This window comes from Picosynechococcus sp. PCC 73109, from assembly GCF_001521855.1.
In the GTDB taxonomy this organism is placed as follows: domain Bacteria; phylum Cyanobacteriota; class Cyanobacteriia; order Cyanobacteriales; family MRBY01; genus MRBY01.
Genome location: NZ_CP013998.1, coordinates 1,768,601 through 1,825,098, shown reverse-complemented (window position 1 = coordinate 1,825,098; position 56,498 = coordinate 1,768,601). Strand labels below are relative to the sequence as shown.

At 49.3% G+C, this 56,498-nt stretch carries 56 protein-coding genes, 1 tRNA gene and 1 pseudogene (2 of these 58 running past the window's edge); 24 read left to right on the top strand and 34 right to left on the bottom strand.

The features are described 5' to 3' along the window. A protein-coding gene (gene metK / locus AWQ23_RS08775; RefSeq protein WP_062434544.1) for a methionine adenosyltransferase crosses the window boundary here: on the top strand, positions 1-906 show its 3' portion. Its footprint begins 348 nt before the window's first position; 906 of the gene's 1,254 nt are visible here — the last part of the coding sequence; its start codon lies beyond the left edge, outside the window; it ends in the stop codon at positions 904-906. Between the two features lie 38 nt (positions 907-944). On the opposite strand, the gene AWQ23_RS08770 is transcribed toward metK, so the two are convergent. Beyond that, on the bottom strand, positions 945-2,144 hold the full coding sequence (locus AWQ23_RS08770) for a YihY/virulence factor BrkB family protein (RefSeq protein WP_062434541.1): 1,200 nt from the start codon (positions 2,142-2,144) through the stop codon (positions 945-947). Positions 2,145-2,809: 665 nt separating this feature from the next. On the opposite strand from AWQ23_RS08770, the gene AWQ23_RS08765 reads away from it, so the two are divergent. Both AWQ23_RS08765 and AWQ23_RS08760 read left to right on the top strand, forming a co-directional pair. Next, a complete protein-coding gene (locus AWQ23_RS08765; RefSeq protein ID WP_232308878.1) occupies positions 2,810-3,364 on the top strand; it encodes a hypothetical protein in 555 nt (184 codons plus the stop codon). Positions 3,365-3,577: 213 nt separating this feature from the next. Then, complete coding sequence (locus AWQ23_RS08760) at positions 3,578-4,726, top strand: hypothetical protein (protein ID WP_157072209.1); 1,149 nt, start codon at positions 3,578-3,580, stop codon at positions 4,724-4,726. Between the two features lie 29 nt (positions 4,727-4,755). Here the strand turns inward: AWQ23_RS08760 and larC are convergent, their stop codons facing one another. Continuing rightward, a complete protein-coding gene (gene larC / locus AWQ23_RS08755) occupies positions 4,756-6,000 on the bottom strand; it encodes a nickel pincer cofactor biosynthesis protein LarC (RefSeq protein ID WP_062434535.1) in 1,245 nt (414 codons plus the stop codon). Between the two features lie 13 nt (positions 6,001-6,013). Between larC and AWQ23_RS08750 the strand changes: the two genes are divergently transcribed. Beyond that, positions 6,014-6,685, top strand: coding sequence for an L-threonylcarbamoyladenylate synthase (locus AWQ23_RS08750; RefSeq protein ID WP_012307321.1), 672 nt, complete (start codon positions 6,014-6,016; stop codon positions 6,683-6,685). Positions 6,686-6,795: 110 nt separating this feature from the next. Here AWQ23_RS08750 and phoU read toward each other — a convergent pair whose 3' ends face one another. From phoU to AWQ23_RS08730, 5 genes and pseudogenes are all read right to left on the bottom strand, one after another. After that, on the bottom strand, positions 6,796-7,464 hold the full coding sequence (gene phoU, locus AWQ23_RS08745) for a phosphate signaling complex protein PhoU (protein WP_062434532.1): 669 nt from the start codon (positions 7,462-7,464) through the stop codon (positions 6,796-6,798). 159 nt (positions 7,465-7,623) lie between these two features. Further along, on the bottom strand, positions 7,624-9,138 hold the full coding sequence (locus tag AWQ23_RS08740) for a DEAD/DEAH box helicase (protein WP_062434529.1): 1,515 nt from the start codon (positions 9,136-9,138) through the stop codon (positions 7,624-7,626). Continuing rightward, the gene (locus AWQ23_RS16500) at positions 9,122-9,415 is read right to left on the bottom strand and encodes a hypothetical protein (protein ID WP_315862037.1); all 294 of its coding nucleotides are present in this window, start codon (positions 9,413-9,415) and stop codon (positions 9,122-9,124) included. Before AWQ23_RS16500 ends, AWQ23_RS08740 begins: the two co-directional genes overlap by 17 nt. Before the next feature lie 162 nt (positions 9,416-9,577). Then, positions 9,578-10,003, bottom strand: a pseudogene (rnhA, locus tag AWQ23_RS16495) (ribonuclease HI); the annotation flags it as partial. Between the two features lie 53 nt (positions 10,004-10,056). After that, positions 10,057-11,196 carry a tetratricopeptide repeat protein gene (locus AWQ23_RS08730; RefSeq protein WP_062434524.1) on the bottom strand — a complete coding sequence of 380 codons (1,140 nt, stop codon included), beginning with the start codon at positions 11,194-11,196 and terminating at the stop codon, positions 10,057-10,059. A 170-nt stretch (positions 11,197-11,366) separates the two neighbouring features. On the opposite strand from AWQ23_RS08730, the gene AWQ23_RS08725 reads away from it, so the two are divergent. Continuing rightward, complete coding sequence (locus AWQ23_RS08725; protein ID WP_062434521.1) at positions 11,367-13,595, top strand: DNA polymerase III subunit gamma/tau; 2,229 nt, start codon at positions 11,367-11,369, stop codon at positions 13,593-13,595. Between the two features lie 44 nt (positions 13,596-13,639). Then, a complete protein-coding gene (gene gcvT, locus AWQ23_RS08720) occupies positions 13,640-14,731 on the top strand; it encodes a glycine cleavage system aminomethyltransferase GcvT (protein ID WP_062434518.1) in 1,092 nt (363 codons plus the stop codon). 8 nt (positions 14,732-14,739) lie between these two features. On the opposite strand, the gene AWQ23_RS08715 is transcribed toward gcvT, so the two are convergent. The 4 genes from AWQ23_RS08715 to AWQ23_RS08700 form a co-directional block, all read right to left on the bottom strand. Next, positions 14,740-15,348: a TerD family protein gene (locus AWQ23_RS08715; RefSeq protein WP_062434515.1), complete on the bottom strand. Its 609-nt coding sequence runs from the start codon at positions 15,346-15,348 to the stop codon at positions 14,740-14,742. Between the two features lie 21 nt (positions 15,349-15,369). Beyond that, positions 15,370-16,986 carry a peptide chain release factor 3 gene (gene prfC / locus AWQ23_RS08710; RefSeq protein WP_062434511.1) on the bottom strand — a complete coding sequence of 539 codons (1,617 nt, stop codon included), beginning with the start codon at positions 16,984-16,986 and terminating at the stop codon, positions 15,370-15,372. A gap of 41 nt (positions 16,987-17,027) precedes the next feature. After that, the gene (locus AWQ23_RS08705) at positions 17,028-17,792 is read right to left on the bottom strand and encodes a PD-(D/E)XK nuclease family protein (protein WP_062434508.1); all 765 of its coding nucleotides are present in this window, start codon (positions 17,790-17,792) and stop codon (positions 17,028-17,030) included. A 101-nt stretch (positions 17,793-17,893) separates the two neighbouring features. Beyond that, entirely contained in the window at positions 17,894-18,472 is a 579-nt protein-coding gene (locus AWQ23_RS08700) for a hypothetical protein (protein WP_062434506.1), read from the bottom strand. Positions 18,473-18,724: 252 nt separating this feature from the next. Between AWQ23_RS08700 and AWQ23_RS08695 the strand changes: the two genes are divergently transcribed. Next, positions 18,725-19,156: a hypothetical protein gene (locus AWQ23_RS08695; RefSeq protein WP_062434503.1), complete on the top strand. Its 432-nt coding sequence runs from the start codon at positions 18,725-18,727 to the stop codon at positions 19,154-19,156. Between the two features lie 17 nt (positions 19,157-19,173). Further along, entirely contained in the window at positions 19,174-20,055 is an 882-nt protein-coding gene (locus AWQ23_RS08690) for a hypothetical protein (RefSeq protein ID WP_062434500.1), read from the top strand. Between the two features lie 265 nt (positions 20,056-20,320). On the opposite strand, the gene AWQ23_RS08685 is transcribed toward AWQ23_RS08690, so the two are convergent. Next, on the bottom strand, positions 20,321-20,908 hold the full coding sequence (locus AWQ23_RS08685) for a DUF4087 domain-containing protein (protein ID WP_062434498.1): 588 nt from the start codon (positions 20,906-20,908) through the stop codon (positions 20,321-20,323). Between the two features lie 329 nt (positions 20,909-21,237). Between AWQ23_RS08685 and leuS the strand changes: the two genes are divergently transcribed. Then, complete coding sequence (gene leuS, locus AWQ23_RS08680; protein ID WP_062434495.1) at positions 21,238-23,796, top strand: leucine--tRNA ligase; 2,559 nt, start codon at positions 21,238-21,240, stop codon at positions 23,794-23,796. Between the two features lie 184 nt (positions 23,797-23,980). Here leuS and AWQ23_RS08675 read toward each other — a convergent pair whose 3' ends face one another. Then, positions 23,981-24,232, bottom strand: coding sequence for a hypothetical protein (locus AWQ23_RS08675; RefSeq protein ID WP_062434491.1), 252 nt, complete (start codon positions 24,230-24,232; stop codon positions 23,981-23,983). Between the two features lie 358 nt (positions 24,233-24,590). Here AWQ23_RS08675 and pyrR point away from each other — a divergent pair, with 358 nt between their 5' ends. Then, the gene (gene pyrR / locus AWQ23_RS08670; RefSeq protein WP_062434488.1) at positions 24,591-25,124 is read left to right on the top strand and encodes a bifunctional pyr operon transcriptional regulator/uracil phosphoribosyltransferase PyrR; all 534 of its coding nucleotides are present in this window, start codon (positions 24,591-24,593) and stop codon (positions 25,122-25,124) included. A gap of 75 nt (positions 25,125-25,199) precedes the next feature. On the opposite strand, the gene purH is transcribed toward pyrR, so the two are convergent. Then, positions 25,200-26,750, bottom strand: a complete 1,551-nt coding sequence (gene purH / locus AWQ23_RS08665) for a bifunctional phosphoribosylaminoimidazolecarboxamide formyltransferase/IMP cyclohydrolase (RefSeq protein WP_062434485.1) — start codon at positions 26,748-26,750, stop codon at positions 25,200-25,202. 91 nt (positions 26,751-26,841) lie between these two features. After that, positions 26,842-27,300, bottom strand: coding sequence for a molybdenum cofactor biosynthesis protein MoaE (locus tag AWQ23_RS08660; protein ID WP_062434482.1), 459 nt, complete (start codon positions 27,298-27,300; stop codon positions 26,842-26,844). A gap of 62 nt (positions 27,301-27,362) precedes the next feature. On the opposite strand from AWQ23_RS08660, the gene upp reads away from it, so the two are divergent. From upp to AWQ23_RS08645, 3 genes are all read left to right on the top strand, one after another. Then, the gene (upp, locus tag AWQ23_RS08655) at positions 27,363-28,019 is read left to right on the top strand and encodes a uracil phosphoribosyltransferase (protein WP_062434479.1); all 657 of its coding nucleotides are present in this window, start codon (positions 27,363-27,365) and stop codon (positions 28,017-28,019) included. 153 nt (positions 28,020-28,172) lie between these two features. After that, entirely contained in the window at positions 28,173-28,475 is a 303-nt protein-coding gene (locus tag AWQ23_RS08650) for a hypothetical protein (protein ID WP_062434476.1), read from the top strand. Between the two features lie 92 nt (positions 28,476-28,567). Further along, entirely contained in the window at positions 28,568-28,834 is a 267-nt protein-coding gene (locus AWQ23_RS08645) for a YggT family protein (protein ID WP_012307299.1), read from the top strand. On the opposite strand, the gene AWQ23_RS16005 is transcribed toward AWQ23_RS08645, so the two are convergent. Further along, positions 28,826-29,026 carry a hypothetical protein gene (locus tag AWQ23_RS16005; protein WP_157072208.1) on the bottom strand — a complete coding sequence of 67 codons (201 nt, stop codon included), beginning with the start codon at positions 29,024-29,026 and terminating at the stop codon, positions 28,826-28,828. The two genes, AWQ23_RS08645 and AWQ23_RS16005, sit on opposite strands and share 9 nt — an antisense overlap. 160 nt (positions 29,027-29,186) lie before the next feature. On the opposite strand from AWQ23_RS16005, the gene AWQ23_RS08635 reads away from it, so the two are divergent. Beyond that, on the top strand, positions 29,187-29,735 hold the full coding sequence (locus tag AWQ23_RS08635; RefSeq protein WP_062434470.1) for a hypothetical protein: 549 nt from the start codon (positions 29,187-29,189) through the stop codon (positions 29,733-29,735). A gap of 14 nt (positions 29,736-29,749) precedes the next feature. Next, positions 29,750-30,139 carry a hypothetical protein gene (locus AWQ23_RS08630; RefSeq protein WP_062434467.1) on the top strand — a complete coding sequence of 130 codons (390 nt, stop codon included), beginning with the start codon at positions 29,750-29,752 and terminating at the stop codon, positions 30,137-30,139. A gap of 94 nt (positions 30,140-30,233) precedes the next feature. Here the strand turns inward: AWQ23_RS08630 and AWQ23_RS16330 are convergent, their stop codons facing one another. The 4 genes from AWQ23_RS16330 to AWQ23_RS08605 all read right to left on the bottom strand — a co-directional run bounded on the left by AWQ23_RS16330 (position 30,234) and on the right by AWQ23_RS08605 (position 36,090). Next, positions 30,234-30,686, bottom strand: coding sequence for a hypothetical protein (locus AWQ23_RS16330; protein ID WP_232308877.1), 453 nt, complete (start codon positions 30,684-30,686; stop codon positions 30,234-30,236). Positions 30,687-30,720: 34 nt separating this feature from the next. Continuing rightward, positions 30,721-33,327 carry a bifunctional aconitate hydratase 2/2-methylisocitrate dehydratase gene (gene acnB, locus AWQ23_RS08615; protein WP_062434462.1) on the bottom strand — a complete coding sequence of 869 codons (2,607 nt, stop codon included), beginning with the start codon at positions 33,325-33,327 and terminating at the stop codon, positions 30,721-30,723. A gap of 121 nt (positions 33,328-33,448) precedes the next feature. Beyond that, the gene (locus AWQ23_RS08610) at positions 33,449-34,900 is read right to left on the bottom strand and encodes a serine/threonine-protein kinase (RefSeq protein WP_062434459.1); all 1,452 of its coding nucleotides are present in this window, start codon (positions 34,898-34,900) and stop codon (positions 33,449-33,451) included. A 65-nt stretch (positions 34,901-34,965) separates the two neighbouring features. Then, positions 34,966-36,090, bottom strand: coding sequence for a class I SAM-dependent RNA methyltransferase (locus tag AWQ23_RS08605; RefSeq protein WP_062434456.1), 1,125 nt, complete (start codon positions 36,088-36,090; stop codon positions 34,966-34,968). Between the two features lie 131 nt (positions 36,091-36,221). Here AWQ23_RS08605 and AWQ23_RS08600 point away from each other — a divergent pair, with 131 nt between their 5' ends. Continuing rightward, positions 36,222-36,815, top strand: coding sequence for a Uma2 family endonuclease (locus tag AWQ23_RS08600; protein ID WP_062434453.1), 594 nt, complete (start codon positions 36,222-36,224; stop codon positions 36,813-36,815). Here AWQ23_RS08600 and AWQ23_RS08595 read toward each other — a convergent pair whose 3' ends face one another. From AWQ23_RS08595 to fabI, 3 genes are all read right to left on the bottom strand, one after another. After that, a complete protein-coding gene (locus AWQ23_RS08595) occupies positions 36,816-37,397 on the bottom strand; it encodes a Uma2 family endonuclease (protein WP_062434448.1) in 582 nt (193 codons plus the stop codon). 74 nt (positions 37,398-37,471) lie between these two features. Continuing rightward, the gene (gene rsmH / locus AWQ23_RS08590) at positions 37,472-38,344 is read right to left on the bottom strand and encodes a 16S rRNA (cytosine(1402)-N(4))-methyltransferase RsmH (RefSeq protein ID WP_062434445.1); all 873 of its coding nucleotides are present in this window, start codon (positions 38,342-38,344) and stop codon (positions 37,472-37,474) included. Positions 38,345-38,414: 70 nt separating this feature from the next. Then, positions 38,415-39,191 carry an enoyl-ACP reductase FabI gene (fabI, locus tag AWQ23_RS08585; protein WP_012307288.1) on the bottom strand — a complete coding sequence of 259 codons (777 nt, stop codon included), beginning with the start codon at positions 39,189-39,191 and terminating at the stop codon, positions 38,415-38,417. Between the two features lie 280 nt (positions 39,192-39,471). On the opposite strand from fabI, the gene ntcA reads away from it, so the two are divergent. Genes ntcA through AWQ23_RS08570 form a run of 3 tightly spaced genes read left to right on the top strand, consistent with a single transcriptional unit; the run spans position 39,472 to position 42,042 of the window. Next, positions 39,472-40,203: a global nitrogen regulator NtcA gene (ntcA, locus tag AWQ23_RS08580; RefSeq protein ID WP_232308876.1), complete on the top strand. Its 732-nt coding sequence runs from the start codon at positions 39,472-39,474 to the stop codon at positions 40,201-40,203. A 52-nt stretch (positions 40,204-40,255) separates the two neighbouring features. Further along, positions 40,256-41,626 (top strand): DUF3084 domain-containing protein, encoded by a 1,371-nt coding sequence (locus AWQ23_RS08575; protein WP_062434442.1) that lies wholly within the window; start codon positions 40,256-40,258, stop codon positions 41,624-41,626. 14 nt (positions 41,627-41,640) lie between these two features. Next, positions 41,641-42,042: a pre-16S rRNA-processing nuclease YqgF gene (locus tag AWQ23_RS08570; protein ID WP_062434439.1), complete on the top strand. Its 402-nt coding sequence runs from the start codon at positions 41,641-41,643 to the stop codon at positions 42,040-42,042. A 54-nt stretch (positions 42,043-42,096) separates the two neighbouring features. Here the strand turns inward: AWQ23_RS08570 and alaS are convergent, their stop codons facing one another. From alaS to AWQ23_RS08550, 4 genes are all read right to left on the bottom strand, one after another. Next, a complete protein-coding gene (gene alaS / locus AWQ23_RS08565) occupies positions 42,097-44,730 on the bottom strand; it encodes an alanine--tRNA ligase (protein WP_062434436.1) in 2,634 nt (877 codons plus the stop codon). 135 nt (positions 44,731-44,865) lie between these two features. After that, the gene (locus tag AWQ23_RS08560) at positions 44,866-45,414 is read right to left on the bottom strand and encodes a Uma2 family endonuclease (protein ID WP_062434433.1); all 549 of its coding nucleotides are present in this window, start codon (positions 45,412-45,414) and stop codon (positions 44,866-44,868) included. Between the two features lie 141 nt (positions 45,415-45,555). Next, positions 45,556-46,686, bottom strand: a complete 1,131-nt coding sequence (locus AWQ23_RS08555) for a site-2 protease family protein (protein ID WP_062434426.1) — start codon at positions 46,684-46,686, stop codon at positions 45,556-45,558. 250 nt (positions 46,687-46,936) lie between these two features. Then, the gene (locus AWQ23_RS08550) at positions 46,937-47,359 is read right to left on the bottom strand and encodes a DUF29 domain-containing protein (RefSeq protein ID WP_062434423.1); all 423 of its coding nucleotides are present in this window, start codon (positions 47,357-47,359) and stop codon (positions 46,937-46,939) included. A 99-nt stretch (positions 47,360-47,458) separates the two neighbouring features. On the opposite strand from AWQ23_RS08550, the gene AWQ23_RS08545 reads away from it, so the two are divergent. Then, positions 47,459-47,650, top strand: a complete 192-nt coding sequence (locus tag AWQ23_RS08545; RefSeq protein ID WP_062434420.1) for a type II toxin-antitoxin system HicB family antitoxin — start codon at positions 47,459-47,461, stop codon at positions 47,648-47,650. Between the two features lie 65 nt (positions 47,651-47,715). Here AWQ23_RS08545 and AWQ23_RS08540 read toward each other — a convergent pair whose 3' ends face one another. Then, positions 47,716-47,985: a hypothetical protein gene (locus AWQ23_RS08540; RefSeq protein ID WP_062434417.1), complete on the bottom strand. Its 270-nt coding sequence runs from the start codon at positions 47,983-47,985 to the stop codon at positions 47,716-47,718. Between the two features lie 137 nt (positions 47,986-48,122). On the opposite strand from AWQ23_RS08540, the gene purL reads away from it, so the two are divergent. Together purL and AWQ23_RS08530 are read left to right on the top strand one after the other, a co-directional pair. Continuing rightward, positions 48,123-50,414, top strand: a complete 2,292-nt coding sequence (gene purL / locus AWQ23_RS08535; protein ID WP_062434413.1) for a phosphoribosylformylglycinamidine synthase subunit PurL — start codon at positions 48,123-48,125, stop codon at positions 50,412-50,414. Between the two features lie 49 nt (positions 50,415-50,463). Further along, a complete protein-coding gene (locus AWQ23_RS08530) occupies positions 50,464-51,030 on the top strand; it encodes a Uma2 family endonuclease (RefSeq protein WP_062434410.1) in 567 nt (188 codons plus the stop codon). A 41-nt stretch (positions 51,031-51,071) separates the two neighbouring features. On the opposite strand, the gene AWQ23_RS08525 is transcribed toward AWQ23_RS08530, so the two are convergent. From AWQ23_RS08525 to AWQ23_RS08515, 3 genes are all read right to left on the bottom strand, one after another. Next, positions 51,072-52,694, bottom strand: coding sequence for a serine/threonine-protein kinase (locus tag AWQ23_RS08525; protein WP_030006956.1), 1,623 nt, complete (start codon positions 52,692-52,694; stop codon positions 51,072-51,074). A gap of 69 nt (positions 52,695-52,763) precedes the next feature. Beyond that, complete coding sequence (locus tag AWQ23_RS08520; protein WP_012307276.1) at positions 52,764-53,207, bottom strand: hypothetical protein; 444 nt, start codon at positions 53,205-53,207, stop codon at positions 52,764-52,766. A gap of 287 nt (positions 53,208-53,494) precedes the next feature. After that, positions 53,495-54,271 (bottom strand): COP23 domain-containing protein, encoded by a 777-nt coding sequence (locus tag AWQ23_RS08515; RefSeq protein ID WP_062434407.1) that lies wholly within the window; start codon positions 54,269-54,271, stop codon positions 53,495-53,497. Positions 54,272-54,403: 132 nt separating this feature from the next. Between AWQ23_RS08515 and AWQ23_RS08510 the strand changes: the two genes are divergently transcribed. Continuing rightward, positions 54,404-54,484 (top strand) — tRNA-Leu (locus tag AWQ23_RS08510). 31 nt (positions 54,485-54,515) lie between these two features. After that, entirely contained in the window at positions 54,516-54,848 is a 333-nt protein-coding gene (locus tag AWQ23_RS08505) for a hypothetical protein (protein ID WP_062434405.1), read from the top strand. Positions 54,849-54,852: 4 nt separating this feature from the next. Here AWQ23_RS08505 and AWQ23_RS08500 read toward each other — a convergent pair whose 3' ends face one another. From AWQ23_RS08500 to pyk, 3 genes are all read right to left on the bottom strand, one after another. Beyond that, positions 54,853-55,665, bottom strand: a complete 813-nt coding sequence (locus AWQ23_RS08500; protein ID WP_062434403.1) for a segregation/condensation protein A — start codon at positions 55,663-55,665, stop codon at positions 54,853-54,855. A 22-nt stretch (positions 55,666-55,687) separates the two neighbouring features. Continuing rightward, a complete protein-coding gene (locus AWQ23_RS08495) occupies positions 55,688-56,230 on the bottom strand; it encodes a LapA family protein (RefSeq protein WP_232308874.1) in 543 nt (180 codons plus the stop codon). 70 nt (positions 56,231-56,300) lie between these two features. Further along, positions 56,301-56,498 carry the end of a pyruvate kinase gene (gene pyk, locus AWQ23_RS08490; RefSeq protein WP_012307271.1) on the bottom strand. Its footprint extends 1,599 nt past the window's final position, so 198 of the gene's 1,797 nt are visible here — the last part of the coding sequence; its start codon lies off the right edge, out of view; the stop codon is at positions 56,301-56,303.

Here is a 56,498-nt window from a genome sequence, read left to right as displayed (position 1 = left end):
AAACTCAGTGACGACCAACTCGATGAAATTGGTGCCGGAGACCAGGGGTTAATGTTTGGCTATGCCTGCAACGAGACACCCGAATTCATGCCTCTCCCCATTAGTTTGGCCCATCGTTTGTCTCTGAAATTGAGCCAAGTGCGCAAAAGCGGTGAACTGCCTTACCTCGGCCCCGACGGTAAAACCCAAGTCACGGTGATCTACGAGGACGGCAAACCCGTGGGGATCGATACGATTTTGATTTCGACCCAACACACAGAGACCATTGGGGCACTCACAGACAATACGGAGATTCAGGCCAAGATCAAGGCGGATCTGTTGGAAAAAGTGATGAAACCTGTTTTTGTCGGGGCAACGGTGGGTTTAAGTGACAGTACGAAGTTCCTGGTAAATCCCACTGGTAAGTTTGTCATTGGTGGCCCCCAGGGAGATTCTGGACTTACGGGCCGCAAGATTATTATCGATACCTACGGTGGCTATTCTCGTCACGGGGGCGGTGCTTTCTCCGGCAAAGATCCCACTAAAGTAGATCGCAGTGCTTCCTATGCTTGCCGTTATGTGGCGAAAAATATTGTCGCAGCGGGCCTTGCGGAAAAATGTGAGGTGCAGGTGAGCTACGCGATTGGGGTTGCCCGTCCAGTGAGTGTGATGATCGAGACCTTTGGTACTTGCACTGTGGATGAGGATCGGTTGCTCGAAGTCGTGCAGAAACATTTTGAACTGCGTCCGGCGGGGATTATCCAAGCTTTCGATCTGCGCAATTTACCGAGTCAGCGTAATGGGCGTTTTTATCAGGATGTGGCCGCCTATGGACATTTTGGTCGGACAGACTTAGATCTTCCCTGGGAACGTTTGGACAAGGTAGATATTCTCAAACAGGAACTGGCCACGGCAACAGTTGCCTAGTTTTCTTGCGTACTGACGTCCTAAACCTCAAAAGCTAATTAAATTTCCCCTGGTGCTTCTTCTGGCAGTGGGGGATTTTTGTTGAGTTGGCGATCGCCGCGTTTGAGGGCATCTGCAAGCATTGCTTCGCCGACAACGACATTAAGCTGATCCCCCAGGAGCATCACCAGGGCGCTGAGCTGGAGCCAGAGCATCAGAATAATCGCCGTCCCCACAGCCCCATAGACACGGTTATATTGGCCAAAGTTGGCAACATAGAGGCGAAATAGAGAAGAGATAATCGCCCAGGAAACGGCCCCCAGAACGGCACCGGGCAAAATGGGCATACCTTTAATCAGGCGACTAGAACCCATGCTGTAGATAAAAGCAAAGGCAATGGAAACGATCGCCAAGGCGACGGGCAGGCTCAAAAAACGCCAGAGAATGACCAACAGATTGGCCAGATCGTAGTTGATCTCCATATCGACGATCAGATTTTGGATAAAGAGAATCGAAAAACACAGGGCGAAAAAGGCAATGAGGGCGATCACTAAACCAAAGGACATCTGTTTGAGTTTGCGTAGCGGATGACGCCGATCGGGGGGACTCGTCAGAATGTTAATCACCATCGCAATAATGCCCGTCCCTAACCCCAACGCTAACGGGAAACTCAATAGCCGCCAGAGGGTGACCAAAACATTGACCCCCGTCGTATCCACGGGTAAGCGCACAATTAAATCGAGTCCGACTTTAATGACGCTATCGCCCACCAGCACCAGAAATGAGGCAAAAATCAAAAGGGCGATCGCCCCCAGGGTAATAAAAATCGACATCAACTTTGCTTTCCAGAAAGGACGCCGTTGTTCCGGGGGGATTTCGTGGATTTGATCGAGGGCATTCATTGCCGCACTCAGCGCCCCGGACGAGACCCAGATCGTCGCTACAAAACTCACCGAAAATAAACTTCTACTGGGAGTTTTGCTAATTTCTGCCGCAAACTCCCGCAGGAGCGTCCATACCGACACCGGCATCACATCTTCGTAATAGCTCGCCAACTGTAGAATGGTTTGGTTATCGAGGGTGGCCGTGAATAAGCCCAGGGCCGTCAACGCCATAATGATCGTCGGGAACAAAGACAGCATGACGTTAAAGGCAATCTCCGCCGAAAGCCCCAACAGTCGCCGTCGTAACGCCTGGCGGATCGTCCAATACAGCGTTCGGTGATTAAGAAATAAAAAAAATCGCAAAAAACGTTTCATCGCCTGACCGATCGGGGCAACATATTTTCTGGGGCGTGTTTATGCAGCTGCATTTGCTGAAACATTTTGAGATTCCAAGAAGTACAGTACCACTACCTATTAGTTTATCGGTCAAAACTCCCTTGGCGATCGCCTCGCTTCTCCCCCCAAAGTACAAAGCCACGTCAGGCCGCTGTCGCACTACCCAAAAATTATCTGGTCAGCTGACAGGATTATCAAGTACATCTTTATGACGAAAATCACGCCTAAAGTTTACCAATGGTGCGATATTTGATAGATTGTTGCCGAAAAAAAATCTTTTTCAATCTTAATAAAAAGTAGTGAGAAAATATCAATAAAAAAAATATAGAAATACGACCCAAAACTTTTTATTTTTCTCTGGGTTATAAATCCTTTAAAAGAGTCAAATGATCCCCGAATGTGGGGAATTACCCCTCAACCCCATCGGGTCAAGCCTTACTTTCTAAAGCGATTTTTCTGGTTGATGGCTTAAATCCTCTGTTTTTAAGGACAATTCTCTTATTGAATAATTTTTAAATCAGTTAAAAAATAAGATAAAGAAAAAATTAAATTTTTAAAGCCATTTGTTATTACTTTTTATAAAAATAAGCCGTTGTTGCAGGGAAAAATAGCGACAATATTATTAGCCCTACATTACTTTTTCGATGGTGGAGGTAACTGATATGTTACACCCTACAATGCACCAATCCCTAAGTCTGTTGCTAGTCCCCCTCGGTTTAGTCCTGGCCACAGCCCTAGGCCCCCAGAAAAATCTCAATGCCCAATCCTGCAACGTCTATATGGGTCAAGCGGTGACTGGCGCGAGTATCAATGTGGATCGTTGTTCCATCCGGCGGGCCAGTGAACGAAGTGTTAACTTTACGTACTACCTCGGCCAAATGAAAATTAATGCCCAGGCCCATTGTTGGGATAACACCTGGACGAGCTTCCATGATGGTGTGACCCATAGTCCCAGATCCACGGCCACCCAAAATATGCTGAACTTTGTCTGTGATGGTAATCCTGGTAATACGGGCGCGAATGATACTGCTTTTGTCTTTGCTCCCCCCTCGAATGTCCGCACTTACCCCAATGGGCCAATTTTGTGCACCGTGCGATCGCGCCAAACCATCAACCTCTACGGCAACCAAGGAAATTGGTTCTATACTGATGTCTGCGGCGGCATGGGGATGATTCACTCTAGCCAAATTCGTTTCTAGGAAGGGATAGTTAAGGCTCAATGTTGAGGCCCAATCTTGGGCAAGGGGTGGGGAATTTTTGGTCTTGGGTTGACGCCTCGCTCAATGGAAAAATTATTTCGGTGATTTTTCGGCGGTTTCGTAAAAGATCAACAACGCAATGTAACAAACCCCAGGGGAGAGATACACTACATGGTAGCGCTGGGGTTATTTGATCAAATCAGTGAGGAAAGCATGCCCATCAATAACGCACCACAATTAGAGCGTCTACTCTCTTTAGTCAAGGAAGGTCAGCTTACCCAGGAGGAGTTTGGTGTACTCCAGGCTCACTTTGACCTCAAAATAACTCCCCCCCCTCAAGGTACGACGAATCAGACGACGGCGGCCCCAGAGTCTCCATCGACGGAAGAAAAAACCGCCGATTCTTTTTGGAAGAAGCCGATTTTTGGCAACAAGAGCTTGGTGGAGAAAGTCACAAACTATTTTGCGAAGCCTGCGGTTCCGCCTTATTCTCTTGATCGCTATGGGCAGCTTTGGAAGCAACTTGAAACGAAGGCGATCACTCTCCAGGGCTTGGAAAATCGAAAATTCGGCAATCAGGAGTTCCTTGATTTCTTTCGGATTCGGATTTTAATCGATCTGAACATGGGCACCTTCAAAAACCTCAAGAATACGATTGATTTGTTTGAGGTGATGTTATTTTCCCTTGAAAGTTTTGTCTTGATTAACGAAACGGAATTTCTGTATCGCAGCCCGACTCAGCTTAAGGTCTACGAGGCGATCTCCGATATCTTAGACCATCACACCGACAGCACCGAAATTGTCCTCGAAATGAAAGCGAGAGTTACCCCTTTCCTCAAGGAATTTAAAACCGATGAGGGCCTGCGGGTCACCAAAAACTATATTTTGGCAATTAAAGAGGTTAGTCGCTACAAAAGTGGCGTGAAGTTGCTGAACATTTTGAGAAACCTGAAATCCCGCTATTCTCTGCTGTTATCAACCTTTAAACTGGCCCAGGAAGTATTAACACAGCCGATTGGCACCGATCTAGAGGTTTTGGAACAGCGGGTTTCGGAGATCGAAGAAACGGTTTACACGTTGTGTTCGGCGATGGGGATGCCGAGGAACCAAAATAACCTTTTGGGCCACGTCAAAGTGTTTCACTTTCTCGCATTGAACTATCGCAATAAAAATGCAGGGGCTGAGTTTAAGGCTCTCCTGGGGGATCTCAGAAAGTGGGAACAAATTGCCGGGGAGTTACAGACGATTAAAGACACCTATCCCCCCAATGATTATGATGTGCCGGATATTTTTAAGCAGGATTTCCCCGGTTTACCCCTCTATCAGAAATACCAGCGTTTTTTGAATATTCGTAAGGCATAGGGGACGACGGTGCTGGATTTTTTCAGGGGTCAAGACTCGGCATCTCTGGGGAATTGGCAAAGGGCTTGTTGGGCGATCGCCTGCCAGGATTGTCCAGTTTGTTGGGCGATCACCTTAACGTCTTCGTATTCCGGTTGGACGTTGTAGATTTTGTTGCCCCGGTAGCCGATTTTCAGTTGAATCTCTCCAGCAGGGGTGGCAACGGTCTCAAAGCGCCGCTGGAGAATTGACCGGGTTTGGGTGTGGCGACGGATGCCGAGGGTGCTGGTTTCGGTGAATAAAATTGCTTCGCAAATCTCGACCAATGCCACGGGACAAATCACCGTTAGGAGAGTACCCAAGCGATTTTTTTTCATCGTGATCCCCTGGGTGAAAACGTCTAACGCCCCGGCCGCTTGTAATTTTTCGCAGGCATAGGCGATCGCCTGGGGATTGAGATCATCAATTTGGGTTTCGAGGGTAGCTATGGTTTCCAGATGGGGCGTTTCTGGCAGGTGGCCGATCCAGAGCCGCAATAAATTCGGCAAGGGTAAATCAATGGTGCCGGAACCCAGGGTAATTTTTGCGAGGGTCATGGCGGGTGGCTGACAAAAGTCCGTTGCTAAAGTGGTGGCGATCGCCGCGCCGGTGGGAGTGACTAATTCTTTGTCGATGCCATTGCTATAAACCGGAACCTGGCGTTGTTGCCAAAGTTGGAGTACCGCCGGCACCGGGACGGGCAAAATTCCGTGGGCCGCTTTCACCGTGCCGCCACCAGTGGGCATCGGCGCACAATACAATTCATCAATTTCTAACCAATCTAGTCCTAAACAAGTCCCCACAATATCCACCAGGGCATCGGTCGCGCCAACTTCGTGGAAATGTACTTGCTCTGGGGTTGTACCGTGAACCGTTGCTTCGGCGATCGCCAAATTCTGAAAAATTGCCAAACTCCAACGTTCAACCCGCTCTGGTAAACCTGCCCCTTTAATCATGGCCTGAATTTCTGGCAGATGGCGGTGGGGGGCATGGTCAGCATGATGGTGATGAGTCTGATCCTGGGAATGATCATGGTCATGGTGAGCTGCCTTAGTTTTGAGATCCACAAAGACCTTTGTCGCCCGCTGTCCTTGACGAATCACCGTTTCCGCCCGAAGATCGTATTCAGCGGCGATTCCCAAGCGATTTAGCTGATTTTTGAGATATTCCAGCGGTACGCCCCCATCTACCAATGCACCGAGACACATATCTCCTGCAATCCCCGTCGGGCATTCGAGATAGGCAATTTTTTTCATAGCGGCAAAAACAATGGCTAATTATTATTCACTCCACCCGAAAAATCCCCAACAACGGGATTTAGAGGCGATCGCCCAACAACTCCGGGCTGGGGCCGTGATGTTATATCCAACAGATACAGTGTACGCCATTGGTTGTGATCTCACCGCAAAGCAAGCCGTGCAAAAAGTGCGCCAGCTCAAGCGCCTCGCCAACGATAAACCCCTCACCTTCCTCTGCTCGTCCCTGTCAAATATTTCTGAATATGCCCTGGTCAGTGACGAAGCCTACCGGATTATGAAACGGGCAATTCCTGGCCCCTATACCTTCTTACTTCCCGCCACAAAACAGGTGCCGAAGCTGGTGATGAGCCCCAAACGCCGCAGCACCGGGATCCGCGTCCCCGATCATGCCATTTGCCAGGGTTTACTCCAGGCCCTCGGCAATCCGATTATTTCCACCTCGGCCCACTTGCCTGATGAAGATGGTGAACCTTTTACCCTCGGCCTCGAAAAAGCGCGCCTCTTTGATGCCCTAGAACCCCTTGTGGATATCATCATCGACAGTGACAGCGAGCCCGGCACCAAGACTTCTACAATTCTCGACTTTTGCGATCGCCAACCGACCCTCATCCGTAAAGGCCTCGGCTGGGATGCCCTCGAAGGCTGGCTTGACGTGGTCGACCTCTCCGACGCCACCCAATAAAATCCTTCCTTGGGGAAGGTGGCCGCTAGGCCGGAAGGGGCTTCTCCCCTTGAGGGGAGCTAGAGGGGTGTCAATACTTGAGAAAAGCTAGAAGGGTATTCTTTCTATCGTTAGCCCCGTTGTCCAGTAATGATATAAGAAACGCGCTGGGCAATATTTGTCGCGTGGTCAGCCATCCGTTCTAGATCCCGGATAATCAACGCCATCAAAATAAACGGTTCAATCACCCCAGGCTGATTTTGCTGCTGGGCCAGGGCTGCATAAATGCGATCATAATCATCATCGACCCGATCATCTAATCTCTTTACATAAGTACCGGCATTGGGATCTAGATCCGCCAGGGCCACCAAGCTTGTGGACAACATCAACTGGGCATGTTCCGACATCCCTTCAATATCCGCCATCAGAATGTGGGTCGGATAGGGGACTAAACGCATGGACTTTTCCGCCAAATCCTCAGCATAATCAGCGATCCGCTCCAAATCTCGCACCAACTGCATAAACGCACTCACAAACCGACAATCTTGGCTCACTGGGGCCTTCAGAGTCAGCATTGCCGAGCAATCAGCTTCAATCCGGCGATAGTAGCGGTCGATTTCTTTATCTAAGGCCCGGAGCGTTTCATAGGCCTCTAAATCTTCTTTAAACAGACAATTATGACCCAAACGAAAGGCTTGCTCGACCAGCGCCCCCATCCGCAAAACTTCTTGTTCTAAACGTTGTAAGGAACGTTCAAATTGCGTTCGTTCTCTTTGGGGTGGCTGATGAAACAATTGCATAGATTTTAAATTGCGTTTCTTTATATCGCTTTTTATAGAGACTATTCTTACATTATAATTCCAAAGTTTAAAAAAGATTAAGTTATAATTTGGTTAACGATTTTTCTGAGCAGTTTTCTTTGTAAAAAGAGGCACTTTATGGGCGAAATCAAGGGCATTTTAGTCGTCAGGAAGACCTAAATCTGGTGGAACTTTGGGGGGTGTAGATTCTCCTGAAGAGTTTGCTCTGTAAGAATTCTGGGATTCTGCAACCCGTGGTAAATTGCTGTTTAAATTGACAGAGGTAAGTGATTGCTTTGTTTGGTTAAGGGGAGAACGTCGCCGTTGGGAAAGTTGCTCTTCATTTGTATTTTCTGCTACCAATTCATACAAAAGGGCCAACTTTGTCGATGATTTACCTTTGCGTAAAATTCGCCCTAAACGTTGTACATATTCTCGACTCGAACCACTACCGGAGAGAATAATCGCCACCCGGGCATTGGGCACATCAACCCCCTCATTCAAAACATGGGAAGTCACCAGGATATGGTATGTTTCGCGACGAAATTTTTCGAGGATTTGGTGCCGTTCCTTGACCGGAGTCTGGTGGGTAATGGCGGGAATTAAAAAGTCCTGGGAGATACGATAAACAGTGGCGTTATCGTTGGTGAAAATCAGAATTTTTTCGGGGTAGTGACGCTCGATCAACTGGGCGAGGGTGCGCAATTTTCCGGCGGTGCCAGCGGCGATATCTTTGGCCTGACGGTGGGCTAACATGGCACGGCGACCCGCAGCGGAACGACAACTGAGCGCAACAAAATTTTGCCACCCTTCGAGGGAACCCAGATAGATATTATTGTCCCGGAGAAATTGGTTGCGGGTGGCGATGAGTTGTTGATATTGGTCGGCCTCGGTGATGGTTAGAGGAATTTTGAGCTGAATAATTTGGTGCTCGGCTAGGGCTTTCCCGGAGAGGGAACTGGGAGTGCGGTCATATACGACAGGCCCAATGAGGTGTTTTAGATCCTGCTCACGGCCATCGCTCCGGTCGGGGGTGGCAGTTAAACCGAGACGATAGGGGGCAATGGAATATTCGGCGATCGCCCGGAAAAAGTCACTGGGTAAATGGTGACATTCATCGAAAATAATCAGGGCATATTGGTTTCCGAGGGTTTCTGCGTGGATCGCGGCGCTGTGGTAGGTGGCAATCAAGATAGGGGTGCGATCGCGGGAACCACCCCCCAACAGCCCCACATCAATGTTCGGAAAAGCGGTGCTGAGCTGGGCATACCATTGGTGCATCAAATCGAGTGTAGGCACCACCACCAAGGTTGTGCGGGGGGTGCTGGCCATGGCCAGTTGGGCGAGGTAGGTTTTTCCGGCAGCAGTAGGTAAGACCACAACCCCCTGGCGATCGCCTTTTTTCCAGGCTAACAAGGCTTCCCGTTGGTGGGGATAGGGTTCGAGGGGGAAGGCCGGATCAAAATCTAGGGGTGAAAATTGTTGGGCCGCATCGATAAAATCCACCCCTTCGTTTCGTAACCGTTCCACGAGGGGGCGATAATCCTGGGCCGAGAGCCTAAATTTTTCAATGCGGTCATCCCAAGTGACGAAATCTAGCCAAGTTTTACCCTGGGGTGGGGGATGGAGGATCAGGGTGCCCCGGTCATAGGTGAGTTTAGGTCGTCGTCTCATCACCGATAATGCGGTCGAGTTGCCAAAGGATCTGATTACCTTCTCGTTTGACCCGGGAGACAATCCAATTGCGCCAAGTCCATTCATGGCCCCGACTGGTGACGGCGCTGGCATTTACATCCATTAGATCTGCCAACTCAGAACTACTAATAAAATAACCATTTTCCGCAATTTCGTCGGCAATACGGAGACTTTCGATGAGGTCTGTTAAGCGCTTAACTCGTTCATGGTAGGGCAGGGTAATGTCTTCAGGGGCAAGGCTGGTGAGATCTGTCATGGGCTCTTGGGGGGATGGATTCGGCGTTACAACGTTAGATTTTGGGTAATCTATCGTCAATTGTGGCGGGCTGTTGGTGGCCGTACCTCTAGATTTTGGTAGATCTTTGGTTGCATTGGGGCTGCGTAGGTTAGGAGCTTGACCCCGGGCAAAGCCGTTGGCGATCGCATCGGCCCGTTCATTCCCCGCCTCACCGCTATGGCCTTTGACGTGACACCAAGAGATGGTCGGTTGATTGAGTTGATTGAGCTGCTGCCAGAGGTCTTGATTTAAAACGGGGTTGCCGGTGGCGGTTTTCCAGCCCTTTTTTTGCCAGCCTTTAATCCATTTGGTGATGCCGTCGATGACATATTTACTATCGGTAAAGAGGCGTACTGGTTCTGGCTGGGGACAGTCGCGGACAAATTCGAGAGCCTGGATTGCGGCTTGCATTTCCATGCGGTTATTGGTGGTTTCGGGTTGGCGATCGCCCATTTCCAGAACGGTGCCATCGGTAAACTGGATTACCACTCCCCAACCACCGGGGCCAGGATTGCGAATACAGCCACCGTCGGTATAAATGCGGTCAATTGTGCGTTGTTGTGCCATGAAATACGGGGAAAGAACAATGGAGATGGGGACAGAGCAGTGGCCGCGCTTAATTATTCAGCCCAAGGATCTGTCGGTAGCGGTGAGGACGGGGCATTGAGCACTGCTTCGATGGCCTCTAAACGCTCCTGGGCCTGGGCAAAATCCGGCGCAAGATGCAAAACGCGACGGTAGTTGATTTGGGCGTTTTCTAGTTTGTTGAGTTGTTCGAGGGTGAGGCCCCGCTGATACCAAGCTTCGGTGAGGTCTTCTTGCAATTCGATGGTGGTATTCCAGCTCTTGAGGGCCGCCTGCCACTGTTCAAGGGCCATGAGCACATAACTGTGATCGCGCCAAATGAGAACGTTATCGGGGGCTAACAGAATTGCTTGTTTGAGGGATTCGAGGGCTTGGTCATATTGCTTGAGGCGACCAAAGGCACTGCCCCGGTTATGCCACACGGCCGCGATGGTGGGATTAAGTTCGATTACCTCATCCCAGGCGGCGATCGCCCCGGCAAAGTCCCCCTGATCGGCTTTTGTCAGACCAGCCTGAAATAAGGCCTCAATTGTTGGAGGAGTGTCCTCGATTGTGGCTTCTTGGGTGAATTCCTCTGGTGCCTCTTGGGTTGGCGGTTCTGATGCTTCTGGATTGATCGTTTCCGGAGTTTCAGGCAGGGGCTCCACCATCATTTCTGCTTCGGGGGTGGCAACTGGTTCTGCTACTTCTGGGGATATTTCTTGGGGTTGTGCTGATGTTGGGGTATTTTCTGGGGCCACTTCTTGCTCAGCGAGTTGATCGGCACCAGCATATTCCCAAATTTCAATGGCGATTTTTCCGCGTCCGGTCACTAATTGTTGCCCTGTATCCCCGAAAGCACGGGCGAAACGCTGTAGCTTTGGTGAGTTTTTAAAGGCATTACTGATATAGAGCAGTCGTGTGCCAACCTGTTGTTGTTGGGGGGGTTGTGCCTGTGCTAGTATTTGCGTACTGTAGCGTTCTAACCATGCTTCCCAGGCGGTGACTTTACCGCGAATCCCCAAATCAGCGATAAATACTTCTAGGCGATCAGGCTGCCACCCCCGCGAGATTCCCTGGAGGAGCTGCGCCAATAAAAATTCAAAGTCTGCGTCGGTGAGGGGGGGAAGGTCTACGGTGGGTGTTTGGCCCCGACCCTGAGAGGGAGAAAATAGCTTTTTTAACCAACCCGCCATATCCTTAATAATCCTTTTGCTTGCTCTAGTCGTTCTTGTACTCACCCATTTTATGTTGTTAACCCCCAGATATTAGACATTGGACGTTAGATATCGATTCTTTATCGTTGCTGCTGGATCCATAACTGTTTACTGATCGCCGTCCTTTACCGAATTTTTCGTTGTTTCCCATGGCCTACGAACCGCTCCACCACAAATATCGTCCCCAGACTTTTGCGCAGTTGGTTGGCCAAGAGGCGATCGCCACAACCTTGAGTAATGCCCTTGAACAGCGACGCATTGCCCCAGCCTATTTATTCTCAGGGCCACGGGGGACAGGGAAAACCTCCAGTGCGCGGATCTTGGCTAAGTCTCTAAATTGTCTAAATGCAGCCCAACCGACGCCCCACCCTTGTGGCGAGTGTGAAGTTTGTCGGGCGATCGCCAACGGGTCAGCCTTAGATGTGATTGAAATTGACGCCGCGAGTAATACGGGCGTTGATAATATCCGCGAACTCATCGAGCGATCACAGTTTGCCCCAGTGCAATGTCGCTACAAAGTGTATGTCATCGACGAATGCCATATGTTGAGTGTGGCAGCGTTCAATGCTCTATTGAAAACCCTCGAAGAACCCCCTGCCCACGTCGTATTTGTCCTGGCAACAACGGATCCCCAAAGGGTTTTACCAACGATTATTTCCCGCTGTCAACGGTTTGACTATCGGCGCATTCCCCTCGATGCAATGGTAGCCCACCTACGGAAAATTGCCCATTTAGAAAATATCGATATTCCCCTCGAATCGGTGACGTTAATTGCGCAAATTGCCAACGGAGGGTTGCGGGATGCAGAAAGTTTATTGGATCAGCTGAGTTTGTTGTCCGGTGAAATTACTCCTGATAAGGTCTGGGATTTAGTAGGGGCCGTGCCGGAGCGGGATCTATTGCAATTACTCCAGGTGATTCACAGCAATGATCCAGAGGCAGTTATTCAACAATGCCGGAGCCTGTTAAACCGAGGTCGGGAACCCCTGGTTGTGCTGCAAAATTTGGCGAGCTTTTATCTAAATTTGCTCATTGCCAAAACTGCCCCCCAACGGGGAGATCTGATCGCTGTGACCCAACCGACTTGGGAAATCCTGTGCCAGGAAGCCAACCAGTGGGAGCTTTCCACCATTTTGCAGGGACAGCAACACCTCAAAGAAAGTGAATATCAACTCAAAAATACGACCCAACCGCGTCTGTGGTTAGAAATTACCCTGTTGGGATTACTTCCCGCTGCTTTTGGACAGACCCAAACTACTCGAACCGCGACCACTCCTTTAAATACTCAGATCAATCTACAAACGCAGCCTACCGCGACACCGCCGACTTCTCCGCCACCTCCACAGGACATCCCCCATCCCTTTGGGGAAACACCCCCTGCAACCAATGGCCACGCCTCTGGAACGCCCCCCTCTCCGGTAGACACTCAAGTTCACCAAGTTCCTCCCAAACCCGAAGTTCCCCAAGTTCCGGCCCCTGTACCAGAAGCAAAGGCGATCGCCAAAGCGCCACCGTCCCAGGATGTAATCCCTCCAACGGTTCAGCCCACCGAGCCACCCCCTTTATCACCTTCACCTCCTGCAACCACCAGCCCGACAATTTCAGCCCTGGAACGGGAGGAACTATGGCAAGGCATTGTGCGCCAACTGCCCCTGTTGAGCCAGTCTTTGTTTCGAGACCATGGCAAACTGCTCCAGCTTACAGAGCACACCGCCCTCATCGGCATTAAAAGCGCCAATTTACTCAAAATTGCCAAAAATAAAACCCTCCAGCTTGAGGCAGCCTTTGAGAAAATCTGTGGCAATCCCCTTAAGGTGACCTTACAAGTGGGCCATGGTTTAGAAAATGGCCAGGGGGGAACATCAGTAACCCCGATTTTATCTACGCCTGCACCAGCACCAACAGTTATTTCTCCGGCGCGAAATCCTATCGAGATGCCGCCGCCCCCGGTTACGGAAACTCCGCAGCCCATGGCCCCACCGCCCCTAGGGTCGCCAACCAAACCAGCACCAGATCCAAAACCTCCGGAACCAACACCAACGGCGCACCGCAAAGCGGATCTCGGAGAGATCGCCCCACCATCCCTAGCGGTTCCTCCCCTCGTTGAATCAGCATCAGCGCCTGAACCCACAGCCACAGCAGAGATCCCAGAAACGACCGGTGATATTCAGGCGATCGCCCAACAGTTTGCAGAATTGTTTGACGGAGAGGTGATCGAACTGACTCACTTTGTCCCCCCAGAAGAAACGGATGTGCAGGTTGTGCTGCCTAGCGAACCCGAAAAATCTCCGCCATCTGTCCCCGAACCACCAACTACCCCCGTTGTCCAAGGCCGTCCACCTGTGCCAGTTGCCCCGGACGATGAGATTCCGTTCTAAGAACCTCGTATCATTGGTGGTGATGTCTCTTAGATGAAGCCCCTATGACTTTACAGCGCACGCCCCTCCATGACCTCGCCATTGCAGCGGGTGCCAAATTTGTACCGTTTTCTGGTTGGGAGATGGCCGTGCAATACAAAGGCCTAAAGGTGGAGCATCAGGCGGTGCGCACAGAAGCGGGAATGTTTGATATTTCCCACATGGGCAAGTTTCAGTTGGCTGGGGAAAACCTCATTGCAGCCATGCAAAAACTGGTACCTTCAAATCTGGCACGACTTGCTCCCGGTCAAGCGCAATACACAGTGCTACTTAATGATCACGGCGGCATCATCGATGATGTGATCTATTATCACCAGGGCGATCGCCAGGGCTTTTTGATTGTGAATGCGGCTACCACCCAGAAGGATTGGGACTGGTTAACGCACCATTTGACAGAGCAGGGGATCACTTTAACGGATGTCTCCCAAGAAAATATCTTGCTGGCGATCCAAGGCCCCCAGGCGGAGAAAGCCCTGCAACCTTTTGTGGAAAATTTAGACTTAGCGACCTTGAAGCTGTTTAACCACGGTCAAGGACAAATTTTCGAGGAAACGGCTTTTATTGCCCGGACTGGCTACACTGGCGAAGATGGCTTTGAGGTGATGGTCGCGCCGACAGCAGGGAAAAAACTTTGGAGCGCTTTAATCGATGCGGGGGTGATGCCCTGTGGTTTGGGGGCACGGGATACGCTGCGACTGGAGGCCGGGTTACACCTCTATGGTCAGGACATGAACGACGACACAACACCCTTGGAAGCGGGTTTGGGGTGGCTGATCCACTGGCAAGAAAAAGATGAGTTTATCGCTAAGGATATTTTGCAGACCCAAAAAGCAGCAGGTGTTCAACGGCGTTTGGTGGGCCTAGAGATGCAGGGGCGCGGTATCGCTCGCCATGACTATCCTGTGCTCGTGAATGGTGAAGCAGTGGGCCTTGTGACCAGTGGGACGATGTCCCCCACCCTCGAAAAGGCGATCGCCTTAGCTTATCTCCCGTTGGAATTTAGCAAAGTCGGTCAAGCTGTCACCGTAGAAATCCGCGGGAAACAGTACCCAGCCCAGGTGGTGAAAAAACCTTTTTATCGTGCAGGTAAAAAATAGCTGATCAGTTAGCGATATTTTTTGAGCAGATTTTCAGCATCCTGGGGGTCAAGGCCATCACCAAGGGCAGTCATCGCCCAGCCGTTTTCCTCCCGGCGTAACTCGGCCATCAACATCCCAGTTTTGCCTTGGTAGGTTTCCCCAGACAGTTTGTAATGAGCGATCTCTTGGTTGTTGCTCAGGTCAACGAGGCGCACGAAGGCATTTTTGATCTGCCCAAATTCTTGGCCCCGTTGTCGGCCTTGGTAAATGGTGACGGTAAATAACAAGCTTTGGATCGTTGCAGGCACCTGCTCTAAATCGACAAAAATTTGCTCGTCATCCCCTTCGCCTGCGCCAGTGAGGTTGTCCCCTTGGTGGGCGATCGCCCCAGATTTGTGATTAAGATTGGCGTAATACACAAAGTCACTGGCACTGTTGAGTTTCCCTTGGGAATCTAAGCATAAAACCCCGGAGTCGAGGTCAATGCTACCGGCGGGCTTTTTAAAAATGCCGAGGAAACCGCCCCCTGAATTGCTGGTTGCCATGTCCCAGCCGAGGCCAAGCATCACTTTCTTGAGGCCAGGGGCTTCTTTTTTGAGGGAAATGCGGTTGCCTTTTTTCAGTTGAATTGCCATGGGCTTTTACCAAGCGAAACATCATTTAACAGAAGAACCAATGGGGGCGATCGCCGACAATTTTAGGTGCGGATGATCCCCTTGAATTTGGTGAAGATTCCACTCATTTTTAAAGAGAATCACTGGCCGTTCCCAGAGATCTTTGACGATCATCGTATTAAAAATTTTGCCCGCCTTTTCCAGGGCTTCCCAACCATTGGTGACCCAGCGCGCCACACTATAGGGGATCGGCTCGAGCTTGCTATCTACGCCATATTCGCTTCTGAGACGATGTTGCACCACCTCAAATTGCAGTTGTCCCACCGCTGCAAGGATGGGTTCCCGCTTAAATTCATCGGCGGAATACATGATTTGCACGGCGCCTTCCTCCTGGAGTTCCTTCACTCCTTTTTGGAATTGTTTGAATTTAGAAGGATTGGGATTTTTTAAATAGGCGAATAGTTCCGGCGAGAAGCAGGGAATGCCTTCATATTCCAATTTTTTGCCGCAATAAATCGTATCGCCAATGGCAAACACCCCCGGATTGTTCAAACCAATTACATCCCCCGCATAGGCTTCTTCGAGGGATTCGCGGCCCTGGGCAAAAAGCTTCTGGGGACGGGATAGGCGCACTGTTTTCCCGGTGCGGGCATGGCTGACGGTCATATCCTTTTCAAATTTCCCGGTACAGACTCGCACAAAGGCGACGCGATCGCGGTGTTTCGGATCCATATTTGCCTGGAGCTTAAAGACAAACCCAGTAAATTCCGGGTACGTCGGTTCCAAATCACCGAGGCTAGAAGCACGGGGCTCCGGCTTCAGGGCATATTCTAGGAACGCACTGAGGAAAAGTTGCACCCCAAAATTGGTCATTGCACTGCCAAAGAAAATGGGAGTTTGCTTGCCCGCATGGATCGCTTCTAAGTCAAAATCTGCGCCAATTTCTTCGAGAATTTCTAACTCTTCCTGGAGTTGCTCGTAAAGATCCGCATCTAAAATACCTTCGAGGGCCGGATCGTCAATTTTATAAATGGTTTCCGTGGCGGCCTTAGTGCCGTGGGCCGTCCGTTCAAATAAATGCACTTCCTTTAACCGACGATCATAAACTCCCTGAAATCTGTCTCCCATGCCAATCGGCCAATTGACCGCATAGGTTTGCAGACCCAGTTCCTGTTCAATTTCATCGAGGAGTTCTAGGGGTTCTCGCCCCGGACGGTCTAGCTTGTTGATAAAGGTAAAAATGGGCAGCGATCGCAGTTTGCAGACTTCAAATAATTTACGGGTTTGGGTCTCTAGACCCTTGGCCGCATCCACCAGCATCACCGCATTATCCGCCGCTGCAAGGGTACGGTAAGTATCTTCACTAAAGTCTTGGTGACCAGGGGTATCCAGCAGATTAATTTGATAGCCGTTATATAAAAATTGCAGCACCGTCGAGGTAATGGAAATCCCCCGTTGTTGTTCCATCTCCATCCAGTCAGAGGTAACTTTGCGCTGTTCCCGGCGGGCTTTGACGGCTCCGGCTTCGTGAATGGCACCTCCGTACAACAAAAGTTTTTCGGTGAGGGTGGTTTTACCCGCGTCCGGGTGGGAGATGATCGCAAAATTCCGTCGCAATCGGACGGCTTCTTCTAGCTCTGTGTGCAATTCTGTCGCCATAAATCTGGTCTGGGGTTTGTGCTTCTGGATGAATGGTGCGTCTACAATTGTACTGCTTCAATCTCCCCCAGAAAGTCCTCTAGGCTTTTCCCGCTGAGAAAATCTAAGGTTTCAGCCCTAGACAAATGCTGGTGGGGTGGGCAATGGGGGCAAATTTGGCGATCGCCATGGTGCAAAGGCGTACCATCTTGAAAGTATTGCTCTAAATCCCGTTGCATTTGGGTCAGCAAGGCGACCAGTTCAGTGTGGATGTGCTGATGCCAAGTCTGATCATATTGAAACGTCAGGGATTGGGGCGGTTGGCCTGGGGCAATAAACCAGTAAGTCATCGCGAGTTGTTCAGGCTGATAACCCGTGGTCTCGGCCATGACATAAAGATAGAGCTTCGTTTGCCAGTGGTCTTTTAGATCATCGCTTTGGCGGGGTTGACGGTAGGTTTTCCAGTCGTAAATCTGGAGGGTGTCAGCACCAAAATTGATCCAATCACAAATAATGGTGAGCAGAAAATCGTCTATCATCAGGGTGCGGCGGTATTCGGCGGCAGTTTGTTGCTGTTGGTCGAGGAGTTGGGGTTGGGCGGTGAGTAGGGCTTGAAGACTCTGGTGGAGATTGGGGTCTGTGGTAATTTGCGCTGGGGGCAAGCCTAGCTGGAGTTGTTGCATCGCCTGGTGAAACCGGATGCCCCACTGTTGATTTTCCAGATAATTGGGGTTGTTGGGAGCCGTCAGTTGCTCCAGATAAAGGGCTTGGAAGGCTGGCGGGCAGCGTTGGAAGCGTTCGAGATGGGCTTGAGATAGATAAAACATGGGAGATTTTCAGGCACCAACTATACTGGACTGGAGATAAAAACGCCCTGAAAGATACATTTCTGCGTAAGAGGTGGTCATGCAAGAGACTTTATGACTGTTTAGTCCTGTTCTTTTTCCAGAAGATGAAGTTTTGCTTTTTCAAGATCTTGAATTTTAATTTTTCCTCTTTCAATTTTTCCCTTAATTTTTTTAATTTTATTATCAATACAATTTATTGCGGCTTGCAATTCTGAGTTCTCTAGTCTGTTGGGAATAATTAATGCTTTTTCGTAAAGCTCTTTTTCTTTGGGAGAGCTCTCTTTTTCAGTCTCACCCTTAGATTGAGAGAGTGTATCTGTAATTTCCTGATGACGTACCCTAGTGAAAACTTTGAGACCTTGCAACATTTCAGCCTTCATTTTGCCCTGCTTGACGAGTTCATTTAACTTGTTCCGAGCAAATCCTTCTTTGCACTTTGAGAACTTTGCGATGATGTCATTTGTGGTTACAGGCTTATCCGAGGCTAGAGCATATGCTCGTATCTCTCTTCCCAGCTCAAAGGCTTCCTGCTTTGTAAGTCTTTCACGTGTATTGGGTGAGTCTTCTAAGTAGCTACTTGAATACTCGTTATCCCTCTTCAAGTTGCTTGATCCTACATAAACTTGCGCGTTGGGATCTGTCGATCCATCATTAGACATATAGAACCTCACTTTGTAGGTTTAGTGGAGTGCAGGGGAATCGAACCCCTTGGCCGTTGGATAGGAAGCCGCAGCCAGAACCATCACACCCCACATTTGTTAAGAAGGAAACAGGACTCAGTTTCCACACCGGGATCCTGTTTACCTTCGAGCGCGTCAGACGCTGATTTTAATCAGCGTGTTTCGGCATGCAAAAAGATCCTAACATGATTTTTCTGAAAGACCAGCAAAACGACGCAAGAAAATCATGTAGTGAGCAAAATTACTCAAGTTCACGAAAAAATAGGGAATCCTCAATATGTCGAACTAGAAAGGTTGTACAAAACTTTGGAAAGCCCTGAAGAGTTTTTTTCAAAGTCGCAACTAGACAAAACCAAGAATCTTAGGAGGATGTTCGACATGATTCACATAAAATCTGTTTCTAAGAGTCAGTTAAATGGGCTTCCAGTTAATGTTTTTAGATTGATTGGGTTAGGTAAATATACGTTGTATGAAGTTTCCGATTCAGAAAATCCTCAAGTTTTCTATGCTTTACGAACAGGGGCCCAAGAAATATTTTTACTGAGCGAAAATGGGGAACCTCTAGATCGGGTACCGCAAGCGCAAGGAAATTTTAAAATAAAGGGGAAGGTTGATATTCAAGATGTCCCCGTAATAGCCTCTGTTCCTAATCTTTGTTTTTGAATCCATCTTCCTCAATAATGAATTTATTAAACACAGAGACCTTATGGGTCTTGATAAGTGGTTCTGATGAGGAACGCTTCCTTAGTGACATACAATTTGCTATTTCATGTCTAGAATTCCGTGGTATTGATCATCAGAATATCCTAGCTTTCATAGATGAACCAAGTGGTATGGGGGTTGTTAATGCTTATGGATTTCCCCCTAGCATAAGTATCTTTCCCACCTCTAACATTGGATCTGAGCTAAACACTCGTGTTAACACAAATCTTGTAGTTGTAGTAACTGGGCACGGGAGTCAGAATGGAATTGCGGCAATTAATGACATTTCTCCATACTTCTTACTAACTAACATTAAACAGCTCAATGTCAAAAGCTGTTTGATTGTCTTAGGCCAATGTTTTGCTGGCACATTCAATTTCTTAGAAGCTCGTAGCAGTAATCAGTCAATAGGAAATACTACTCCGGAAATATGTATTATTGGCGCAACATCATTGAATGTTAGTATAAGCTCCCTTATTAATTTTTCAGGAATAGTCGATTTTAAGCACTTTCAACCTCAAGCCCCTTGGTTGGCGAATTTATTTTTATTTTATTTTATGTTACATGTTGCCATGCCCAAAGATACCGATGGAGATGGTGAAATAACTGTTATGGATACGTATAAAGCAGCGGGTATTGGGGCAAATCGACATTTGATTTCAGCCAAGTCACAAGCTTTTCTAGAGATGCATAAGATTCTCATTCAAAGTGGTCTAGGTCAAGGACAAAAACAGCAAAGTTTGATAACTCAATTAGACCAGCAAGCACAGCAAGATTATCTAGCAAACTGTGAAATAGTCTTGACGGCTCAAACCCCTTGGATCTTGCATGCTAATTTTGCTAGACAATTAAAACTTTAATTTTTGACAGAAGTCTTATTTAAGTATGACTCTCTAAGCTTCTCAGTCAACTTTATATATGTAGACCAACCGTTGGTCCTTCATCTCACTGAGAACACGCAACAATCGTTCAAGGTTGGAGATTCCTTACGGTAATTATCTCGGAATTTTTGCTCGTTCAGATAACAAAACAGGTGAGACTCTTCAGGGTAAACATATGTTTTTTTCATCATTCGACTGAGCAAACTCCGAAAATTTTTAATCCTGCTGAACTGAGGTCAAAATTTTATAGAAAAAGATTTGCCCAGCGATTAAGGGCCGGATCCTGCTGACAAATGGCGATCGCCTGGGCGCGCACATTGCGGATGTCATTGATGGTTCCTGCCGCTGGGTTCGTCCGCACATCCATGCAAGCGCAACCATAGCCGTAACTGCCAACATTGGTCACCACCCACTGATCCGGCGCAAAATTCGGCCAGTTCCAGTCTGTTGCTACCTGGTGCCCCCCTTGAACGCCAATGATCCATTCGCGGTCGGCATCGTAGAGAGAAATATTGCCGGGAGTCGGATTCGAGAACCAGCCACAGCGGGTTTCAAAGCTGGTTGAGGTTTGGGCAACGGGTTGTGGCGGTGATTGGGGTTGTACCGGGGGTTGCGGTTGCGTCGGTCTTGATGTTGCGATCCCTCCACCAGTGCCTGTTTCAGCGCTCCCCTCGTCACTGGCCTCAGACCGGGTTGCCGTATTTGCTGGCGGCTCTTGGGCGGTCACATCCTCTGCCGAGGGCGTTTGCGGATCCGATCCAATGGTTACCTCACAGGCGCTTAAACCCAACAACACAGCGACAATCCCTAGCCGATAAATGTGCTTCACCATGGGTAATCTTCTCCAACGCTTCCAGTGATTGATGAAAAGCTGTCTATTTCAAAAAGTGGTTTTCCAATTATCCATCATCAACTTCCAGGATAGACTTGTCGATGTTTTCTCAATTTCTTGATCTTTGCTCAAGAAGAACGTGCATTACATTGGCGATCGCTTGGCGACATCTTTTCTCCTGTGGCCCTATTTCCCATTGTGCCCGATCTTTTTCCGAGGCGAGAATAAAGGCGATCGCCTACGGAAAAATCCTCTTCTTTTCTGGGCAGCAACCCACCCATTCGGGGGTTAAAATAAGCCACTGACCCTTACAACACGGAGAATCAAGAGTGGAAACGCGATATAGTGCTGCCGATATTGAAGCGAAATGGCAACAGCAATGGCTAGAGCTTGGCTTAGACAAAACCCCTAGTCAAAGTGACAAGCCAAAATTTTACGCTCTGTCGATGTTTCCCTACCCCTCCGGCAAGCTCCACATGGGTCATGTGCGCAACTATGTAATCACCGATGTCATTGCCCGCTACAAAAGAATGCAAGGCTATCGGGTACTCCATCCCATGGGTTGGGACGCTTTCGGGCTACCCGCAGAAAATGCCGCCATCGACCGGGGGATTCCGCCTGCGAAATGGACGTATCAAAATATTGCTCAAATGCGCGAGCAACTCAAACAGTTGGGCCTTTCTATCGATTGGGATCGGGAAGTCGCGACCTGTTCCCCCGACTATTACAAATGGACACAATGGCTCTTTTTGCAGTTCTACAAAGCTGGATTAGCCTACCAAAAAGAAGCGGCAGTGAACTGGGACCCCATTGACCAAACGGTACTAGCCAACGAACAAGTAGACGCGGAAGGTCGTTCCTGGCGGTCAGGGGCGATCGTTGAGAAAAAATTGCTGCGCCAATGGTTCCTGAAGATCACCGACTACGCCGAAGAACTTCTCCAGGATCTCAATACCCTCGACGGTTGGCCGGAACGGGTGAAATTAATGCAAGAAAATTGGATCGGTAAATCCACCGGGGCGCACTTGGAATTTCCCGTTGTCGGTAGCGACGAAAAAGTGGCTGTGTTTACCACTCGCCCAGATACGGTCTTTGGGGTCACCTACGTTGTCCTCGCGCCGGAACATCCCCTCGTGGCCCAGGTGACAACGCCCGCACAAAAAGCTGCCGTGGATGCGTTTATCGCTGAGGTGAGCCAGGAAAGCGAACAGGATCGCACCGCCGATGATAAGCCGAAAAAAGGGGTGGCAACCGGAGGGATGGTAACGAATCCTTTCACGGGGGAAGCAGTGCCGATTCTAATCGCCAATTATGTATTGTATGAATATGGCACAGGGGCAGTGATGGGGGTTCCGGCCCACGATAGCCGTGACTTTAAGTTTGCCAAGGAAAATAATTTACCGATCAAAACAGTAATTATTCCGGAAGGGGGCGACACGACGGCGGCACTCACAGAGGCTTATACCGATGCGGGCATTATGGTGAATAGCGGCCAGTTTGATGGCTTAGTTTCTACCGAAGGGAAAAAGGCGATCGCCAAATTTGCCGCCGAAAACGGTTTCGGTCGAGAACAAATTCAGTATCGCCTGCGGGATTGGCTAATTTCTCGACAGCGGTACTGGGGCTGCCCGATCCCGATGATTTACTGTGATGACTGTGGTGTGGTGCCAGTGCCGGACAGTGATCTCCCTGTCGTATTGCCCGAAGATGTGGAATTTTCGGCGCGGGGTGGTTCGCCCTTGGCCCAGATGGCAGACTGGCAGGCGGTGGACTGTCCCTGTTGCGGGAAAGCGGCCCGCCGGGAAACGGATACGATGGATACCTTCATTGACTCCTCCTGGTATTTTCTGCGCTACACCGACGCCAACAATACCGAAAAACCCTTCGCCCTCGATCCAGTCAACGATTGGATGGCTGTGGATCAATACGTCGGCGGCATTGAACACGCGATTCTCCACCTGCTCTACTCCCGTTTCTTTACAAAGGTGGTGCGCGATCGCCAACTGGTGAGCGTAGATGAACCTTTCAAGCGTTTGTTAACCCAGGGGATGGTGCAGGCATTGACCTACAAAAATTCCCGCACGAATAAATATGTGCCCGCTGATCAAGTTGATCCCAATGATCCCAAAGATCCAGAAACCGGCGAACCGCTCACAGGCTTCTACGAAAAAATGTCGAAGTCAAAATACAATGGCGTCGATCCAGCGTTGGTCTTAGACAAATACGGTGCAGATACGGCGCGGATGTTCATTCTCTTTAAAGCGCCCCCCGAAAAGGATCTAGAGTGGGACGATGCCGATGTGGAAGGACAATTCCGCTTTTTGAACCGGATTTGGAATTTAGTCGCTGGCTACGAAGCGGCAGAAACTAGTGTTAAAGCGACAGGCGAACTGTCTAAGGCAGAAAAAGATCTGCGTCGGGCCGTGCACACTGCGATTAAAGAAATTCAAGAAGACCTCGAAGGGGACTATCAATTTAATACGGCGATCGCCGAACTGATGAAGCTTAATAACGCGATCAAAGACGTGAAATGCGTGGATTCTCCTGTGTACAAAGAGGCGATCGAAACGCTGATTTTACTACTGGCTCCCTTTGCGCCCCACATCGCCGATGAACTTTGGTCAAATCTCGGTCACAGTGAATCGATCCACACCGTTCCCTTCCCACAGTTGGATGAAGCGGCCCTGACAGTGGACGAAATTACCATCGTGATCCAGATCCTCGGTAAAACCCGGGGGACAATCCAAGTACCAGCAGGGATTAGCAAAGCGGATCTAGAGAAAACTGCCACAGCTTCCGACATTGCCCAACGCTATATTGCGGGCAAAGAAATTAAGAAAGTGATCGTTGTCCCGAACAAATTGGTGAACTTTGTGATTCCTAAGTAATCGGCCAAATTGATTTGTAAGGAAATAGAGGGTGCCGTGAAAGTTAGCTCACTGGCCCTCTTTTTTTATGGCGATTTCTGTGGCTAATTTCCTCACTGAGCATAAAAAAACTCTCCCTTAATCCACAACAATGACGGGGAGAGCCTCAAAAGCTCAATGGAATTTTTTTAAAAAGAAGACCCACTTAACCCGTTGTCGCAGCGGCAGACAAATGCTCTGGCATCGGGACATTGGCGCGATAGTGGGGATCAATCCAAGCTTTGGGGAGGGATTCCCCCGAAGGGAAAATAAGTTCAGCTTTCGGATAAAATTCCGGATCTTGCATTTCTTCCCCGGCATGGGCACGGGCCCAAACTTTCGTTTTGAACGGATCCCATAATTCAGGCAGGTTCAGCACTTCGATCAAGACCTGTTCTGGGGCGTGGTTGAGAAACATCGGAAACCTCCGTGGCAACTTCAAAGTGGTTGAGGTGCAGCAAGGCTCAGGCGTGTCTGGGATTTATCGACAAAATCTACGTCTCATTTAAGGTTAATCAGCTTAATATCTGGCCTAAGCCCAGGATTGATTAAGTAAAAGGCGATCGCCTTTCGGCAGCAGCTTTTATCTTATTTGCTAGGTCAAAAAGCAGAAAAATCGAGCGTTACTGCCCCCTAATCTACCTCTAGCATGGCATTTTCGCCGCTAAAACGCCGTGCTTTATGAATTTTTCTAACGGTTACAGCCCCGTATCTTGTTGATTCCCATCGACCCGAAACAAGCTCTACAATGGCAATACTTTGCTTAGAATGAGCCCATGACAAAGAGCGTCATCGAAATTTTATCCGCCGAAGAGATGCGTCGCACCATCACCCGTCTCGCCTCACAAATTGTCGAAAAAGCGGGGGATTTGACTGATTTAGCCTTGCTGGGAATCCATACCCGTGGTGTTCCCCTTGCTGAAAATATCGCCAGGCAAATTGAAACCCTCGAAGGCATTGCGGTGCCCGTCGGTGCCCTTGATATCACGTTTTATCGCGATGACCTCGACCAAATTCGGGTACGCACACCCTCAAAAACAGATATTCCCTTTGATCTGAATGGCAAGAATCTCGTCCTGATTGATGATGTGATTTATAAAGGTCGTACCATCCGCGCCGCCCTCAATGCCGTGAATGATTATGGTCGCCCGGAAGTGATCCGCCTAGCGGTTTTAGTGGATCGGGGTCACCGCCAACTGCCAATTCAGCCGGATTTTACCGGGAAAAAGCTCCCCACCGCCAAAGACGAAAAAGTTAAAGTTTATCTCCAGGATTTAGATGGCCGCGACGCTGTGGAACTGATCAAGTAGGCTCAAATAGGCAATAAAAAAAGGTGCATCAAAAGTTTTACGACACACCTGCTCGCTTTGTTTCAATACGAAATCCTAGTGGAGGAAATGGCGGGCACCTGTGAACATCATGATCAGCCCCAACTCATTAGCCGCCTTGATCGAATCTTCGTCCCGAATGGAACCACCCGGTTGAACGATCGCCTTAATTCCTGCTGCGGCCGCACTCCGTACCGAATCATCGAAGGGAAAGAAAGCATCACTGGCCAGATACGCGCCCTGGGCCTTTTCGCCCGCCTGTTCAAAGGCAATTTTTGCGGCACCGACTCGGTTCATCTGACCTGCGCCAACACCGACGGTAGTGCGATCCTTGGAAACAAGAATTGCGTTGGATTTAACGTGCTTGCAAAGCTTCCAGGCGAAGAATAATTCCGCGAGATCCGCTTCGCTGGGTTGCTTCTCCGTGACGCACTGCCAATCCTTGGGGTCTTCAATTTGAATGTCGGCATCCTGGGCTAAAAAGCCACCGGCGATCGCCTTTAGGGTTTGGGTCGGGCCAGTGAGCAGATCGGAGAGGGTTAAAACCCGCAGATTTTTCTTCTTCGCAATGATTTCTCTGGCTTCTGGGGTGCAGTCAGGGGCGACCACACATTCTAAAAAGACTTTCCCCATGGCTTCGGCGGTGGGGCCATCGAGGGGTTTATTTAGGGCGACAATGCCCCCAAAAGCAGACACAGAATCAGCGGCAAAGGCTTTTTCGTAAGCTTCTCGCAATGTCGAACCCAGGGCAACACCACAGGGATTAGTATGCTTGAGAATTGCGACGGCAGGATCGCCATCGGGGAATTCCGCAATGATCCGTCGTGCCGCTTCGAGATCCACGAGATTGTTGTAGCTGAGTTCCTTGCCCTGGAGTTTTTTAGCGGCGGCCCAACCACTAACTTGGGTGCCGGTCTTGTACCAAGTAGCCTTTTGGTGAGGATTTTCGCCGTAACGGAGGGTTTGGACGGCTTCCCCGCTGATCCCTAAGCGTTGGGGTAAGTCTGCTTCAGCATTCACGGTGCTAGCAAAATAGCTGGAAATGGCCTGGTCGTAGGCACAGGTGAGAGCAAAGGTTTCCCCGGCCATGCGTTGCCGGAATTCAATCGTGGCAGTGCCGCTGTTATTGCGCAGTTCCGTTAAATATTCGTCGTAATAGCGGGGATTAGAAATGACCGTAAGGCTCCCGAAATTTTTCGCCGCTGCCCGGAGCATTGCGGGGCCACCGATATCAATTTGTTCAACGGCTTCGGGAACAGTTACACCCGCTTTGGCAATGGTCTGCTCGAAGGGATAAAGATTTACCGCGACGAGGCTGAGGGGCCGAATATTATTGTCGTCTAAGTCTTGTAAATGTTCAGGGAAGTCCTGGCGAGCGAGGATGCCCCCGTGGATCTTGGGATGGAGAGTTTTCACACGGCCACCGAGGATTTCTGGGGAACCGGTGTAATCGCTGACTTTGGTGACGGGGACGCCTGCATCCTTGAGGGCTTTGGCGGTGCCGCCGCTACTGATGATGTCAAATTCAAATTCTTCTACGAGTTGCCGGGCAAATTCGACGATGCCAGTTTTGTCTGAGACGCTCAATAGTGCTAAACGACGTGCCATATCCGCGATTTCCTTATGTGAACCAGCGTCCCATCATACGCGATCACCTAAACTTTCTTCAAACGGTTACAAGGGTATCTGTCAGGAAGGATTAACACCCCTCAGCAGTGCGGCAACCCTGCACCCATTCGCTCATGCCCCCGGCAAAAAATTCCTTTTTCCAGATCGGGGCATTGTGTTTGATCGTATCAATGCCGTAGCGACAGGCGGCAAAGGCTTCGGCCCGGTGGGGACAACTAGCGGCAACCAGAACGCTAATTTCGCCGATTTCCAGCTTGCCGATGCGGTGGTGAATCACGACTCGATTTGTGTCGGGCCACTGTTGGCGGATGTCGTGGGCAATTTGTTGGAAAATGGCGATCGCCATCGGTTCGTAGGCTTGATATTCGAGATAATGGACAGCCTTGCCATCGCTGCGATTCCGGACGGTGCCACTCATCACCACCACGGCCCCACTACCGGGGTCTTCGGCGAGACGATACACCGCATCAAAGGAGAGGGGAGCAAAGGCGATCGCAAACTGATCGTGGGGATAGGTGGGGACGCGCATCGGGTTTCATCTAAAAGCTTATGCTAGTCTAAAGGACGGTTCTTTCTTGATGCAAAACGTCTATGGCTTCGCAACTCCGGGTTTTTGTGCCTGATCATCCCCTCCTCAAACATTGGTTGGCGATCGCCAGGGAAACCAATACCCCCACCCCCCTGTTTAAAACGGCCATGAAAGAACTGGGGAAATGGCTCACCTACGAAGCCTGTCGCTATTGGTTGCCCACCCTCGATGCCGCCGTTGAAACCCCCCTCGCCCAGGCCCCAGCCACCTTAATCCATCCCCAAACGCCGCTTATTGCAATTCCCATTCTGCGGGCCGGACTTAGTTTAATGGAAGGAGCCCAGGAGGTGATCCCCAACATTGCGGCCACCTACCACCTCGGCTATCGGCGGGACGAACAAACCCTTGAGGTGGCTTGCTATCTAAATAATTTGCCAGCGCAATTTGACCCAGAAACTCGCCTGCTGCTCCTCGATCCGATGTTGGCAACAGGGGGGACGATCACGGCGGCCATGGCTGAAGTGACAAAACGCGGCATTGCCATGGAGAATGTGCGCATTATTTCTGTGGTTGCTGCTCCACCAGCCCTCCAGAAACTGAGTTTAGACTATCCTGCCCTACAAATTTATACGGCGATGATCGACCAAGAACTGAATGATCAAGGCTTTATCGTGCCTGGTCTCGGGGATGCCGGCGATCGCACCTTTGGTACTCACTGACCTCTAACGCTGGCACGTCAGGAGACAAAAAATAAATCTCCAGGCAAGGGTCATTCCCTGGCAAAAATCTTTGCAAACTCACCCTAGTCAAGAGCGATCCCCAACCGTTAAGCTTAAAGTAGCACTGAGAAGAATCAAGGGTTTTGGTTTCCTATGAGTCAACGCGATGGATTTGGGACGGGGTTCCTGTTAGGCACTATTTTTGGTGGTGTTGTGGGGGGTATTGCCGGGGCGATCGCCGCTTCGAAAGTGAAAGACAATAATGCCCCGCGTCAGGCCCAGTGGTCAGAGGAAGAAGAACCTCTCAGCTTTGACACCGAAGAAGGGATGGAAATGGCCCGTCGCAGCCTGGAGAATAAGATTGCCCAACTGAATGGTGCCATTGACGATGTCCGCCAACAAATGACGGTATTACATCCCCACAATGGTCAGGAGCCATTGAACCCCAATTCTTGATATCCGTACCCAAGCAATTCTGCAACATCGGTTAAGATGAACGACAAAGACCCCATTGTCAGGTCTTCAGTTTTTTATACGGTAACAGGAACATGGCAGCCGAACTATTACGAGTCAGCCTCGGAAACTTTATCCAGATTTATCTTCTGCTTCTCATTGTCCGCATTCTTCTCAGTTGGTTTCAGACCGCAGATTGGGCAATGCAAGTGATGGGTTTTCTGAGCCCTGTGACCGACCCCTACCTTAACCTGTTCCGTTCGTTTATTCCGCCCCTCGGTGGGCTGGATCTATCCCCCATTGTGGCAATTTTCTTGCTCCAAGCCGTTGGTGGCGTCCTGGGCGGCGGTGCTTTATTCTAAAGGTTTTAAAATTTTTGGCGATCGCCCCCCTATTGTGATTTTTTCCAGTCGGGGGGATTGGCTTTGGTCCCTTTTTAAGGCTTTTTCCACAAAAACAGTTCTTTTTCCACAAAAAAACGAAAGTTTTCCACAAGAAACCCGGCCAAATCTTAAGGAAATATAAAGAATCTCTTTGGCGATCGCCAACATCATCTAGGAAAAATTGACTGAGGGGAGATAAATGTTGAAATATTTTTTGCGCGACAAAAAGCAGTGAATTTTTCGGAACGTTTCTTAAGAACATTAAAGCAAGATTGAGACTAATCGCGCTCTCCCAATATCCTTAAGGGAAGTAAGTGTATGGAGAGGCTGCGTGAAAGAAGGATTTGAAGAAAAAGTTCAAGAACTGTATCAACTGGCAAAGGAAAAACCAGAGGATCAAGCATTTCAAGACGCCATTGAGGTAATTAAATCCCTGCGAATTTCTCGGGGTGCCCTCCAAAGTTGGACGGAGAAATACAGAGACCAAATAGAAATCCTGGAAACGGATATCGACACCCTAGAAGGACAATTGGTCTTAAAGAGCGATGAAAAAATCCAACTTGAGCGTCAACTCGATGCGGCTAACCAGGAGATTACAACTTTAATTCAGAATTTAGAAAGAACCACCATCAAAAAAGACCGACTCTACTCAGAACTGAGACAAATGGAACAAGAAGCCTATGCCGTGGCGGAGAGGGTGAGACAAACCAATTCAATCTTCGGTAAATTCCAGGCTGTATGGCAATTTTTACAACTGATCTTCTTTGAAGATGACCCGAAGGATCCAGGCACCATCGATTTGAATCCTGAAGCAGACCCAGAGAAACCACAAATGGGATCAGGGATCGCCAATACTCAAAGAAGTCTCTTGGATAAATAAGTAGGAAGATAGCCATGTCCAGATTTAGTCGCATCATTGATGAATTAGAAGAATTAGACAAGCAAAGCTTAAAAAATACAGCCCGCGTTTTTGCAATCACTGCTGGTTTGTATGAACGCCTACGCACAATTGTTGAGGCTCAAAAAGATTTGGGAGAACCTTATGCTTTATCTGGAAACAAAAAGATAGACCAAAAGTTGTTGCAAGCCCGCTATGGCACCTATGATAAGTGTTACCAAATCTATAAACAAACCTACGGCATCACTTGCCAGAGAGGGTGGAAAAATTTGGTGCCTTTGGTTGAAAAACTGCCGCTGCCCCAGACGATGGAAGAAAGAGTAGAACAACTAGAAAACACGGTAAAAGTTCTCTCTGAAGCGATTCTGGAGATGACCACCCAGTAGTCTTCATCAAGAAAAAAATAGTGGCGATCGCCTAATCTTTATGAGCAATTTGAATTTATTTATCTGTTTCTTTTGTAGAGCTCTTTAGTTTCATTTAATCTGATAAACTTTGCAACTCATCAGCAATCAGATTTTGCCACTCTTCATCACAGTGAGTATTTAAGTGAATTGATGAAACGAGAAGTTCCGATAAGATTTTTCCGCGTTGGCGATCGCTCAAGTCAGAGAGTTGTAATTGATGAATGAGAGAAATGACCTGTTGACACTCCTCTTGAAGCTCTAAAAGCAGTTTATTTAATGTTTCATTTTGAGTGTTGATTTTCTTTTCAGCAAGTTGCATTAGCTTCTCCCTAATCTTCTGAGTGCACGTTGGATACCTTTTTGAAAAGCTTGAATCTCTTTTTTCCAATGGTGGATTAAACCTTGATCTGGAAAATCTTTTGCCAACTCTTGATTTATTTTGTCCTGATGCTCTTGGATTCTCGCTTCCAAGGAGGCGATCGCCTTTTTGAAATGTTTTTTGCCCATAAACAGAAAGGTGAGCCATTTCTGACTCACCCCAATTATAAAATTAGATTTATTTATTTCGCACCAACAGGCATACCGAGAAGATCCTCAATCTTGGGCATATCTTCGAGGGCAATCACGCGACCCTCATCCTCAAAGCCATCAATCTCATTGAAGTTAAGGTAACGATACAGATCACCCTTAAACGGATCAATCTTTTCAGAAACGATCGCCTGATATTCTTCCACCGTGGGAATCTTGCCGAGGAGCGCACAAACCGCTGCCAACTCCGCCGAACCAAGGTACACCTGTGCGCCTTTACCCATCCGGTTATTGAAGTTCCGGGTTGAAGTGGAGAAGACCGTTGCATTATCTTCAACGCGGGCTTGGTTCCCCATACAAAGAGAACAGCCGGGCATTTCCGTCCGTGCCCCTGCCGCCGCAAAGACACCGTAAACCCCTTCATCCCGGAGTTGCTTCTCATCCATCCGCGTGGGCGGACAAATCCAGAGACGACCTTTAACAACACCCGCCCCTTCCAGGATTTTCGCCGCTGCGCGATAGTGACCAATATTCGTCATACAGGAACCGATAAAGACCTCATCAACCTTGTCTCCGGCACATTCAGACATCAGTTTGACGTTATCAGGATCGTTCGGAGCGGCAACAATGGGCTCTTTGATCTCGCTTAGGTTCACCTCGATCACATCCGCATATTCCGCATCAGAGTCCGCCGACATGAGAGAAGGATTGGCGAGCCATTCTTCCATCTTCGCAATGCGGCGCAGCAGAGTCCGGGCATCGGAATAACCACGGGCGATCATGTTTTTCATGAGAACCACATTAGACCGCAGATATTCCGCCACAGTTTCTTCGCTGAGTTTAATCGTCGAACCAGAACAGGAACGCTCAGCAGTCGCATCGGTCAATTCAAAGGCTTGCTCTACCTTGAGATCCGGCAGACCTTCCATTTCCATGATCCGACCATTGAAAACATTCACTTTGTTCTCTTTGCCGACGGTCAATTTACCCTGTTGCATCGCTACCCAAGGAATCGCATTGACAATATCGCGGAGGGTGACGCCGGGTTGCAGCTCACCCGTAAATTTCACGAGGACAGACTCTGGCATATCAAGGGGCATCACACCCAATGCCGCTGCAAAGGCCACCAAACCAGAACCCGCCGGGAAAGAAATCCCCAAGGGGAAACGGGTATGGGAGTCACCACCAGTTCCCACGGTATCGGGCAATAACATCCGGTTTAACCAAGAGTGAATAATGCCATCACCGGGCTTGAGGGCAACACCACCACGGGTCGCAAAGAAGTCGGGCAGTTGCTTGTGGGTAACGACATCAACTGGCTTCGGATAGGCGGCAGTATGACAGAAGGTTTGCAGGGTGAGATCCGCATTGAAACCGAGACAGGCCAACTCTTTCAACTCATCGCGGGTCATGGGGCCAGTGGTATCTTGGGAACCCACGGTGGTCATGATCGGCTCGCAGGATGTCCCAGGGCGAACCCCTTCTAAACCGCACGCTTTACCCACCATTTTTTGTGCCAAGGTAAACCCTTTGTGGGTATCTTCGGGCAGGGAGGGACGTACAAATAGTGTTGTCGGTTCGAGTCCGAGGGCTTCACGGGTTTTGTCAGTCAGCGCCCGACCAATCAGCAAAGGAATTCGGCCACCCGCTCGCACTTCGTCGAGGATTGTTTCGGGCTTTAGTTCAAAGGTGGAGATCGTTTCGCCCGCTTCGTTGGTAATTTTGCCTGCGTAGGGATGAATGGTGATCACATCGCCTGTTTGGAGCTTGCTGACATCACACTCAATGGGCAGCGCACCGGAGTCTTCAGCGGTATTGAAGAAAATGGGGGCGATCTTACCGCCAAGGATATAACCCCCTGCTTTTTTGTTGGGGACAAAGGGAATTTCGTGGCCGAGGTGCCAAAGTACGGAGTTGATCGCCGATTTCCGAGAGGAACCGGTACCGACCACATCACCGACATAGGCAACGGGATGACCTTTTTGCTTCAGTTCGGCAATGGTTTCTAACCCCTCTGGCATTTTCGATTCCAACATTGCGAGGGCATGGAGGGGAATGTCGGGGCGAGTTGTAGCGTGGGGCGCCGGAGAAAGGTCATCGGTATTGGTTTCACCGGGAACCTTAAAGACAGTAACAGTGATCGCCTCGGGAACTTTGGGCTTACCGATAAACCAAGCGGCTTCTGCCCAAGCATCGATCACTTGTTTGGCGTAGGAGTTGGTATCGGCGAGTTCGAGGACATCGTTAAAGGCATCAAAAACCAACAGAGTTTTGCTGAGGGCGGTGGCGGCGGCACTGGCAATGTTGCTGTCGGGGGATTTGAGGAGTTCCACCAGGGATTGGACGTTATAGCCACCTACCATGGTGCCCAGAAGATCCACTGCGCCCTGGGGACTGATCAGGGGACAGGTAATTTCTTTTTTGGCGATGCCTGTGAGGAATCCGGCTTTGACATAGGCGGCTTCATCGACACCGGGGGGCACGCGATCGCGCAGTAAACTCAGCAGTTCTTCTTGTTCTGCTGCGGGGGGATTTTTGAGGCGATCGCAGAGTTCGGAGGTTTGTTCTGCGGTTAGAGGTAAAGGGGGAATTCCTAATTGGGCGCGTTCGGCGGCGTGTTTGCGGTAGGCTTCTAGCATAGGGAGATCTATCGGTTATCTAACGTTTTAGATACTCTATTGTAATGCCCGCTGTAATGGCGCTATGGGTGAACAATCTCAGTCTTGGATTGTCCATAGAAGTAACGGAAAGCTGGGCTGTTTAAAGAATTTTTTGGAGCAAACGGTAAATCAGGGTAAACAAGGCGATCGCCGCCACCAAGCCCGCCCCAACCAAAATAGCAATCATTGCCAGGGTGGTAAATTCCACGGTTTGCACCAGGAAAAAAGCCGCCCCCAGGGTAATGGCGCCGAGGATCACCATTTCCTTCAGTTCGAGGATGCGTCGGGCGATCGCCAAAATAATTAACCCCATGGCCGCCCCCCAAACGCCCATGCCCACATTGCCCGCGAGGAAAGTCCCCACAAGGGGCATCAATAACACCCCCTCAAAGCCCGTAAACCCCACCCCAATCAAGAGTGGCACTACAGAACTAGTGGCGGCTTGGCTCCCAGTCGGTGCTTTCGCGGGAGGTGGTGTTTTTTTAGGTGGCGCAAGGGGGGCCTGTTTTTGTTGTTTAGGGGATTTTGCTGGGGCCGGAGGCTGTACCTTTGTGGCTGAAGCGGCAGGTCTCGCAGAGGCTTGTTGCTGGGTAGGCAAGTCTAAAAGCTGGAGGGCCACCTGGGCAGATTTTGGGCGATCGCCTGGAGTCGATTCCAACATCAAATCCAAAAGCGCCCCAAAGCGCGGTTCAATTTTTTGGATAAATTTGCGCCATTGCCATTTATTTTGATACCCATCAAACAATGTTTCCGGCGTTTCCCCCGTGAGCAATACAATGCAAGTGACTGCCAACGCATAGAGATCTGTCGCTGGATAAACCTGCGCCCCTCGCATCTGTTCCGGTGGTGCATAGCCCGGTGAATAAATCCCCGTCGAACGTTGGGACGCACTGGCCGCCCCCGCCCCTGCCGTGACCTCCTTGACTGCCCCAAAGTCCAGCAGATAGAGTTCTCCGTCCACATGGCGCATGATATTTGACGGTTTGATATCCCGGTGGATCGTGCCCTGGTCATGGACAAAGGCCAAGACCTTTAGCATCGACATAAAAATTTCTTTAACTTCCGTCTCCGGCAATTTGCCCCGTTCCGCTAATTCTTGGTCTAGATCTTTCCCCTCGATGTACTCTTGCACGAGATAAAAATACTGGGCCGTTCCCTGGCCCTGAGGTTGCGGCACGATCAACGGAAAAAAGGCAAACAAATCGGGGATTTGGGGATGACGGTTGCCGATTCGTTCTAAAACATGGGCCTCCCGTTCAAATAATTCCTGGGCCATAGCCAACTGCTGATCATCTAAATTTCCCATGGGCTGGAACTGCTTCACCACGCACAGGCGCATGGTCGGCGTATAGCGATCGCGCGCCAAAAAAGCCGTCCCAAAGCCCCCCTGACCGAGAAGTTTTTGGGGAAGGTAGCGGCCACCCAAAATTAAATGCATCCCGCAACTGGTGCAATACTTCTGCTGGGCTGTTTTTAGGTGGGTTGGATCATCGAGATCACTAAAATGATTTTGGGGATGGTGACATCCGGGACGGGTGCAGAGGATCTCCATGCCAAGGTTTAAAAATGAGGTGAAAAAAGAGCGTCAATTTGCCCCCCATCCTAACAGAGAACCCTTTAGTAGAGTTCGTATTTCAGCAGGCGGCATTCCAAGCCACCGTTATAGACCACAAAGCGCCGCGATGCCCGCAGCCCGACCCGTTTCGCCAATTCTGCATTGCCCGTAAGAATATAGCCCGTCCAGCCCTTAAATCGCTGTTTGAAAATATCGCCAATGCGTTTATAAAGCAGTCCCAAATCTTCATCGGCACCGAGACGATGGCCATAGGGCGGATTGCAGATAATCACGCCACGGTCGGCGGGGGCTTCTACTTGTTCTAATTCCCGACAAGCCAGTTGGATATGGTCGGCAACCCCACAATTTTCCGCATTCGTCCAGGCCTGTTGAATCACTTCTTGATCGCGGTCTTGGCCAATGATTGGCTGTTGCAGTTGGTCTTTGGTCGCATATTCGGCCTCGTTGAGGAGAGTTTGCCAAAGCTCAGCATCAAAATCCTGCCAATGCTGAAACCCAAAATCCCCCTGGAAGAGACCGGGGGCAAAGTTTAAACTTTTTAGGGCTGCTTCGATGACAAAAGTGCCAGAACCACAGAGGGGATCAACCAGAGGCAGATCCGGTGTCCATTCGGCGAGATCCAGGAGACCAGCCGCAAAATTTTCCTTGAGGGGTGCTTTTCCCATGGCGGGCCGATAACCCCGACGGTGCAAACTGTGACCGGAACTGTCGAGGCTAAGGGTACAGCGATTGTCCCGAATGTGGGCATTGATCAAGACGTCAGGATCTTCGACATTGACACTGGAGCGATCGCCAAATTGATCCCGCTGTTGATCGATGATCGCGTTTTTCACTTGGAGGGCCGTGAAATGGCTGTGATTGAGATTTTTATTTTTACCGGTACAGGTGACGGCAATGGTTTGGTTGGGGACGAGGTATTCAGACCAGTCAATGCTTTGCACACCGCGATAGAGTTCCTTCGCCGTAAATGCTTTGACTTTTCTAATTTGCACCAACACCCGAAACGCTAACCGTGACCAGAGATTAACCTTGTATAACAATTGGCGATCGCCTTGAAAAGAGACCCCGCAATATTCTGTTTTCACCACCTGGGCACCGAGGTTTATCAGTTCCTGGGCCGCAAGCTCTTCGATGCCCTGGGCTACCGTTGCAAAATAGGTTTGCATTCTATATCTGTCGCCTGAAATTGTTTGCCGGAAAGATTATCCCCCAGTGTAAGGGATGGGGCGATCGCCTTTTTCCTAATCCGAATTCGGTAGGATAGAACATACCATCACCCAGCACGAGGGACGATTTTATGACCGTTGCCACGAGCCGACCCGTCCTCACCGAAAGCCAAAGCTTAATCCTCCCTGGCCGCTACAGTTGGGAAGAATTCCAGGCGATCCAAACGGCGATCGGTCAAGCTGCCAGCCTGCGGATCACCTACCTAGACGGAGTAATTGAACTGATGACCCTGGGGGAATACCACGAATCCATCAAAACCATTATCGGCTTTCTCGTAGAACTATATTTGTTTAGTCAAGGTATCGAATTTTATCCTGTCGGGAGTGCCCCCCGTGTCTCGCGAGAAAAATCCGTTTCCTTTGAACCAGATGAATCCTATTATCTCGGTGAACAAAAAGAGCATCCCGATCTCGCCATTGAAGTCAATGTCACCAGCGGTAGTCCCCAGAAACTCGAAAAATATCAACGCCTCGGCATTCAGGAAGTTTGGCTGTGGCAAGCGGAAAAATTTTCAATTTATGTCCTCGAAGAAAATACCTACCAAGCTTTACCCAAAAGTAAATTGTTGCCAGATCTTGACTTTGAACTGTTGGCAAAATGTGTGTTGATGTCGTCGCGATTAGACGCAATCCAGACCTTTACGGCCCAATATCCCCAGAAATAATCAATCCAGATGCCAAATGGGGTTTAAATCGAGTTCAAAGCCTAATAAAACTTGTTCCCCAGAAAGACAATCCGGTTGCTCTAGAATCTCTGGGGCTTGGTTTTCTCGATAAATTTCTACCCGCTCCGTGGTCGGATCAATCAGCCAGCCTAATTTTGCGCCATTATCTTGATATTCTTGCATTTTTTCTTGGAGGGTTTGGAGGCGATCGCTCGGAGAACGAATTTCCACAACAAAATCTGGACAGAGGGGCGGAAACTTCGCTTTTTCGGTAGCGGTGAGGGCATCCCAACGCTGACGGCTTACCCAGGCGGCGTCTGGAGAACGATGGGCACCATTGGGCAACTTAAAGCAAGTCGAAGAATCAAATGCAACGCCTTGTTGATTTGTTGTACTCCATATTTCCAGGCGGGCAGAGAGCTTAATATTGCGTCGTCCAGTTTCTCCGCCCGTCGGTGGCATGATAATTAGTTCTCCTTGGGTACTGAGTTCAAAACGGCAGTCCGGATTGTTTTGGCACAACTCGAAGAATTGTTCGCCATTGAGTCGCCATGTATCGGGAAGACTGAGGGTAAAATTCATTGCGCTAGACCCCATCGACAGAAAATTTTGTCTGCATCCAGCTTAGCTTGTCTGTTTCAGAAAAAGGCGATCGCCTATTCTGCTATTTCTTTCAACTCGGCAAAGCGTAACTTTGCGGATCGTGCCCGGGGATTTTGGTTAATTTCCGTTTCACTGGCAACCATTGGCTTTTTTGTTAGAACCCGCCAAATGTCCCGCTGCCGGAAGGCATTTTTGACGAGACGATCTTCTAAACTATGGAAACTAATAATCCCTAATCGGCCTTGGGGTTTAAGCCATTGGGGGGCATTGACTAATAGATATTGCAGCGCATCGAGTTCACCATTGACGGCAATACGTAATGCTTGAAAGACCCTTGTTGCCGGATGAATTTTCGCTTTTCTGGCCTTGGGATGATAGGTATAAAACACAATTTCTTCTAATTCTTTGGTTGTCTGAATCGGGCGTTTCATGACTATTTTTTTCGCAATTTGTCGTGACAATCGTTCATCACCATACTCATAGAATAAATTCGCCAACGCCTTTTCCTCATAGGTGTTGACAATATCCGCCGCTGTTAATGTCTGTTGTTGATCCATGCGCATATCCAAGGGGGCATCAAAACGAAAACTAAAGCCGCGATCGCCTTGATCAAATTGCACCGAACTCACCCCAAGATCAGCGATAATCCCATCAAATTTTTCTCCTTGGGGATTATATTCGCCAAAATTTGACCGCACCGCCCGGAAGCGATCGCCAAAGGATTTTAATCGTTCTGACGCCGCGGCGATCGCCTGGCTATCCCGGTCTACCCCCGTCACCCGCACATCGGGATATTGTTGCAAAATCAATTCTGTATGGCCACCTCCCCCCAGGGTTACATCGAGGTAATGCCCCCCTGGTTTTACTCCCAAGCCCGCTATCAACTCTTCTCGCAACACCGAAATATGCTTAAACTCTGCCGCCATGAATCCATCCAATAAAAAACAAAATCCCCCTATCACTGAGGGGGAACCCAAGGGCGATCGCCACAGGACATTACATCCCCATAATTTCGTAGCCAGAATCCACATAGAGCACTTGACCCGTGACCCCACTCGAAAGATCACTACAGAGGAACGCCGCCGCATTACCCACTTCCTTTTGGGTTACAGTTCGGCGCAAAGGAGCCGTTGCTTCCACGTGATGAATCATATCGAGAATGCCACCCACCGCCGAGGAAGCCAAAGTCCGGATCGGGCCAGCCGAAATGGCATTCACACGAATATTACTGGGGCCGAGGTCTGCCGCTAGGTAACGCACACTCATTTCAAGGGCCGACTTTGCCACACCCATCACATTGTAATTGGGGATGACTTTCACCCCACCCAAATAAGTCAGGGTCACAATGGCGCCCCCTTCGGTCATCACGGTTTTCGCCCCCCGCGCCAAACGCGTTAAAGAATAGGCACTAATGTCAAGGGCCGTATTAAACCCATCCCGTGAAGTATCACTAAAATCACCCGTCAAATCTTCGCGGTTCGCAAAGGCAAGACAGTGGATCAAAATATCTAACTTGCCCCACTCTTTTTTGACAGACTCAAACACTTGATCCACCTGGGCATCATCCTGCACATTACAGGGGAGGAAAAGAGAAGGGTTGAGGGGCGCCACAAGCTCACCTACTTTTTTCTCAAACCGTCCCTTATCATCGGGGAGATAGGTAACCCCAATATTCGCCCCGGCGGCATGTAATTGTTGGGCGATCCCCCAGGCAATGGACTTATTATTTGCAATCCCAGTGACTAGGGCATTTTTTCCGGTTAAATCAAGCATATGGGTTCTCAAAAAGTATAAAAAATTAAAGCCAAGAAGCCAGCGTATATTATCTTCGCGCTCTGGTGACTCCGATGCAAACGGCTACTTTAGGGCAAATCAGGGAAAATTCTGCAAAATGCCTGGGAACTAACCCAGAAATCCATAATTATTTTGAAGCAAAAAGTACAAAATACTATACCAGAGTAAGATTTAGTTTAAGGGGAATGCTCATGGTCTCTGCACACTGAGCGCTGATATTTCACCCATCACGGTGGGGAACTGTTGCCCAACAGAATCTATGATGTACAACCCTGATTTCAACCAACCTCCTTTCTCTTCTGCCAATCCAGTGCCTGAACTACCTGCGACTCAAATTACAGACCTTGCGACAGCGTTTCGTCAGTTTCACAGTGGCCCCTTCCCACCTGTTGTGGAGAACTATGACCGGGGCAAGACGATCTTTTTTCCGGGGGACCCAGCGGAACGGGTTTATTTTCTTCTGAAAGGGGCTGTCCGGCTGTCTCGGGTCTATGAAGCGGGGGAAGAAATTACGGTGGCCCTACTCCGGGAGAATAGTGTCTTTGGGGTTTTATCGCTACTCACGGGACAAAAGTCGGATCGCTTTTACCATGCAGTGGCTTTTACCCCTGTAGAACTGTTATCGGCTCCCATTGAGCAGGTGCAAAAGGCGCTTAATGAGCACCCAGAATTGGCGATGTTAATGCTAAAGGGGCTGTCGTCACGGATTTTACAAACGGAGATGATGATTGAAACCCTGGCCCACCGGGATATGGGATCACGTCTGGTGAGTTTCTTGTTAATTCTCTGTCGAGATTTTGGGGTGCCGACCGATGAGGGGATTCGCATTGATCTCAAACTGTCCCACCAGGCGATCGCCGAAGCAATTGGTTCTACACGGGTGACAGTAACGCGCCTCCTGGGAGAACTCCGGGAACAGGACATGATTTCGATTTATAAGAAAAAAATTACCGTCCATGACCCCGTAAACCTGAGTCAACAGTTCGCTTAACGCTAAAGTAGAGAAGTCATACTTGTGTGTTTGGATGTCACCTTTTTGTTAAATGACCAGTGCTTTTGTACTAATCTTTTCAGTTTTAATCTTGGGGGGCATCCTGGCGGCACTGGGCGATCGCCTTGGTAGTAAGGTCGGCAAAGCGCGGCTTACATTATTTAATCTGCGGCCAAAACAGACGGCGGTGGTCGTCACGGTCATGACGGGGACAGTGATCGCCGCCAGCACCTTGGGGTTATTGTTTGGCTTGAGCAAGTCCTTGCGCCAGGGAGTTTTTCAGTTGGACGAAATCCTCGCCCAGCGGCGGCAAGAGTTGATGGATGTGACGGCGGAAAAGGAAAAGATTGAAAAAGAGTTACAGGCCGCGAGGGACGATCGCCTAGAAGCAGAACAAGATTTACAAGAAATTGAAGCAAAATTTGAAACGGCCCAAACGCAACTGGCGGGTTTTCGGGAACAGGCCAGCGAACTTCAGGCTGATATTAATGCGCTCACCACAGAGCAAACGACCTTGCGGCAACAGCGCGATCGCCTCCAGGCCCAAAGTGAAACCCTCCGCGCCCAACTTAACCAACAAAACACCATTGTTGAGGAACGCTCCCAGCAGATCGAAGCCCTAGAAGCCCAACAAAGTGAGCTCCAAGCCGAGATCAACCAGCGCGATGGTCGCATTGCCCAACTCGACCAGGCGATCGCCCAAAAGGATCAAGTGCTCACGGGCCTAGAAAATCAGATTGGCTCCCTAGAACAGCAAATTGATATCCTTGAAGCCAACTACATCAATTTCCGGAGTGGGAATGTCGCCCTCACGACAGGGCAAGTTTTAGCCTTTGGGGTGGTGCGGATTATTGATCCCAAAGCAGCCAGCCAAGCCGTTGATCAGCTGCTCCGGGAAGCGAATCGCAACGCGATCATTGCCACCGGAGGCGTTAATCCTGACTTTGAGGCGCGGGTGGTGCAAATTACCAATGCCCAAGTGCAACAACTCCTAGGGCAAATTGCCGATGGTCGGGACTACGTGGTGCGCCTCCTGGCAGCGGGGAACTACCTCCAGGGGGAAGGTTCCGTCCAAGTATTTGCGGATGTGACTTTAAATGAGCAGGTTTTTCGTGCCGGGGAAGTGATTGCCACTTTGTCCCTAGAGGAGCTCAGTGTGCAAAATCCTAGTGCCGCCCGGCGTCCAGTGGATTTTCTGTTGGGGGCAGCGCAATTCCGGGCGCGGCGAGCCGGGGTTCTCGGAGATATCCAGGTTAAAGATGGCAATGTCGGTCACATTATCAATTTTGTCGAAGCCCTCAATAATGCGCCAGAACCCGTGACAGAAATTCGGGCGATCGCCATCGAAAATGGTTTTACGGCTGGCCCCCTCCGCTTAGAATTAGTGGGCCTCAGTAACGGTAGAATCGTCATCAGACAATAGGATTAAAAGAGTACATGAGCGTTTATCTTGGGTTTGACCCAGGCCGTGACAAATGTGGCCTTGCGGCGCTGGATGACCAAGGGCAATTGTTGAACCACGGCGTCATTGCAGCGGATCAAGCGCCCAACATCGCGAAAGAATGGTGCCAAAGGTATGGTGTTTCCCTGGTGGTCATGGGCAATCAAACGACGGCTAAAGAATGGCATCAAAAGCTCACGGCTGTTTTGCCCCCAGCCATGGCGATCGCCTTTATAAATGAACGCAATAGTACCCTCGAAGCCCGCGATCGCTATTGGCAGATGTATCCGCCCAATTTGTTCCAGAGATTGCTCCCCCAGGGAATGCGCTTACCTCCCCGACCGATTGACGATATCGTGGCGATTTTATTGGTCGAACGCTATCTCAACCCAGCCTAAACAGCAAAAAAGATGGGCCAGAATCCGACCCATCTCGACGATTGGGGTGTGAGCTTAACCTAGAGTTTCGCGAAGTTGCTGTTTGGCAGTGTGGAGGGCTTCGGGTAATTTGCTGGCATCCCGTCCCCCGGCTTGGGCCAGGTTCGGACGACCACCGCCGCCACCACCGCAGAGTTTAGCAATGCCGCCGATAAATTTACCAGCTTGTACTTTTTTGCCTTTGTAAATCCCTTCGCTAAAGGCGGCCACCAGGGAAACCTTGCCGTCTTCTGGGGTTGACCCTAAGACCACTGCTGCCTCACCCAGTTTTTGCTGGAGCCGTTCAGCTGCAGTTTGGAGGGCCTTGGCATCGAGATCGCCCATATTTTCCACGAGGATCTTAAATTCGCCGACAGTTTCCGCTTGGTTCACGAGGGCTTCGGATTTGGCGATCGCCAGCTCACCTTTGACCTTTTCTAATTCCTTTTGGGTGTTGCGCAGTTCCGCCTGGATATTTTCTACCCGTTCGGTGATTTCTTCCGGTTTGGCTTTAAATTTATCGCCGAGGTCTTTGACCACCTGATCGCGCACCTTGAGGTATTCCAGTACCGCTGGGCCAGCCACAGCTTCAATGCGGCGGATCCCAGAAGAAATGCCCGTTTCAGAAATGATTTTGAACAGGCCAATTTCAGCGGTATTTTTCACGTGGGTGCCACCACAAAGCTCCATGGACACCCCAGGAAAATCCACAACTCGCACTTCTTCGCCGTACTTTTCACCGAACATGGCCACGGCTCCCTTCGCTTTGGCCTCAGCAATGGGCATCACTGCCACTTGGCCTTCGTGGGCTTCAGCAATCCAAATATTGATTTGGGCCTCAATTTGGGTCAATTCGGCAGCGGTTAACGCCCTGGGGCAATTAAAGTCAAACCGCAGGCGATCAAAGTCCACTAAAGAACCCGCCTGGGAAATGGAGTCATCCACAATGTTTTTTAGGGCTGCTTGCAATAAATGGGTTGCGGTGTGATTCGCCTGGGCGCGACGACGACAGGCCCGATCAATGGTGGCATTAACTGTGTCGCCGACCGTTAAACTGCCCCGCTCTACTTTGCCATGGTGGACAAAGAAACCCGACTCTTTCTGGACATCGTTAATGCGGACGACGAGTTGATCGCCAGAGAAATAACCGCGATCGCCAATTTGTCCCCCAGACTCTGCGTAGAAAGGTGTTTGGTTACAAATCAGTTGCACCACTGCCCCGGCTTCGGCGGTTTCTACCCGGTGGCCATCCACGAGAACGGCTTCAATTTTGACCTGGGATTGCAGATCCGTATAGCCTAAAAAGGCTGTGGGGTGGATGTGTTCAGCCAATTCATCAAGGCTGCCTTGGACGGTGAGGTCAATGGTTTCATGGGCGGCTTTGGAGCGTTCCTGCTGCTTTTTCATCTCCGCTTGATAGCCTTCAGCATCAACCGTTAAACCGTTCTCTTCGGCAATTTCTTGGGTGAGTTCAAAGGGGAACCCAAAGGTATCGAATAGCGTAAACGCATCGACCCCAGAAATTTGTTTTTCTTCCTTGGCGATAATATCTGCGAGAAGTTTTTCGCCCCGTTCGAGGGTCTTGAGGAAATTGTTTTCTTCCCGCTCCAATTCCTGTTTAATGAAACTTTCCCGTTCGCGGGTGTTGGGATAGGCGGCCTCTGAGAGTTGAATCGCTGTTTCTGCCACCTGGTTAATAAAATTCCCGTCAATGCCGATCAGTCGACCGTGACGCACAACCCGTCGAATTAAGCGCCGCAATACGTAACCCCGATCGGTGTTAGAAGCGGTAATCCCATCGGCAATCATGTGGACGACAGAACGCACATGGTCACCAATCACTTTTAAGGAAACCTTTGTTTTTTCGTCGGCTTTTTCGTAGTGAATCCCGGCAGCTTTGGCGGCCGTTTCAATAATTGGAAAGATCAGATCTGTTTCGTAATTGTTGGGCACCCGTTGGAGGATTTGCGCCATGCGCTCCAAGCCCATTCCCGTATCAATATTTTTGTTTTGTAGGGGTGTTAAATGACCTTCGGCGTCGCGGTTATATTGCATAAAGACGAGGTTGTAATACTCGATAAACCGAGTATCGTCCTCTAGGTCAATGTTGTCATCGCCGAGTTCTGGCTTGAAATCGTAATAGAGTTCAGAGCAAGGCCCACAAGGCCCCGTTGGCCCGGATTTCCAAAAATTATCTTCTTCTCCCATGCGAATGATGCGTTTGGGATTCACACCGACCTTGTTACGCCATATTTCAAAGGCTTCATCATCTTCGCGGAACACGCTGACGACAATATTTTTCGGGTCAAGCTGAAACACTTCCGTAGACAGTTCCCAGGCCCAGGCGATCGCCTGCTCTTTGAAATAATCCCCGAAGCTAAAATTCCCCAGCATTTCAAAGAAAGTATGGTGCCGGGCGGTGCGGCCCACATTTTCGATGTCATTGGTGCGGATACATTTCTGGGAGGTAGTAGCGCGGGGGCTGGGGGCGTCCTGCTGACCGAGGAAAATCGGCTTAAACGGCAACATTCCCGCAATGGTGAGGAGTACCGTCGGGTCTTCCGGCACCAAGGATGCACTGGGGAGAATGGGGTGTTGCCGCTGGTTGAAAAACTCTAGAAATTTTGACCGAATTTCACTTCCGCTCAGGACAGGAGGCACACTAGACATAGGATTTACGAAAAATTTTTGCGCTACAAACTTTACTGTCTGTATTGTGACATTCTTTGCGGTGGATTCTTGGGAAAAACCTCAGAATCAGGCGATCGCCCCAGGAACTTTTGTGCTTCCAAAAGGCGATCGCCCCTATGCAAGCAGTTTGTCAACAGATACCGTCACGTCGGGAAAACGAAGAGGGGAGATTAGGCCTGTCTTTAGCGTCTGCTCTGTCGTGTAGGAAGCATTTTGGAGATCTTTAAAGACGATTAACTGGTGATGCTGTAAGTCAATTACCCAATATTCTTGAATCCCAGCTTCTGCGTAAATGCTTTTCTTTTCGGTTAAATCTTTTGTGAGCGTGGCTTGGGCACATTCAATAAGCCAAAAAATATTTTCAGGGTGGGGGTGATGGTTCAGGTATTCCCGTCCCAAGGGCTGCACGATCGCCACATCGGGTTCCGGTTCAGAATTATCCGGCAACGTAATGGGATGGGCTTCACTGACTAGGGCGCGATCGCCCAATAATCCTTGTAAATAGTGACTAATACTACGGGTGTAATAAGCATGGGGTTCTCGCTCTGGCGCCATGACAACTAAATTACCTCGGAGTAACTCCACCGCTTCATCAACAAAGAGACCCGCCTCAATTGCTTGATGGTAGTTTGCTATTGTCCACTTGTAGGTTGCCAGAGTCATCGGTGTTTAATCTCTGCGTTCTGTTTTGATTGTAGCTGGTACTTTAATCTCCACTTATAAATATTGAGGGCGATCGCCCCAGGAACTTTCGTGCTTCCAAAAGGCGATCGCCCAAGTTGATCTTAAGTTTTGAGTCAGAGATTAAGCGGACTGGATTTTTGCGTCCTGTTGACCGCTTTGCAGGAGTTTAATGATTGCTGATTTTTCCAGCAGTCCGACGAGGGTGCCGTTGGTTTGGATAACCGCCAGGGCTTGTAGACCCTGTTGTTCAAGTTTGGCGGCCACATCTAGGAGGGACAAATCAGACTGGACTTGATTTTCCGCAGGCACAGATTTGATGAAATCACGCACCTGATTGTGGGGCCAGTCATTGGTGGGTACGGCGCGAAGAACATCAAGGTGCACTTCACCGAGCAGTTGACCTGTTTCGTCCTGGACTAAGAAGCGTTTCCACTGGTTACCAGAACGGATGGCACTGTTTGCTAAATCCCGTAGCGTCGTTTCTGCGGAGATAATCGGACTGTCTTTAACCACTGCATCAGCGGCCGTTAAGCCAGAGAGGGCTGATTGAATGGTGGCAGATTGGGCAGAACGACCCGCATTTTGAAGTAAGAACCAACCAATGATCAGCGTCCAGAAGCTACCCACATTAGAAATACCAAGGATAGATAATGCACCGAGAATGATCGCTGTCCAACCGATAAACTGACCAACACGGCTAGCCCAGATGGTTCCGGTAAAACGGTTCCCTGTTAATTTCCAGACAATAGATTTAAGGACATTACCACCATCAAGGGGAAGACCTGGAATCATGTTAAAGGTGGCCAAGATTAGGTTGATGTAAGCCAACAATCCGGCGATCGCCGCTGGCGGCCCACTCAGGACACCACTGCCTGTTAAGAGAAAGAGTGCGATAAAGAGAGCCAAACTCACAAGCGGCCCTGCTACAGCAATCCAGAATGCACCACCGGGCGTTTTCGCTTCCTCATCAAGGTTGGCGAGTCCCCCGAAGAGAAATAGGGTAATGGAGTTGACGCCAATTCCCTGGCGAATCGCTGCATAACTGTGGCCTAACTCGTGGAGTAACACAGAGGCAAACAGGAGCAAACCTGCTACCAATCCTAAAATTAAGGCGTTAATGCCGAGGCCTGGAAACTGGGACGACAGGCCGCCGCCAAAGTTCAGGGTGACGAGTACCAGAACAATGAACCAAGAAATATTGATGTAGAAGGGGATGCCAAATAAATTCCCCACACGAAAATTGCCGTTCATAAATGAACCTCCCGAATCGTTGCTGAGGCCCAAAAAGACTTACGTTTAGCGCTATTGAAAACCTTTTTGTCCGCTTTCATTGCTTACATTGTAACAAAATGTAAAGTGCTTACTTTACTCACTGGGTAGTGAAACCCGCCGTTTTGGGTTCGGTTCACTCGGAATTGCTTGCTTTTGATGGTACTGGTTGAAAGAAAGGCGATCGCCTCTACAAAAACAAAATTGTCACCCAATTCAACAATGCTTAGACTTAATTTAATAGGTTTTGTGAGGGACGAAGAAAAGGATAATCTTGGGGAAAATCTACATCATATTCAAGTTGCATATTGGCCGCAGCTTCCTGATAACAATCTAAATAAATTTCTTCGAGTAAATTACTTAAACTGGGGGAATCTGCTAATAAATCTTTAAGTTTTGATTGAGTTCTGCGAATCGTCCCCTCCCAACCGCGATAACATTCTGGCATGGGGACATAGTGGCGTTTTAAAAGATGCTCAAACAAAGTAATTAAGCGATTTTTCAGCTCTCGCTTTTCCCGTTTCCCCAAAGATTCTACCTCGTCGATTAAATGCTCTAAATCTAATGCCGAGAAATTTTGGGTTTTGAGTTGTTCAACAGTCTTCTCGATCCACAGCACAAAGTCATGATCATAAAGTACTTTGTCCATCTCCATGAACCTCCTCAAAATGCCTCTCTAATCATCATAACGATAAACCCTAATTTGCATAGCATAGAATAGTGAAGTCATTCCTTGAGATTGGGCGATCGCCTCATGAAAACATTGATTCATCTCAAAATCGAGAAACGTCACGAAGCAGGACAGGACTACTATTTGGCGACCAGTGAGGATGTACAAGGTTTAGTCGCCGAGGGGCAAACCATTGAGGAAGTGATTGAAATTGCCAGTGATTTAGCAAAAATGCTGATTGAACTGCATCAACAAGTTGTGATGAATATGGCTTGATTTTTTTGAAAGAAAAGTTTTTTTTGAGTTATATAATCATTAGGAGAAAAACAAAAGTTATTCAATTATTCTTCTCCCTTATCAATCCTATCCCAATCGATTGCTTCAATAACTTCTTCAATGGAATCCGAGCAAGTTCCAAAAACGAACCATTTTCCTTCTAAAGTTACTACATTACAGCTATAGCGTTGAGATCCACCCTCATCTAAAATCTGCACATACGCTGGATAAGATTGCCCATCTGGCGTAGAACGCAGCACCTGAAACGTTGTTACGTGTGCAACTTCTGCATTTGCTGTTTCGCTAATGATGTCCAAAACTCGATTAATATCCATAAAATTCTTCTCCGTAAGTAGTACTTTCTTATTATAAGCATAAGCTCCATCAAGTGTGTGGCAATCATCGTTGATGATCTAGATCTTCTCTGAAGCCGATACAATAACGCTGTTACAGAAAGAATCGATGTAGAACTATGACCACTTGCCCCTTCACCCCCGAAGAAATTGCATCCGAAGGCATCAAACCCGAAGAATACGAAGAAATTGTGAGCCGTCTCGGTCGTCACCCCAACAAGGCGGAACTGGGGATGTTTGGCGTGATGTGGTCGGAACATTGTTGTTATAAGAATTCCCGCCCATTGCTGTCTGGTTTCCCCACGAAAGGCGATCGCGTCCTCGTCGGCCCCGGTGAAAATGCGGGCGTGGTCGATATGGGGGATGGTCTGCACCTCGCCTTTAAGATCGAATCCCATAACCACCCGTCGGCGATCGAACCCTTCCAAGGGGCAGCAACCGGGGTCGGTGGTATTCTCCGCGATATCTTCACGATGGGGGCGCGTCCCATTGCCCTGTTAAATTCTCTACGCTTCGGAACCCTCGACAATGCCCAAACTCGCCGCATCTTTCAGGGGGTTGTGGAAGGGATCAGTCATTATGGAAACTGTGTGGGTGTGCCAACGGTGGGCGGTGAAGTCTATTTCGATAAAGCTTATTCTGGCAATCCCCTCGTCAATGCGATGGCGTTGGGCTTGATGGAAACCGAGGAAATTATTAAATCGGGAGCCTATGGCATCGGTAATCCCGTTCTCTATGTCGGCTCCACCACCGGACGGGATGGTATGGGGGGCGCAAGTTTCGCCAGTGCGGAATTAACTGATGAATCCATGGACGATCGCCCTGCGGTGCAAGTTGGTGATCCCTTTACCGAAAAATCCCTAATTGAAGCCTGTTTGGAAGCCTTTAAAACGGGGGCAGTGGCGGCGGCGCAGGATATGGGTGCGGCGGGTTTAACCTGTTCGACGGCGGAAATGGCAGCCAAAGGTGGGGTCGGTGTGTTGCTCGATCTCGATAAAATCCCGGTGCGAGAAACAAGCATGGTTCCCTACGAATATCTACTCTCCGAATCCCAAGAACGGATGCTATTTGTTGCCCATACAGGACGGGAACAGGAGTTAATTGATATCTTCCATCGTTGGGGTTTACAGGCGGTTGTTGCGGGTGAAGTTATCGCGGAACCCATCGTGAAAATCATGTTTAAGGGTGAAGTCGCAGCCGAAGTTCCGGCAACTGCGCTATCAGATAATACGCCCATTTATCATCGGGAATTGATGGCAGAAGCTCCCGAATATGCACAAACTGCTTGGGCTTGGTCGGTGGATTCTTTGCCTGCTTGTGATATTAATGGAATTGCCGAAAAATCTTGGAATGAGATTTTATTAACCCTGTTAGATGTGCCCACCATTGCGTCTAAAAAGTGGATTTATCGTCAGTACGATCACCAAGTGCAAAACAATACGGTGATTTTCCCTGGTGGCGCAGATGCTGCTGTGGTGCGAGTTCGTCCGGTCAATGGTAAGCCCGATACTTCAACCATTGGTGTGGCGGCTTGTACCGATTGTAACCCCCGTTATGTCTATTTAAATCCGTTGGAAGGGGCAAAGGCGGCAGTGGCTGAAGCTGCTAGAAATTTAAGTTGTGTTGGTGCTGAACCCTTGGCAATTACTAACAATTTAAACTTTGGTAGTCCCGAAAAACCTGTGGGTTATTGGCAGTTGGCAAATGCTTGTAAAGGGATTGCGGAAGCCTGTCGGGAATTGGATACACCTGTCACGGGTGGTAATGTTTCTCTCTACAATGAAACCCTTGATAGTGATGGTAAACCGACCCCCATTTATCCGACTCCAGTTATCGGGATGGTGGGACGAGTTGAACATATTAATCAAGTCTGTGGTTTAGCCTTCCAAAATGCTGGGGATAAGGTCTATCTTCTTGGTACTCAGGCAACAACAACCCTCGGCGGTTCGGAATATCTAAATACGATTCACAATACCGTCGCGGGTATTCCCCCCCAAGTGGATTTTGAGTTAGAGAAAGCGGTGCAAAAGGTTGTTCGTGAAGCCATTGCTGAAGGCTTGTTAAGTTCTGCCCATGACCTTGCGGAGGGTGGTTTAGCCGTTGCCCTGGCGGAATGCTGTATCGGCGGGAAGCTCGGCGCAACCGTTGAGATTGCTGGCACTGACCGTCTCGATGCCATCCTGTTTGGCGAAACCTGCGGCAAGATTATTGTTTCTGTGGCTCCCGACAAACAAGCCCAATTTGAAGCCCATCTCAATCAATCCTTGGCAGACAATTGGCAGGTGATCGGTTCCGTCAGCGACACCAATCAGTTACAAATTACCGTCAATAATCAGGCTGTAATCGCGGTTTCTGTCGAGGACATGACCAACAACTGGAGTGAGGCGATCGCCCGTCGTTTACATCCGTAATCTAGTTAACTGATTACAATAGAAAGTACAAATTCAGTGGGTAAGGCTAATGACAACAATGACCCTTGCGCTAGAACCCGTTTTCACCTTAAGCAATGAACAATTTCAGCAACTTTGTCTGGTTAACCCAGAGCTTCAACTGGAACGTACAGCTAAAGGAGAATTGGTAATTATGCCTCCCACTGGTGGCGAAACTGGGCGGCAAAACGCTAACCTAATTTTTCAAGTACAACTCTGGAATCACAAATATCAATTAGGAGAAGTTTTCGATGCCTCAACGGGTTTTATTTTGCCCAATGGTGCGACCCGTTCTCCTGATGTTTCTTGGCTTAAAAAATCTCGTTGGCAAGCATTAACAGCCGATCAGCGAGAAAAATTTGTTCCCCTCTGTCCTGATTTTGTCATTGAGTTAGTTTCGCCTAGCGATGCTGTCCAAAAAACAAGGGATAAAATGGAAGAATATCGAGACAATGGTTGTAGTTTTGGGATATTAGTTAATCGCAAGGAAAAACAAGCAGAACTCTATATTGCTGATTGCGAGCCTCAAACTTTATCTCTACCTTGTAAAATTCTGGGTATCAATATCTTCAAAGATCTTGTACTAGATTTAACATGATTGATTGGCGATCGCCTTTTTAACGAAGATTAGAGATGGCTTTAAAATCCCCCAAGGTTACTGTTCGTCCGGGAAGCCGCCAACTTCATTAAGATTTTGCCCTTGCTTTTCTCGTATTCTTTTTTCAAAGTTTGCTTACTCACCACGGGATTACTGGCAGGCAATCGCTGGCCTAAATCCGCCCAACGGGTAAGCTGTTCCCGTTGCTTCAGGGAAATTGTCGCCTGGGTAATGTGAAAATACCGTTGGGGTTGCCCTAAGGCAAAAAGCAGAATTCGATAGTTCCCTTGGCTGGCTAAGAGACGCGCCATCTGTTGGCCGATCTTCGTTTTCAAGTCCAGATAGCAAGGCAACCAACGGGCTCCTTCACTGCTGTTGTACAGCACCGTGATCCACAACAACATCGGATGGGGGGCCTCAATGAAGAGAAATTGATTGTAACGGGTATCAAAACGGCGTTTGCCCAACTCCTCAGCTTCTAACATCGCCCAAAGACTGGCGATCGCCGTCGGTTCAGCCGGTAAAATCCGTGGGAAAACAATCTTATTTTGGGGTTTATCCGCTGGCCAGGACTGGGCCGCACAAATGGTATCGCTAAAGGTTGTATTCAGTTTGTCTGTAGGCCTTCCCTGGCGATTTACCGTTGAATTACGAAAGCTGGGGGCCGTGGTGGCATTGTTAATCCGGGTCGGATCATTGGGGCCTGCCACCGGAGATGTTGCTTGGAAATTTTGCAGATTTTGGGATGTGGTAAAAAAGGATTTCCTGGTTTCTGCGGCTTGTTGTTCGTAATATTTGGCGATGGGAGCCATGGCTTGCCAAATATCATTGACAGTCTGGGGGCGATCGCGCGGACTTTTCGCCATACAACACATGATAATTTCAGCCAGAGGAGCCGGAATCCGCAAACTTTTATCAAAGGGAATTGGTGGTGTGTCATGGTGCGCCCGGTACCAACCCCCAAAGGAATTATTTTCAGGCATCACGGGCATATCCCCCGTGAGCATCTCGTACATCGTAATCCCCAGGCTATAGATATCAGAGCGTTGGTCTAATTCCTTGCCTTCCATTTGCTCTGGAGAACAGTAGGCGAGGGTGCCCATAAACGATTGGGTCTGGGCGGCTCCGGCTTGGCTGAGGCGCGCAATCCCAAAATCCAGAATTTTTACCAATTCCCCTAGGGACGCATCCTGCATGATCAGAATATTGCTGGGTTTAATATCCCGGTGAATAATTAAACATTGTTCCCCCTTGAAGGTAATCCCTTGGTGGGCTGCTTCCATCCCCAAACATATTTGCCGCACGACTTGAAAAAAACGCGGTAAACCGAGGGTAGCATGGGCAATAATATCGCTTAGACTTTCCCCCTCTAAATATTCCATGACATAAAAGGGCACATCCTGGTCATCGACGCCATAGTCTTTTACCCGCACGATATGGATGCTTTTTTCACTCAGGAGAGCGCAAATGGTTGCTTCCCGCTCAAAGCGTTGGCGCATCTTGTCGTTGAGTAGGGTCTGGGCTAGGAACTTTACGGCGACCGTGACTCCCCCTAGGACTGTATCTTCACCCCGGTAGACACGCCCCATAGCCCCCTGGCCTACGAGGTCTACCAGGCGATAACGGCCGGCGAGAAGGCGATTGATATTGGGATCGGTAGTCATAGTTTGGGGTGGACGAACAAAACAATCAAAACAACAGGAGACCGGACAAAACTTAAAAGATTAAAGCTATTAAAGCTGACGGAGGAGAGTCCCTTCAATGGTACTGGTGAGGTAATGGCCGGCGAGGATGCCCCCGGAGTAGCGATATTCATCGTCGTTAATCTGGTAGAACATTTCAAAGCCACTGCGCCGTTGGCGATCGCCAAGCACCCAGTATCGCTGAACGATTGATTCTGAGCCAACCCAACCTTCTCCTTCCACCCGTCCCAAAATACTTTGTTGCAATACATAGGTATATTGTCGCTCACCGCTATCTAAACGCCCTTTGTATTGATAGGAAATTTCGGGGCGATCGCCATCTTGAAACGTTAACTTTGTCACCATCGTAAACCAATTATTTTGGCCCCAAGCAACAATCGTTTTACCCCGGATGAGAATGGGGGGCTGATTTCGTTCGATCCAACTACCATTTAACGTCCAGCGACCTGCTTCCAACAAAAAACTATGGGCCACAATGTATCTTGCTCCTTGGGACTACGAGACGAATCAATGTCATTTGACCCTGTTCTAGTTGACCAAAAACCTTGATCACACACAGTGGGGATTCGTGACGAAACCTCCTTCTATTGTAAGGAGTTCTGCCCCATTCCGAAAAAGCCAGCGACCCGCTTTACTAGATTGTTAACGATCGAAATATTAAAGACTAGAAAAAACCCTAGGCGATCGCCTAGGGAAAAATTACACAGTAGAGGACGCTTACGGGCAAAACTAAATGCTCTGGGGCCTAGATGCTAAATGATCTAACGGAAGAGATCGGTGTTGAGTCTGAGGCCATTGTTGCTTGGGTTCGGATTCGACTGGCCTGCCGCGCGACCCTGGGTCAAATATTCTCCGGTACCACCATCGGCGGGATCGAGGAAGGGCTTGAGGCTAATACCACTGTTTGAGTAACCTTGGGCTACGGGACTGGGGGGAGAGGTAGAGCGGCCGCCAAAAATACTTTGGAGTTGTCCCAGGAGGCTATTGGTCGAGCCAGTGCCCATGAAGGTATTGACCCCACGGGTTTGGAAACCGCTATCGGCACTGAGGAGATTATCGAATACTTGATCCCGTGTGGCGATCGCATTTTGGCCCCGGGGCACCGTAAAGACGATTTGGCAGGTGGGATTCAGTTCGGTGGTCACACAAACGATGTCGTAACCATTTTCGCGGCCAGTGGTGAGCTCGACGAGACCATCACCCCGGTACAGTTCCAAGCGGCGGGCAATCTCTTCACAGCGACGCTCTGCATTCCAACCGCCTCCCATGGTGCGGGGAATCGCCCAAGGATAAACTTCCCCCGGACGACTTTCGGGCTGGTACATTACGGTGTATTGTCCCTGTTCGTACTGACACACAAAACGGCGATCGCCAGAATTGTAGATCACATCACCGGGCGTATTCCCCGCATTGGAATCTGTGTCCACAACGATGTCCGGCGGCACCTGGGCGATCGCACTGCTGGCGGCAAACCCTAAAATTTCTAAGCCGACAATACTGATTTTTAACCAAGTTCGAGTGTGCAAACCTTTACTCATCTTCAAATTTCTCGTGCGTCACAATGAATTTTAGGGGGATCCTATGGGTTTTGATGACGGGATAAGCTGACTTTAGGTTCCCCTTGTCGGCCGGAAAATGGATGTGATATATTTACTGAGCTAATTAATTTTGCGGACGTGGCGGAATTGGTAGACGCGCTAGATTTAGGTTCTAGTGTCCTAGACGTGAGAGTTCGAGTCTCTCCGTCCGCATTCACAAAAAAAGTTCCTGGGGTTTGGAGTGATGGCACTTTCCCACACTGAATTTGAGCAGGCGATCGCCCAAGTGGAAGCTGACCTTGCCGCCCTAAAAGATCGCCACGCCCAGGTCAAGGCCGCCGAAGCCCGCATCACAGAGCTGAAAGCAGAACAAGAGAATCTCCAGGCAGAGCCAGAAACGATCCAAAAACAAGCCTCCCTCAAAACAGAACTCAACCTCATTGCCGCCGAAATCGCGAAGTTAGAACTGCAACTCGAAAGTCAGTTGCTCAAGTGGCAGGAACCCTTTTGGCAAATTGTTCGGTTCACAGGGGTGGGCATTTTATTAGGCTGGATTCTTAAATCATTTACGGTTTAGGGTTTCAATCCCCTTGTGGTCGCCCTGGATAAAGCGGGCGTACCAGTACCGGCGCATAAAAATCGTCCTGGGAAAGCACCACTTTTGACTGGGCTGACAACAGAAGCAAAGCCCAAAAGATCCCGACCTTTTCGTGGCGATGTTGTTTGGCGGTGATCTCCTGGGGGAAAAATTCGTTGGCCTCTTTATAGGCGATCCATTGACGGATTAAATCGTCTAATTCAAACACCACGGGGGTTTCTGGATCAGGGGGCATCTGGGTCTGGAAAAATTGTTCTAGCTGGGCGGCTAATTCCGTGAGATTTTCATCATGGGCCAACTGGGTAATCTGTTTAATGGCCGCTTTATTGGATAGTTTACGTGGCGTTTTGAGGCGTTTTTTGGGGGTATGATCCTCGATTTCGTTGGCAATTTGTTGGATTTGCTCAATAAATTCCTGGAGGGTGACCCGCCGCCGTTTTGGGGGAGGTGCCGTAGCCCGCCGCCGGAGTCTTTTTTCCAGCTTGAGGGGGAGTCGTTCCGTATCGCTTGCGTCCCAATCTTCGTAGAATTCTTCTTCCTGAACCTCTGCTTCAATGGCCGTTAAACTTTCGAGGGTGTCGGCCTTGAGGAGGACAAGTTTGGAGGCCCATAGAAAAGTTTGACCCGACTGGGGTAGGTCGGCCTCCCTCAGCATTGGGTCTGTATCCCCGGCGAGACCTAGTTCACTGAGGAACTGATCAATGACATCGATGACCTGCACATCCCAGGGATCAATTTCTCCCTGTTGGGCTAGTTCAATGAGGGTGGCGATCGCCGCTTGGGGTTGGGTGGCCATGGCTTTATCGAAGGGTCAAAAATTAGGCCGTTTGCTCAGGTTGAGACTCTTCTGGAGATGCTTCAGCGGAGTCCTGGGTGTCTCCTGTATCGGTATCGGTAGAAGTTTCAGGTTCAGGCACCGTTTTGTCTGCAGTGGATGCGGTCCTCGCACTGGGGGACTCTGCCGATGATTCTGCGGCGTTTTGTTGGGCGGCCTGCAGTTCAGCCAAAGCTTTTTCCAATTCCTCAATTTTTTGACTCTGGAGCTTCAGTTCCCGTTGGGCTTTCCATGATTCAATTTGCCGCTGCAATTGATCCCACAGGCTAAACATCCAGGCTAAAATCGCCCCTGTGCCCACCGCCAGCAGGAGTTCGATGGAGAGGGGCGCTTCGGCTTGGAATCCCGGAATGATGTTAATCCCGACGGGTTGCGTATTTTCGATACTAAATAGCGCTAGGGCTAAGCACAGGGCAAAAAACAATAAAAAATTCAGTTGCCGCATGATCTCTCCACAGGATGCATCGCATGGCGGATCTCGATGGCGATCGCCAATACACCCCCTAGGATATCGTAATTGTTCCAACCCCAAAAAATTGCCCCAAACATTGTTGGGGCCGCCGGATGATAAAAGTGATAATTGCGATCGCCTGGGCTTAAGCCAGGGACATTTTGGTGCCACCCACAGCATCCCCAAGGCTCACATTTACCCCAGAATAAACAGTGCCTCGACGGGCATCAATGGAGATAATCGAGCCATCCCGAATTAACTGAGTTGCTTCCTTAAAACCGACAATCACCGGAATACCCAACCGCATCCCCAAAGTTGCCGCGTGACAATTTTGATTCGGTTC

Bases quoted from the DNA above. Each gene is read 5' to 3' on its own strand.
- fabI (WP_012307288.1), bottom strand. From the start codon at position 39,191: ATGCTTGATTTAACCGGAAAAAATGCCCTAGTCACTGGGATTGCAAAT.
- AWQ23_RS08690 (WP_062434500.1), top strand. From the start codon at position 19,174: ATGAATTTATTAAACACAGAGACCTTATGGGTCTTGATAAGTGGTTCT.
- AWQ23_RS08700 (WP_062434506.1), bottom strand. From the start codon at position 18,472: ATGTCTAATGATGGATCGACAGATCCCAACGCGCAAGTTTATGTAGGA.
- AWQ23_RS08570 (WP_062434439.1), top strand. From the start codon at position 41,641: ATGAGCGTTTATCTTGGGTTTGACCCAGGCCGTGACAAATGTGGCCTT.
- purH (WP_062434485.1), bottom strand. From the start codon at position 26,750: ATGGCACGTCGTTTAGCACTATTGAGCGTCTCAGACAAAACTGGCATC.
- pyrR (WP_062434488.1), top strand. From the start codon at position 24,591: ATGACAAAGAGCGTCATCGAAATTTTATCCGCCGAAGAGATGCGTCGC.
- AWQ23_RS08650 (WP_062434476.1), top strand. From the start codon at position 28,173: ATGAGTCAACGCGATGGATTTGGGACGGGGTTCCTGTTAGGCACTATT.
- AWQ23_RS08575 (WP_062434442.1), top strand. From the start codon at position 40,256: ATGACCAGTGCTTTTGTACTAATCTTTTCAGTTTTAATCTTGGGGGGC.
- AWQ23_RS08505 (WP_062434405.1), top strand. From the start codon at position 54,516: ATGGCACTTTCCCACACTGAATTTGAGCAGGCGATCGCCCAAGTGGAA.
- AWQ23_RS08770 (WP_062434541.1), bottom strand. From the start codon at position 2,144: ATGAAACGTTTTTTGCGATTTTTTTTATTTCTTAATCACCGAACGCTG.
- gcvT (WP_062434518.1), top strand. From the start codon at position 13,640: ATGACTTTACAGCGCACGCCCCTCCATGACCTCGCCATTGCAGCGGGT.
- AWQ23_RS08515 (WP_062434407.1), bottom strand. From the start codon at position 54,271: ATGAGTAAAGGTTTGCACACTCGAACTTGGTTAAAAATCAGTATTGTC.
- AWQ23_RS08540 (WP_062434417.1), bottom strand. From the start codon at position 47,985: ATGGATATTAATCGAGTTTTGGACATCATTAGCGAAACAGCAAATGCA.
- AWQ23_RS08630 (WP_062434467.1), top strand. From the start codon at position 29,750: ATGTCCAGATTTAGTCGCATCATTGATGAATTAGAAGAATTAGACAAG.
- AWQ23_RS08730 (WP_062434524.1), bottom strand. From the start codon at position 11,196: ATGGCGGGTTGGTTAAAAAAGCTATTTTCTCCCTCTCAGGGTCGGGGC.
- AWQ23_RS08725 (WP_062434521.1), top strand. From the start codon at position 11,367: ATGGCCTACGAACCGCTCCACCACAAATATCGTCCCCAGACTTTTGCG.
- rsmH (WP_062434445.1), bottom strand. From the start codon at position 38,344: ATGGCGGCAGAGTTTAAGCATATTTCGGTGTTGCGAGAAGAGTTGATA.
- AWQ23_RS08525 (WP_030006956.1), bottom strand. From the start codon at position 52,694: ATGACTACCGATCCCAATATCAATCGCCTTCTCGCCGGCCGTTATCGC.
- AWQ23_RS08740 (WP_062434529.1), bottom strand. From the start codon at position 9,138: ATGAGACGACGACCTAAACTCACCTATGACCGGGGCACCCTGATCCTC.
- acnB (WP_062434462.1), bottom strand. From the start codon at position 33,327: ATGCTAGAAGCCTACCGCAAACACGCCGCCGAACGCGCCCAATTAGGA.
- AWQ23_RS08555 (WP_062434426.1), bottom strand. From the start codon at position 46,686: ATGAACGGCAATTTTCGTGTGGGGAATTTATTTGGCATCCCCTTCTAC.
- AWQ23_RS08660 (WP_062434482.1), bottom strand. From the start codon at position 27,300: ATGCGCGTCCCCACCTATCCCCACGATCAGTTTGCGATCGCCTTTGCT.
- AWQ23_RS08530 (WP_062434410.1), top strand. From the start codon at position 50,464: ATGACAACAATGACCCTTGCGCTAGAACCCGTTTTCACCTTAAGCAAT.
- AWQ23_RS16005 (WP_157072208.1), bottom strand. From the start codon at position 29,026: ATGATGTTGGCGATCGCCAAAGAGATTCTTTATATTTCCTTAAGATTT.
- AWQ23_RS08675 (WP_062434491.1), bottom strand. From the start codon at position 24,232: ATGTTTCTCAACCACGCCCCAGAACAGGTCTTGATCGAAGTGCTGAAC.
- AWQ23_RS16500 (WP_315862037.1), bottom strand. From the start codon at position 9,415: ATGACAGATCTCACCAGCCTTGCCCCTGAAGACATTACCCTGCCCTAC.
- AWQ23_RS08645 (WP_012307299.1), top strand. From the start codon at position 28,568: ATGGCAGCCGAACTATTACGAGTCAGCCTCGGAAACTTTATCCAGATT.
- AWQ23_RS08760 (WP_157072209.1), top strand. From the start codon at position 3,578: ATGCCCATCAATAACGCACCACAATTAGAGCGTCTACTCTCTTTAGTC.
- AWQ23_RS08545 (WP_062434420.1), top strand. From the start codon at position 47,459: ATGAAAACATTGATTCATCTCAAAATCGAGAAACGTCACGAAGCAGGA.
- AWQ23_RS08750 (WP_012307321.1), top strand. From the start codon at position 6,014: ATGGCTAATTATTATTCACTCCACCCGAAAAATCCCCAACAACGGGAT.
- AWQ23_RS16330 (WP_232308877.1), bottom strand. From the start codon at position 30,686: ATGGCTCACCTTTCTGTTTATGGGCAAAAAACATTTCAAAAAGGCGAT.
- purL (WP_062434413.1), top strand. From the start codon at position 48,123: ATGACCACTTGCCCCTTCACCCCCGAAGAAATTGCATCCGAAGGCATC.
- AWQ23_RS08685 (WP_062434498.1), bottom strand. From the start codon at position 20,908: ATGGTGAAGCACATTTATCGGCTAGGGATTGTCGCTGTGTTGTTGGGT.
- larC (WP_062434535.1), bottom strand. From the start codon at position 6,000: ATGAAAAAAATTGCCTATCTCGAATGCCCGACGGGGATTGCAGGAGAT.
- upp (WP_062434479.1), top strand. From the start codon at position 27,363: ATGGCTTCGCAACTCCGGGTTTTTGTGCCTGATCATCCCCTCCTCAAA.
- alaS (WP_062434436.1), bottom strand. From the start codon at position 44,730: ATGTCTAGTGTGCCTCCTGTCCTGAGCGGAAGTGAAATTCGGTCAAAA.
- AWQ23_RS08610 (WP_062434459.1), bottom strand. From the start codon at position 34,900: ATGGAGATCCTCTGCACCCGTCCCGGATGTCACCATCCCCAAAATCAT.
- AWQ23_RS08605 (WP_062434456.1), bottom strand. From the start codon at position 36,090: ATGCAAACCTATTTTGCAACGGTAGCCCAGGGCATCGAAGAGCTTGCG.
- phoU (WP_062434532.1), bottom strand. From the start codon at position 7,464: ATGCAATTGTTTCATCAGCCACCCCAAAGAGAACGAACGCAATTTGAA.
- AWQ23_RS08595 (WP_062434448.1), bottom strand. From the start codon at position 37,397: ATGAATTTTACCCTCAGTCTTCCCGATACATGGCGACTCAATGGCGAA.
- AWQ23_RS08705 (WP_062434508.1), bottom strand. From the start codon at position 17,792: ATGTTTTATCTATCTCAAGCCCATCTCGAACGCTTCCAACGCTGCCCG.
- AWQ23_RS08500 (WP_062434403.1), bottom strand. From the start codon at position 55,665: ATGGCCACCCAACCCCAAGCGGCGATCGCCACCCTCATTGAACTAGCC.
- AWQ23_RS08550 (WP_062434423.1), bottom strand. From the start codon at position 47,359: ATGGAGATGGACAAAGTACTTTATGATCATGACTTTGTGCTGTGGATC.
- AWQ23_RS08765 (WP_232308878.1), top strand. From the start codon at position 2,810: ATGGTGGAGGTAACTGATATGTTACACCCTACAATGCACCAATCCCTA.
- ntcA (WP_232308876.1), top strand. From the start codon at position 39,472: ATGATGTACAACCCTGATTTCAACCAACCTCCTTTCTCTTCTGCCAAT.
- AWQ23_RS08600 (WP_062434453.1), top strand. From the start codon at position 36,222: ATGACCGTTGCCACGAGCCGACCCGTCCTCACCGAAAGCCAAAGCTTA.
- prfC (WP_062434511.1), bottom strand. From the start codon at position 16,986: ATGGCGACAGAATTGCACACAGAGCTAGAAGAAGCCGTCCGATTGCGA.
- AWQ23_RS08560 (WP_062434433.1), bottom strand. From the start codon at position 45,414: ATGACTCTGGCAACCTACAAGTGGACAATAGCAAACTACCATCAAGCA.
- AWQ23_RS08715 (WP_062434515.1), bottom strand. From the start codon at position 15,348: ATGGCAATTCAACTGAAAAAAGGCAACCGCATTTCCCTCAAAAAAGAA.